The 57,406-nt window shown below is 66.6% G+C and carries 50 protein-coding genes and 1 pseudogene (1 of these 51 cut by a window edge); 27 read left to right on the top strand and 24 right to left on the bottom strand.

Annotation, left to right across the window (positions count from 1 at the left end; genetic code table 11):
- The 6 genes from ABY44_RS39910 to ABY44_RS39935 form a co-directional block, all read left to right on the top strand.
- The coding region (locus tag ABY44_RS39910; protein ID WP_431643638.1) for an NAD(P)/FAD-dependent oxidoreductase at window positions 1-503 on the top strand (503 nt) is incomplete at both ends.
- A 10-nt stretch (window positions 504-513) separates the two neighbouring features.
- Window positions 514-894, top strand: a 381-nt coding sequence (locus ABY44_RS39915) for a 4Fe-4S dicluster domain-containing protein (RefSeq protein WP_431643639.1), incomplete at its 5' end; no start/stop codon positions are given.
- Between the two features lie 48 nt (window positions 895-942).
- Window positions 943-2,136, top strand: coding sequence for a beta-ketothiolase BktB (gene bktB, locus ABY44_RS39920; protein WP_042973147.1), 1,194 nt, complete (start codon window positions 943-945; stop codon window positions 2,134-2,136).
- A gap of 38 nt (window positions 2,137-2,174) precedes the next feature.
- On the top strand, window positions 2,175-3,029 hold the full coding sequence (locus ABY44_RS39925; RefSeq protein WP_060174786.1) for a 3-hydroxybutyryl-CoA dehydrogenase: 855 nt from the start codon (window positions 2,175-2,177) through the stop codon (window positions 3,027-3,029).
- Window positions 3,030-3,600: 571 nt separating this feature from the next.
- The gene (locus ABY44_RS39930; RefSeq protein WP_063803102.1) at window positions 3,601-4,986 is read left to right on the top strand and encodes a hypothetical protein; all 1,386 of its coding nucleotides are present in this window, start codon (window positions 3,601-3,603) and stop codon (window positions 4,984-4,986) included.
- Window positions 4,987-5,156: 170 nt separating this feature from the next.
- Complete coding sequence (locus ABY44_RS39935) at window positions 5,157-7,892, top strand: tetratricopeptide repeat protein (protein ID WP_230948914.1); 2,736 nt, start codon at window positions 5,157-5,159, stop codon at window positions 7,890-7,892.
- A 178-nt stretch (window positions 7,893-8,070) separates the two neighbouring features.
- Here the strand turns inward: ABY44_RS39935 and ABY44_RS39940 are convergent, their stop codons facing one another.
- Entirely contained in the window at window positions 8,071-8,388 is a 318-nt protein-coding gene (locus tag ABY44_RS39940; protein ID WP_059697243.1) for a hypothetical protein, read from the bottom strand.
- A gap of 69 nt (window positions 8,389-8,457) precedes the next feature.
- Window positions 8,458-8,580, bottom strand: a complete 123-nt coding sequence (locus tag ABY44_RS39945; RefSeq protein WP_264162428.1) for a hypothetical protein — start codon at window positions 8,578-8,580, stop codon at window positions 8,458-8,460.
- A gap of 43 nt (window positions 8,581-8,623) precedes the next feature.
- Here ABY44_RS39945 and ABY44_RS39950 point away from each other — a divergent pair.
- Window positions 8,624-8,743, top strand: a pseudogene (locus tag ABY44_RS39950) (IS5/IS1182 family transposase); the annotation flags it as partial.
- 434 nt (window positions 8,744-9,177) lie between these two features.
- Here ABY44_RS39950 and ABY44_RS39955 read toward each other — a convergent pair.
- On the bottom strand, window positions 9,178-9,342 hold the full coding sequence (locus ABY44_RS39955) for a hypothetical protein (protein WP_155633638.1): 165 nt from the start codon (window positions 9,340-9,342) through the stop codon (window positions 9,178-9,180).
- Window positions 9,343-9,466: 124 nt separating this feature from the next.
- On the opposite strand from ABY44_RS39955, the gene ABY44_RS39960 reads away from it, so the two are divergent.
- From ABY44_RS39960 to ABY44_RS40005, 10 genes are all read left to right on the top strand, one after another.
- On the top strand, window positions 9,467-10,711 hold the full coding sequence (locus ABY44_RS39960; protein WP_217445054.1) for an acyl-CoA dehydrogenase family protein: 1,245 nt from the start codon (window positions 9,467-9,469) through the stop codon (window positions 10,709-10,711).
- Between the two features lie 57 nt (window positions 10,712-10,768).
- Window positions 10,769-11,254: a phenazine biosynthesis protein gene (locus tag ABY44_RS39965; RefSeq protein WP_059555908.1), complete on the top strand. Its 486-nt coding sequence runs from the start codon at window positions 10,769-10,771 to the stop codon at window positions 11,252-11,254.
- Between the two features lie 89 nt (window positions 11,255-11,343).
- On the top strand, window positions 11,344-11,901 hold the full coding sequence (locus ABY44_RS39970; protein ID WP_319000447.1) for an isochorismatase family protein: 558 nt from the start codon (window positions 11,344-11,346) through the stop codon (window positions 11,899-11,901).
- Entirely contained in the window at window positions 11,898-13,829 is a 1,932-nt protein-coding gene (locus ABY44_RS39975) for an anthranilate synthase family protein (RefSeq protein ID WP_059697240.1), read from the top strand. Before ABY44_RS39970 ends, ABY44_RS39975 begins: the two co-directional genes overlap by 4 nt.
- Before the next feature lie 44 nt (window positions 13,830-13,873).
- Window positions 13,874-15,082 carry a PhzF family phenazine biosynthesis protein gene (locus ABY44_RS39980; RefSeq protein ID WP_081066207.1) on the top strand — a complete coding sequence of 403 codons (1,209 nt, stop codon included), beginning with the start codon at window positions 13,874-13,876 and terminating at the stop codon, window positions 15,080-15,082.
- Window positions 15,048-15,758, top strand: coding sequence for a phenazine biosynthesis FMN-dependent oxidase PhzG (gene phzG, locus ABY44_RS39985; protein ID WP_226127189.1), 711 nt, complete (start codon window positions 15,048-15,050; stop codon window positions 15,756-15,758). Before ABY44_RS39980 ends, phzG begins: the two co-directional genes overlap by 35 nt.
- Window positions 15,759-15,784: 26 nt before the next feature.
- Window positions 15,785-16,624 carry a class I SAM-dependent methyltransferase gene (locus ABY44_RS39990; RefSeq protein WP_059697239.1) on the top strand — a complete coding sequence of 280 codons (840 nt, stop codon included), beginning with the start codon at window positions 15,785-15,787 and terminating at the stop codon, window positions 16,622-16,624.
- Entirely contained in the window at window positions 16,621-17,664 is a 1,044-nt protein-coding gene (locus ABY44_RS39995) for an MDR family NADP-dependent oxidoreductase (protein WP_059856077.1), read from the top strand. The genes ABY44_RS39990 and ABY44_RS39995 overlap by 4 nt, the downstream gene beginning before the upstream one ends.
- Before the next feature lie 108 nt (window positions 17,665-17,772).
- Window positions 17,773-19,155, top strand: a complete 1,383-nt coding sequence (locus ABY44_RS40000; RefSeq protein ID WP_226254748.1) for a class II 3-deoxy-7-phosphoheptulonate synthase — start codon at window positions 17,773-17,775, stop codon at window positions 19,153-19,155.
- Between the two features lie 171 nt (window positions 19,156-19,326).
- A complete protein-coding gene (locus ABY44_RS40005; RefSeq protein ID WP_059697252.1) occupies window positions 19,327-21,264 on the top strand; it encodes a collagenase in 1,938 nt (645 codons plus the stop codon).
- A 141-nt stretch (window positions 21,265-21,405) separates the two neighbouring features.
- Here the strand turns inward: ABY44_RS40005 and ABY44_RS40010 are convergent, their stop codons facing one another.
- The 8 genes from ABY44_RS40010 to ABY44_RS40045 all read right to left on the bottom strand — a co-directional run bounded on the left by ABY44_RS40010 (window position 21,406) and on the right by ABY44_RS40045 (window position 34,427).
- Window positions 21,406-23,538: a hypothetical protein gene (locus ABY44_RS40010; RefSeq protein ID WP_060174783.1), complete on the bottom strand. Its 2,133-nt coding sequence runs from the start codon at window positions 23,536-23,538 to the stop codon at window positions 21,406-21,408.
- An 11-nt stretch (window positions 23,539-23,549) separates the two neighbouring features.
- Complete coding sequence (locus ABY44_RS40015) at window positions 23,550-27,386, bottom strand: AMP-binding protein (RefSeq protein WP_060174782.1); 3,837 nt, start codon at window positions 27,384-27,386, stop codon at window positions 23,550-23,552.
- Window positions 27,387-27,475: 89 nt separating this feature from the next.
- A complete protein-coding gene (locus ABY44_RS40020) occupies window positions 27,476-28,372 on the bottom strand; it encodes an MBL fold metallo-hydrolase (protein ID WP_059524875.1) in 897 nt (298 codons plus the stop codon).
- A gap of 5 nt (window positions 28,373-28,377) precedes the next feature.
- Window positions 28,378-29,376: a ketoacyl-ACP synthase III gene (locus tag ABY44_RS40025; RefSeq protein ID WP_060174781.1), complete on the bottom strand. Its 999-nt coding sequence runs from the start codon at window positions 29,374-29,376 to the stop codon at window positions 28,378-28,380.
- Complete coding sequence (locus ABY44_RS40030; protein WP_175862430.1) at window positions 29,373-30,503, bottom strand: 3-oxoacyl-ACP synthase III family protein; 1,131 nt, start codon at window positions 30,501-30,503, stop codon at window positions 29,373-29,375. Before ABY44_RS40030 ends, ABY44_RS40025 begins: the two co-directional genes overlap by 4 nt.
- On the bottom strand, window positions 30,482-31,369 hold the full coding sequence (locus tag ABY44_RS40035; RefSeq protein WP_060174780.1) for a hypothetical protein: 888 nt from the start codon (window positions 31,367-31,369) through the stop codon (window positions 30,482-30,484). Before ABY44_RS40035 ends, ABY44_RS40030 begins: the two co-directional genes overlap by 22 nt.
- Complete coding sequence (locus ABY44_RS40040; protein WP_060174779.1) at window positions 31,366-33,027, bottom strand: AMP-binding protein; 1,662 nt, start codon at window positions 33,025-33,027, stop codon at window positions 31,366-31,368. The genes ABY44_RS40035 and ABY44_RS40040 overlap by 4 nt, the downstream gene beginning before the upstream one ends.
- Before the next feature lie 728 nt (window positions 33,028-33,755).
- Window positions 33,756-34,427: a TetR/AcrR family transcriptional regulator gene (locus tag ABY44_RS40045; protein ID WP_059697229.1), complete on the bottom strand. Its 672-nt coding sequence runs from the start codon at window positions 34,425-34,427 to the stop codon at window positions 33,756-33,758.
- Window positions 34,428-34,521: 94 nt separating this feature from the next.
- Here ABY44_RS40045 and ABY44_RS40050 point away from each other — a divergent pair, with 94 nt between their 5' ends.
- Entirely contained in the window at window positions 34,522-35,352 is an 831-nt protein-coding gene (locus tag ABY44_RS40050; protein ID WP_059697228.1) for an NmrA family transcriptional regulator, read from the top strand.
- The gene (locus ABY44_RS40055) at window positions 35,349-35,834 is read left to right on the top strand and encodes a DUF1772 domain-containing protein (protein WP_060174778.1); all 486 of its coding nucleotides are present in this window, start codon (window positions 35,349-35,351) and stop codon (window positions 35,832-35,834) included. Before ABY44_RS40050 ends, ABY44_RS40055 begins: the two co-directional genes overlap by 4 nt.
- 26 nt (window positions 35,835-35,860) lie before the next feature.
- Here the strand turns inward: ABY44_RS40055 and ABY44_RS40060 are convergent, their stop codons facing one another.
- Window positions 35,861-36,661, bottom strand: coding sequence for an AraC family transcriptional regulator (locus tag ABY44_RS40060; RefSeq protein ID WP_060174777.1), 801 nt, complete (start codon window positions 36,659-36,661; stop codon window positions 35,861-35,863).
- 90 nt (window positions 36,662-36,751) lie between these two features.
- Here ABY44_RS40060 and ABY44_RS40065 point away from each other — a divergent pair, with 90 nt between their 5' ends.
- Both ABY44_RS40065 and ABY44_RS40070 read left to right on the top strand, forming a co-directional pair.
- Window positions 36,752-37,660 (top strand): DMT family transporter, encoded by a 909-nt coding sequence (locus ABY44_RS40065; protein ID WP_027792389.1) that lies wholly within the window; start codon window positions 36,752-36,754, stop codon window positions 37,658-37,660.
- A gap of 26 nt (window positions 37,661-37,686) precedes the next feature.
- Entirely contained in the window at window positions 37,687-38,634 is a 948-nt protein-coding gene (locus ABY44_RS40070; protein WP_059697250.1) for an ATP-binding protein, read from the top strand.
- An 8-nt stretch (window positions 38,635-38,642) separates the two neighbouring features.
- Here the strand turns inward: ABY44_RS40070 and ABY44_RS40075 are convergent, their stop codons facing one another.
- The 4 genes from ABY44_RS40075 to deoC all read right to left on the bottom strand — a co-directional run bounded on the left by ABY44_RS40075 (window position 38,643) and on the right by deoC (window position 42,917).
- Entirely contained in the window at window positions 38,643-39,509 is an 867-nt protein-coding gene (locus ABY44_RS40075; RefSeq protein ID WP_060174776.1) for a DUF2071 domain-containing protein, read from the bottom strand.
- Between the two features lie 109 nt (window positions 39,510-39,618).
- The gene (locus ABY44_RS40080) at window positions 39,619-40,260 is read right to left on the bottom strand and encodes an ankyrin repeat domain-containing protein (protein ID WP_060174790.1); all 642 of its coding nucleotides are present in this window, start codon (window positions 40,258-40,260) and stop codon (window positions 39,619-39,621) included.
- Window positions 40,261-40,353: 93 nt separating this feature from the next.
- Window positions 40,354-41,856 (bottom strand): catalase, encoded by a 1,503-nt coding sequence (locus tag ABY44_RS40085; protein ID WP_172535144.1) that lies wholly within the window; start codon window positions 41,854-41,856, stop codon window positions 40,354-40,356.
- Window positions 41,857-42,236: 380 nt separating this feature from the next.
- On the bottom strand, window positions 42,237-42,917 hold the full coding sequence (gene deoC / locus ABY44_RS40090) for a deoxyribose-phosphate aldolase (RefSeq protein WP_060084143.1): 681 nt from the start codon (window positions 42,915-42,917) through the stop codon (window positions 42,237-42,239).
- Between the two features lie 146 nt (window positions 42,918-43,063).
- Between deoC and deoR the strand changes: the two genes are divergently transcribed.
- Entirely contained in the window at window positions 43,064-43,834 is a 771-nt protein-coding gene (deoR, locus tag ABY44_RS40095; protein WP_059697223.1) for a DNA-binding transcriptional repressor DeoR, read from the top strand.
- 34 nt (window positions 43,835-43,868) lie between these two features.
- Here the strand turns inward: deoR and ABY44_RS40100 are convergent, their stop codons facing one another.
- The 6 genes from ABY44_RS40100 to ABY44_RS40125 all read right to left on the bottom strand — a co-directional run bounded on the left by ABY44_RS40100 (window position 43,869) and on the right by ABY44_RS40125 (window position 50,308).
- Window positions 43,869-44,921 (bottom strand): aldose 1-epimerase family protein, encoded by a 1,053-nt coding sequence (locus tag ABY44_RS40100; protein WP_060174775.1) that lies wholly within the window; start codon window positions 44,919-44,921, stop codon window positions 43,869-43,871.
- Between the two features lie 2 nt (window positions 44,922-44,923).
- The gene (fucP, locus tag ABY44_RS40105) at window positions 44,924-46,297 is read right to left on the bottom strand and encodes an L-fucose:H+ symporter permease (protein ID WP_059862737.1); all 1,374 of its coding nucleotides are present in this window, start codon (window positions 46,295-46,297) and stop codon (window positions 44,924-44,926) included.
- A gap of 41 nt (window positions 46,298-46,338) precedes the next feature.
- Entirely contained in the window at window positions 46,339-47,265 is a 927-nt protein-coding gene (gene rbsK, locus ABY44_RS40110; RefSeq protein ID WP_060174774.1) for a ribokinase, read from the bottom strand.
- Between the two features lie 341 nt (window positions 47,266-47,606).
- The gene (locus ABY44_RS40115) at window positions 47,607-48,284 is read right to left on the bottom strand and encodes a hypothetical protein (protein ID WP_060174773.1); all 678 of its coding nucleotides are present in this window, start codon (window positions 48,282-48,284) and stop codon (window positions 47,607-47,609) included.
- A 253-nt stretch (window positions 48,285-48,537) separates the two neighbouring features.
- Window positions 48,538-49,395, bottom strand: a complete 858-nt coding sequence (locus tag ABY44_RS40120; RefSeq protein ID WP_060174772.1) for a PhzF family phenazine biosynthesis protein — start codon at window positions 49,393-49,395, stop codon at window positions 48,538-48,540.
- Between the two features lie 94 nt (window positions 49,396-49,489).
- A complete protein-coding gene (locus ABY44_RS40125) occupies window positions 49,490-50,308 on the bottom strand; it encodes a TrmB family transcriptional regulator (RefSeq protein WP_060174771.1) in 819 nt (272 codons plus the stop codon).
- Window positions 50,309-50,447: 139 nt separating this feature from the next.
- On the opposite strand from ABY44_RS40125, the gene ABY44_RS40130 reads away from it, so the two are divergent.
- From ABY44_RS40130 to ABY44_RS40145, 4 genes are all read left to right on the top strand, one after another.
- Complete coding sequence (locus tag ABY44_RS40130; protein WP_027792402.1) at window positions 50,448-50,813, top strand: RidA family protein; 366 nt, start codon at window positions 50,448-50,450, stop codon at window positions 50,811-50,813.
- Window positions 50,810-52,015, top strand: coding sequence for an MFS transporter (locus ABY44_RS40135; RefSeq protein WP_060174770.1), 1,206 nt, complete (start codon window positions 50,810-50,812; stop codon window positions 52,013-52,015). Before ABY44_RS40130 ends, ABY44_RS40135 begins: the two co-directional genes overlap by 4 nt.
- A 281-nt stretch (window positions 52,016-52,296) precedes the next feature.
- Entirely contained in the window at window positions 52,297-52,986 is a 690-nt protein-coding gene (locus ABY44_RS40140) for an NUDIX hydrolase (RefSeq protein ID WP_060174769.1), read from the top strand.
- A gap of 36 nt (window positions 52,987-53,022) precedes the next feature.
- Window positions 53,023-54,414: a DHA2 family efflux MFS transporter permease subunit gene (locus ABY44_RS40145; protein WP_060174768.1), complete on the top strand. Its 1,392-nt coding sequence runs from the start codon at window positions 53,023-53,025 to the stop codon at window positions 54,412-54,414.
- Window positions 54,415-54,460: 46 nt separating this feature from the next.
- Here ABY44_RS40145 and ABY44_RS40150 read toward each other — a convergent pair whose 3' ends face one another.
- The gene (locus ABY44_RS40150; protein ID WP_060174767.1) at window positions 54,461-55,432 is read right to left on the bottom strand and encodes an AraC family transcriptional regulator; all 972 of its coding nucleotides are present in this window, start codon (window positions 55,430-55,432) and stop codon (window positions 54,461-54,463) included.
- A gap of 94 nt (window positions 55,433-55,526) precedes the next feature.
- Between ABY44_RS40150 and ABY44_RS40155 the strand changes: the two genes are divergently transcribed.
- Window positions 55,527-56,357, top strand: coding sequence for an oxidoreductase (locus ABY44_RS40155; protein WP_060174766.1), 831 nt, complete (start codon window positions 55,527-55,529; stop codon window positions 56,355-56,357).
- 391 nt (window positions 56,358-56,748) lie between these two features.
- On the opposite strand, the gene ABY44_RS40160 is transcribed toward ABY44_RS40155, so the two are convergent.
- Window positions 56,749-57,406 carry the 3' portion of a glutathione S-transferase gene (locus ABY44_RS40160; protein ID WP_060174765.1) on the bottom strand. Its footprint extends 26 nt past the window's final position, so only the last 658 of its 684 coding nucleotides appear in the window; its start codon lies beyond the right edge, outside the window — the gene reads right to left on this strand; its stop codon occupies window positions 56,749-56,751.

A 57,406-nucleotide genomic window follows, 5' to 3' on the forward strand; every position in this document is an offset into this window, starting at 1 on the left:
CACATGGACAACAACCAGGTCGTGGTCGGCTTCGTGGTGGGCCTGGGCTACACGAACCCGTACCTGTCGCCGTTCGAGGAATTCCAGCGCTACAAGACGCACCCGTCGATCCGCGCGTTCCTGGAAGGCGGCAAGCGCGTGTCGTACGGCGCGCGCGCGATCACGGCGGGCGGGCTGCTGTCGCTGCCGAAGACGGTGTTCCCGGGCGGCGCGCTGATCGGCGACGACGCGGGCTTCCTGAACGCGTCGCGGATCAAGGGTAGCCACGCGGCGATCAAGACCGGCATGCTGGCCGCCGACGCCGCGTTCGACGCGGTGCAGGCGGGCCGCCAGTCGGACGAGCTCAACGCGTACCCGGATGCCTTCAAGCAATCGTGGCTGTACACGGAGCTGTACCGCGCGCGCAACTTCAAGCAGTGGATGGCCAAGGGCCTGTACCTCGGTACGCTGATGGTCGGGCTCGAGCAGAAGGTGATGGGCGGCAACGTGCCGTGGACGCTGCANCACAAGCANGCGGACCACGAGATGCTGAAGCCGGCGTCGCAGTGCGAGCCGATCGAGTACCCGAAGCCGGACGGCAAGCTGACGTTCGACCGGCTGTCGTCGGTGTTCATCTCGAACACGAACCACGAAGAGAACCAGCCGGCGCACCTGACCTTGAAGGATGCGAACGTGCCGGTGAACGTGAACCTGCGCACGTATGCAGGGCCGGAAGGGCGTTTCTGCCCGGCGGCGGTGTACGAGTTCGTAAAGAACGACGACGGCAGCGATCGCCTCGTGATCAACGCGCAGAACTGCGTGCACTGCAAGACCTGCGACATCAAGGACCCGACGCAGAACATCGTGTGGGTCACGCCGGAAGGCGGTGGCGGGCCGAATTACCCGAACATGTAACGCAACGTATCCCCGCGCCTGCGGGCGCGAACGAACCGGAGTGAGACGATGAGCAATGCAGCGAAAGAAGTCGTGGTGGTGAGCGGTGTCCGTACCGCGATCGGTGATTTCGGCGGCAGCCTGAAGGATTTCTCGCCGACCGACCTCGGGGCGAAAGTCGTGCGCGAAGTGCTGTCGCGCGCGAACGTGTCGGGCGATGCGGTCGGGCACGTCGTGTTCGGCCACGTCGTGAACACCGAACCGAGGGACATGTATATCGCGCGCGTCGCGGCGATCGACGGCGGCGTCGCGCAGCACACGCCCGCGCTGACCGTGAACCGCCTGTGCGGTTCGGGCCTGCAGGCGATCGTGTCGGCCGCGCAGACGATCATGCTCGGCGACGCCGATGTCGCGATCGGCGGCGGCTCGGAAAACATGAGCCGCGCGCCGTACACGGTGCCGGCCGCGCGTTTCGGCCAGCGCATGGGTGACGGCAAGCTCGTCGACATGATGCTCGGCGCACTGCACGACCCGTTCCAGACGATCCACATGGGCGTGACCGCCGAGAACGTCGCGGCGAAGTACGGCATCTCGCGCGACGCGCAGGACGCGCTGGCGCTCGAATCGCATCGTCGCGCGGCGCGCGCGATCGCGGAAGGGCGCTTCAAGGACCAGATCCTGCCGATCTCGATCCGCACGAAGAAGGGCGAGGTCGCGTTCGACACCGACGAGCACGTGCGTCACGACGCGAGCGCGGACGATTTCACGAAGCTGCGCCCGGTGTTCAAGAAGGAGGACGGCACGGTGACGGCCGGCAACGCATCGGGCATCAACGACGCGGCCGCGGCCGTGCTGATGATGAGCGCGGACGCCGCGCGCGCGCAGGGCGTGAAGCCGCTCGCCCGGCTCGTCGCGTACGCGCACGCGGGTGTCGATCCGGCATACATGGGCATCGGCCCCGTGCCGGCCACGCAGAAGGCGCTCGAACGCGCGGGCCTGAAGATCACCGATCTCGACGTGATCGAGGCGAACGAGGCGTTCGCCGCCCAGGCATGCGCGGTCACGCAGGAGCTCGGCCTCGATCCGGCGAAGGTCAACCCGAACGGGTCGGGCATCTCGCTCGGTCACCCGATCGGCGCGACTGGTGCGCTGATCACGGTCAAGGCGCTGTACGAACTGAAGCGCATCGGCGGGCGTTACGCGCTCGTGACGATGTGTATCGGCGGCGGCCAGGGGATTGCGGCGATCTTCGAGAACATCTGATAATCGACCGCTCAGCACCCGAACACACAGGAAATTTCATGGCCATCGAAATTGTCGGCGTCGTGGGCGCCGGAACCATGGGCAACGGCATTGCGCAGACCGCCGCCGTTGCGGGACTCAACGTCGTGATGATCGACGTCAGCGACGCCGCGCTCGAGAAGGGCGTCGCGACGCTGAAGGGCAGCCTCGAGCGGCTCGTGTCGAAGGGCAAGCTCGACGCAGCCGCACGCGATGCGGCGCTGGCGCGCATCACGACGTCGACCGACTACGCGCAGCTCGCGTCGGTCGATATCGTGATCGAAGCCGCGACCGAGAACGTCGAGCTGAAGGGCCGCATCCTGAAGCAGATCGAGGCCGTCGCACGGCCCGACGCGATCATCGCGACCAACACGTCGTCGATCTCGATCACCGCGCTCGCTGCGCCGCTCGCCGATCCGGCGCGCTTCGTCGGCATGCACTTCTTCAACCCGGTGCCGCTGATGCCGCTCGTCGAGATCATCCGCGGGCTGCAGACGAGCGAAGCGACCGCGTCGGCGGTGCGCGAGCTGACCGAGCGTTTCGACAAGTCGCCGATCGGCGTGCGTAACTCGCCGGGCTTCGTCGTGAACCGGATTCTCGTGCCGATGATCAACGAGGCGTTTTTCGTGCTGGCTGAAGGCATCGCGTCGGCCGAGGAGATCGACGCGGGGATGAAGCTCGGCGCGAACCACCCGATCGGGCCGCTCGCGCTGGCCGACCTCGTCGGCCTCGACGTGTGCCTCGCGGTGATGGACGTGTTCGTGAAGGACTTCGGCGATCCGAAGTATCGCGCGTGCCCGCTGCTGCGCGAGATGGTGACGGCCGGCCGGCTGGGGCGCAAGACGGGACGCGGCGTGTACGACTACAGCAAGTAAGCAGGGCACCGCGAAGTCTTCAGCACGGGTGGCGAGTCGTGCCGGATGGTGTAGTTCATCCGGTGCGGTTCGCCACCCGCGTTTTTCATTGGGGGCGGGCAGGAGAGGTGCGTTGCCTTCGAGACCGCTGCGTCAGCTTGAGCCTTGACAATTCTTGAGAATCACGCGGTTTCGTCTGTGCAACCATCATCCGTGCCTGTCGAACAGGCCCGCCATGTGCGGCATCGAGAAGCGGTGCGTTCGGCTGGGAACGCGCACAAGCGGGGATGAGCGTCGACCGTACTCCGTCGAAAGATAAAAGACAGCTGACGCGGCAACGTGAGCGCCGTCGAGCGTTTGCCTGGTTCTCCCCGAACATTCGCGCGGCAACCCCGACACGACAGCATCGCAACGGGACCGGATCCGCGGTGGTGCGTCGCCGAGCGCGCGCCATTGACAACGCGGTCGCAACACGCGAAGCTGCGCGCGACCGGCGCATCGGTACGGTCCCGGACGTTCGCGCGCTGGATTTCAGGCGAAAGTCCGGGGCGAAATCGCGCTCGGCCGATCAACGCAATCGAATGACGACAAGATGAAAATAAAAACAGGCCTTTTCGGGGTGTTGCTGTCCATCGCGACCGCAACGGCATATGGATTGGGCGTGCAGAGCGCGCCTGCGGAGCCGGCGGTTTCCACGCCAGCGGCGAATCCGGTCATTAACCTGACGCCCGCACAGATCAGTGAACGTGCGCGCGCATATATTGCGCAGATCGGGGTGGATCCAGACTCGGACAACGGGCAGATCCTGATCGCGTGGTTCACCCGAATCGTGCAGGAACCCGGTTATCTCGCGCGATTGACGACACTGCGCAGCAGCTCGCCCGGGTTGGTCGACACGATGCTGCCGCCGGCCGCGCGGCTGAAGGCCCTGCGGGTGACGGCGGATATGGCGCGCGGATCGCGGAACAACTGCGCGATGCCGGACATCGGCGGCAAGGATCTGGCGGCGCTGGCGAAGACGCTCCCGTCGAAGTCGCTCAAGGGTGTGCTGGAGATGATGGACATCCTGTTGAATCGCGATGGCACGGCGTCCGGGGATGAGCATTACACCGTGGCCGAGTTGCTCGACGTCGACGCACGCATGAATACGATCGAGCTGCCGGCGTCGCTTTCGAAGCCCGGCGCGTCGAAGTCCTGCGAGGCGATTGCGTTTGCCGTCGGTATGATCGACAAGCTTCCGGAGCCGGAACAGCAACGCATCACCTACGAACTCTTCAAGATGATTTCCGGCGGCAAGTCGGCGAGCGAGACCGTGCTGGCCGATCCGGACGCGTATCTGGACGAAGTGTTCGACGAGCGGCGCCTGCAGGAGGCGATTCGCAGCCAGTTGCCGCCGGACGGTAGCCGGCCGCTGCCGTATTCGCGCTTGATCGTGGACGGCGAATGGGTGAACAAGACGACGCCGAAGGCCGCAGGGCCGTATGTCGACACCTACGTCAATAGGCGCAATAACGGCGTGGTCGCTGAATTGATGACCACGCGCGATGGTTCCGGCGCGACTGACTGGTCCTACTTCGGGTTGACGTCGGGTATCGCGGAACTCATGGGCCAGAGCGTTCAAGGCCGTTTCGATGCACAGCGGCTCGGCATGCTGAAAGATGCGTCGGCAATCGCGGTGGCGAACGCGCCTTTGGCCGAGGGCAAACGCATCGAGTTCGCTCTGCCCCAACCGTCGAGCCGCGGCCAACTGACCCGGCGATGCGAGATCGGCAAGACCGAACCGGCGTCGACGATCTTCGGGACGTTGACCGGCAATGCCGTCAATCTCGACTGCAGCGAGGTACGCAAGGATGGGACGACGTCTCGGGTTCGTTCCGCATGGCTGGCCGACTACGGGATCGAATTGAGCAAGACGATCGATGACGAGGCCGGCAGAACCGACGTCATCATCAAGAACGTCACGATCGTGAAGCCATGAGGCCGGTGGGCAAACCTCGGCCGCGCGTTCCGGCGGTGCGGCGGTTCAACTGCGTCGGGCCCGCGCTGAAACGGTCGGTCGGAGCCGCAGGGCTGATGGCGGGGCTGACCATCGGGTTCGGCAGCGCCGCTGCGCCTCGGCCCGGGCCGTTGCCTGCCGCGATGCCGGCAATGCAACGCGCCGGGTCCGTTTCCGTCCACGACGACACGACGCCATGCGTAGTGACGCTGAACGCGGGGTTCGACAGCCTCCTGCTGAAGGACAAACCCGTGCAGATTCGCAGCCTTTGCCGGCAGGAAGCCGAGGCCGGCAACCTGACGGCCCGCGCGCTCTACGGACAGATGGTGCTGCATGGCTACGCGGCTCGACCGGACCTGAAACGCGGGATGACGATCCTCGAATCGGCGGCGAGCGACGGTTCGACGCCGGCCAGGCGCGCACTCGGCTACCTCTACTACGACGGTGTCGCGCTGCCGCGGAACTCTGCGGCGGCATACGCGTGGTTCGCGTCGGCGGCGCGCGACGGCGACGCGGCGTCGGCCAACCAGCTCGGCGGGATGCGCGCGGACGGCGACGGGCAACCGGCCGACAACGCTGCCGCCTACTGGTACTTCGTGAAGGCTGCCGAGGGCGGGTCGGCGGCGGGCGCGGCGAACGCGGGGAAATTCGCGCTGGCGGGGCGCGGGGTGGCGCGCGACCCGGTGGTCGCGGCGGCGTGGCTGTCGCGCGCCGCGGCGGGCGGCCAGGCGGACGGACAGTTCGTGCTCGGCCTGATGCTGGTCCGGGGCGACGGCGTGCCGCGCGATGTCGGCCAGGGAACGACGTGGCTGCGCGCGGCGGCGGACCAGAACCACACGGAAGCGCAGGCGGTGCTGGGCAACCTCTATCTCGCGGGCATCGGTGTGCCGCGCGACGCGCAGCGCGGCTTCAGCCTGATTTCGGCCGCGGCGCGCGCCGGCTCGATCTACGCGCAGCGCAGGCTCGGCGAGTTGTACGGAAGCGGGACGGGTGTGCCGCGCGACGACGCGAAGGCGCGCGACTGGTACCGCAAGGCGGCGCTCGCCGGCGATACACGGGCGCGTTACGCATTGGCGAACCTCTATCTGTTCGGCCGCGGTGGTCCGGTCGACCAAGAGGCCGCGTTGGGATGGATGCAGGGCGCGGCCGACGATGGGCTGGCTGTCGCCGAGAACGATCTCGGCGCAATGCTGCAGAACGGCCTGGGGACGCAGGCGGATCCCGTCGCCGCCAAACCGTGGTTCGAAAAAGCCGATGCGCAGGGCAATGGCGCCGCGGCGGCCAATCTCGCGCGTTACGCGGCACGCGGCGACGGTGAGCCGGTGGATATGCGCAAGGCCTTTCGGCTGGCCACGCGCGGCGCGGATCGCGGTGACGAAGCGGCCGCCCTGATGGCCGCCAACATGGCATGGCGTGGAGAAGGCACGAGCGTCGACCGGACGCAGGCGATGCAGTGGTTCCGGTTTGCCGCGGACCACGGCAACATCGAGGCGGCGCGGTGGGTCGGCCATCAGTACCTGACGGGTACAGCCGGCGTGCCGCGCGACGAGCAGACGGGATTGCGCTACCTGAAGCAGGCCGCCGACGCCGGCGATCCGGCTGCCGGCGTATCGGCCGGGTTCTACCTGAGCGAGCACCACACGTCGTTCGCGGGCAGGACGGGGCTTCAATGGCTGGAGGACCTCGCGAGCCGCAAGGTGCCCGCCGCGTATTCGGCGCTGGGCACGGTGTACTGGCGCGGGCAGTCGGGCGGTCCGCAGCCGGCGATCGCATTCGACTGGTTCTCGCGCGGGGCGAAGCTGGGCGACGCTGCATCGCAGGCGATGCTATGCGCGATGTATCTGGATGGAAATGGCACGCCGCGCCGTCCGGCCGAGGCCGCGCGCTGGTGCCATACGGCCGCCGGCAGCAATGTCGGCGCGATGCGCGTCCTTGCGTCGGCCGATAGCGGCCTCGTTGCCGCGGACGAGCGGGCGTACTGGCAATGGAAACTCGCGGATCGCGGCGAGCCGGCGTATCAGTCGTCACTCGGCGATGCGTACGATCTGGGCGACGGCGTCCCGGTGGATTTCGATGCGGCGACGTACTGGTTTCGCCGCGCGGCCGAGCAGGGGAACGTGTCGGCGCAAGGTTCGCTCGCGTGGCATCTGTCGACCGGGCTCGGCGGTCGCACCGACGACTACGAAGCGTTCGCATGGGCACTGCGTGCCGCGCCGACGAGCACCGACGCGAAGCGGATGGTGGGAATCGCCTATCTGCACGGTCGCGGCGTCGCGCGCGATCCGAAGGAAGCGTCCACGTGGCTCAACAGTGCGGCGTCTGCCGGATCGCAGTGGGCGGAAAGCGATCTTGCGCTGATGTACGAAACGGGCGACGGCGTGCCCCGGGACGAAACGGTCGCAATGGACTGGCATCGCCGCGCGGCGCGACGTGGCTCGGCGGTATCCGAGATCGCGCTTGCGCTGCGCAGCCTCGCGCCGGCAATGGACACGGACACGGACACGGGGCATTCGGCCGGCGAGCAGCGCTGGCTGGTGCCGGCCGATCCGGCTGCCACGCTATGGAGCGACTCGCCCGCCAGCGCGATCGCGGCTGCCAACCGCCAGTGGGACGGGCTGTCGAGCCTGAACGAGGCGTTGCGCGGGGATCCGTTCATGCAGTATGCGGTCGGCATGCGGTTCCTGACCGGCAACGGTCTGCCGAGAGACCGAGCCCTCGGCGCCGCGTGGATCGCGCGTTCGCGCGCGAGTTTCGATGCGGTGCCGGGTCTGGAGAGGTATGGCGCTGCTGCAGCGATCGTCGAGGCGCGAATCGCCAAGCGACTGGATGACGGGGAAAAACAGCGTGCCGCCGAGATTGCCGCGAATCTGATCTCGACGTTACCGTGAACAGGGCTGGCTACAGATGACCGGATGATGTGTCCCGGAGCATGGGGTGTTTTTTTCGAATGCAATATTCGCGTCCGTCATTCGCCGCGGATCAACCGCTATTGGTTGGTGCCCGCCGCCCATACCGCTACGCGCGGTTCGCAAACCACGAGTGATGCCGATCCGACGCGCGCGCCGATCAGGTCTGGATCGTGTTCATCACGTTGGCCGGCGTGACGAGATGGAACACCACCGTTTCGGGAATCGCGGTGGCGCCCGGATGTGTGCTCAGGGTGTTCGCCGTATCCCTCGCCTGCCGCGCGCCGATCGCCTTGCCGATCTTCACGATATCCCGGTAGTAGTCGAACACGGTGTCCCGCAGCTTCGGGGCGACGAAACCGTAGTTGTCCTGCAGGAAATAGATCGAGGGCTCCAGCATGCCGCGTCCCGTCACCGTTTCGGGATAGGGGCCCCGGCCGGTCACCGACGCGTTGATCTGCACGTCCATGAAGTTCATGGCGCCGAGGGGCGGCTAGGTGGCCGTTTGTGACGGCAGGCTGGCCGGCACGTCGGCCGGCGTCCATTGCTAGGACGGCTTGCCCGCCGGCAACGCGTACATCAGCGTCGATGCGTTGGGCACGAACGCTGCATGGTCGTACGCGCCGTCGTTGACCACCGTGTGCTGCACCGAGAACTGCCGGATGAACATGACGCCATCGGCCGGTGCCGAAGTCGGTCAGCTACAGCACGACGCGAAGCGCCTGACGGAATACGGTAGCGGGCTCGGCACATTTCGTCGTCTTCGCATTCGTTTTGAGCGTCGAGCCGACATTCACGAAGCGTTCGTCAAACCTGGTTGCGCGCTCGGCTGATGGATCAGATTCTGGCATGTCGATTGGATTTTTAAAATAATCTCCGAATATATTTCACTCGCAGTCTCATTCGGATTGACGGGTTATCCCCGTCAAATTTGACAGGTGATACTTGCTTGAATTTATCCTACGCTTAACCGTCATTTATGGGTGTGATAGAAATGCGCAACATAATGGGGTGGGATTTATATTCGTGAATTTAAATGGGGCGGGCAATCTTATGAAACCGGTTTATTCCGAACACCTGGCTCGATTTGCTGGATGTTGCTCGGCGCCCGCTAAATAGCACCGAGAGTCGGAAGTGCCGGCGAAGCTGAAAAGCTTGTGCGGCGTTCCGTTGCGTACAGAGGCCCCAAGAGGCCCCATCACTCAGGCTTTGAACTGGAATTCGACGAGGCAGCGTGGCTCGCGAAGGACTGACATTCCCGGTTGGTTTAAATAAAAACGTAATCATCATTTAATGACATTGAAATAAAAATGCCTTTTTTAGAGTGGCAAGGCAAAGCCGGGTGTGGATCTAATGGATGCTGTTGCCAGATATTTTCCTGATTCAGGGTGCGACCAATAAAGGTGATGGCTCTTTTTTGCTTCGATTTCATGGTTAATTGGTGGTTAAGTTTCTCGCAACCATTATTGTTTTGAATTTTTCAACAATAAAGATTGTAAGTTTATTCTGGAGACGCCGTGAGTACGATACAAACCTCGCAGTGCACGACTCGAGAAATGACAGATGAACGCACCTTGCAGGAAGGGAATTCGGCCGGACATGACGCCATTGCGCTCGATGAATCGGTGGTCGAGCACGAGCAATTGGTCGCGAAGGCGGCAGAAGTCGCCAGCGTGCTCGCGGAAGAATCGCGCGCTGCCGATACCGGGCGCCGCCTGACCGAGCGTGCCGTCGCCGCGCTGACCGAGGCGGGGCTGATGCGGCTCTTCACGCCGCGCCGGCTCGGCGGCTACGAAGCGGGTCCCGCCACGCTGTTCGACGTCTGCTACGAGCTGGGGCGCGGCTGCTGCTCGGCGTCGTGGGTCACGAGCGTGCTCAACATGGGCAACTACATGATCGCTCACTTCCCCGAGAGTACGCAGGACGACGTGTGGGGCGGCAACCGCGACACGCGCACCGCGCTCATCATTGCGCCTTCGCGCGCCCAGGTCGAACGCGTCGACGGCGGTGTCGTGGTGACGGGGGAGTGGGCTTACGCGTCGGGCAGCCTGCACGCCGAATGGATCGGCGCGCTGATCCCGAAAGGCGTCGATGCCGACGACGAGACGATCAACCTGGTCCTCATGCCGATGAGCGCGCTCGAAGTCCGCGACTCCTGGCATGTCACGGGCATGCGCGGCACCGGCAGCAACACGGTCGTCGCGAACCGGCTGTTCATTCCGCGCCATCGCGTGACGCCTTACGCGCCGATCGTGCAGGGTCGGTCGCGCCCGCCGTCGGAACGGCACCGTTTATATAGCGGCGCGTTCTCGGGTTTGCTGTCGATCGGTCTGCTCGGACCGCAACTCGGGGCGATCGTCACCGCGCTGGAACTCGTGCGCGATCAGGCCCACGAGCGCCGTGTCGCCTCGTCCACGTTCAAGAGCCAGGCTGTTTCGCCGGCGTTCCAGACCGATCTCGCCGAAGCTTCGATGATGATCGACGGCGCGCAACTGCACGCCCGCCGCATCGTCGAAACGGTCGAACACCACGCACTGGCCGGCGTCCTGCCCGACGAAGTGACGCGTTCGCGCTTCCGGATGGAATCGACGCGCGTCACGCGCCTGTGCCGCGAGGCCATCGATCGCCTCATGACGGCCTACGGCAGCGCCGCCTTCATGGAATCCAATCCGCTGCAGCTGATCTGGCGCGATCTGAACGTGGCGAGCCGCCACGCGGGCTTCGGGATGGGCATTCCGCAACTTGTCTACGGCCGCGCGCTCGTCGGCCTCGACCCGCGCGAAATCAGCTACCTCGTGTAATCCCACGCGGCCTCCCGGTTCCCGGCGGGGCGGCCCCCTTTGACTTCAGGAGCTTGCATGTCAGACGTCGAATCCCTCGAAAATCACGCGCACGTCGCGGCCCGGCAGCACAACCGGAAGATCGTGGAGCAGTACATGCACACACGTGGCGAAGCGCGGCTCAAGCGCCACCTGCTGTTCACGGAAGATGGCGTCGGCGGCCTGTGGACGACCGACAGCGGCCAGCCGATCGCGATTCGCGGCCGCGAGAAGCTCGGCGAGCACGCCGTGTGGTCGCTGCAATGCTTCCCCGACTGGGTCTGGACCGACATCCAGATCTTCGAGACGCAAGACCCGAACTGGTTCTGGGTCGAGTGCCGCGGCGAAGGCGCGATTATTTTCCCCGGCTACCCCCAAGGCTATTACCGCAATCACTTCCTTCACTCGTTCCGCTTCGAAAACGGACTGATCAAGGAGCAGCGCGAATTCATGAACCCTTGCGAGCAATTCCGTTCGCTGGGTATCGAGGTTCCCGAAGTGCGCCGGGATGGCCTGCCGAGCTAACGCATAATCAATGGAGGAGACGAATGGCTGGGATCCCGTCGATTCAACCGTACGCGCTGCCCGATTCGGGCAGCCTGCCCGAGAATGTCGTGTCATGGCGTGTCGACCCGTCGCGCGCGTTGCTGCTCATTCATGACATGCAGAACTATTTCCTTTCGCCGTTGCCGCCGACGCTGCGCGAGAGGTTGACGACCAATGTCGCGTCGCTGCGCAAACGGTGCAAGCAGGCCGGTATTCCCGTCGCGTACACGGCCCATCCCGGGCGCATGACCGAGAAGGAACGCGGTTTGCTGCGCGATTTTTGGGGGCCGGGCATGGAGACGACGCCGGCCGATCGGGACGTCACCGAGGCCGTCGGCCCGTCCCCGGACGACTGGATGCTGACGAAGTGGCGCTACAGCGCATTTTTTCGCACCGACCTGCGCGAGCGCATGCGGGAGAGCGGCCGCGATCAGCTGATGCTGTGCGGCGTCTACGCGCACATCGGCGTAATGATGTCGGCCGTCGATGCGTTCACGAACGACATTCAACCGTTCTTCGTCGCCGATGGCGTGGCGGATTTTTCCGAAGACCATCATCACCAGGCCCTGGAATACGTGGCCCAGCGTTGCGGCAAGGTGGTGAGTACCGAGGAGGCGCTGGCATGAACGCCGCTCCGAACCGCAACCTTTTCGAGCGCGTCCTCCACGGACAAGCGCCGTGCTTCGCGTTGATCGCGCGTTCGACGGGTAGCGCCGGGGAGCGCGCGACGATCGACGTCTTCGCCGGCGCGGTTTCCTATCCATCCTCCCTGGCCGAGCTTCCGTTGGCCGCGCCGACGGCGGCCGGTGCGGACCGTCAGGAGCTGCTTGTGCTCGTGCCGTACCGGCAGCTGCGCGAGCGCGGCTTCACGACTCACGACGACGGCGCTCCGCTCGTCGCCATCACCTGCGACGAGCACGAAACGGTGCCCGCGCAGCTTGCGCTCGCCGCCATTCCCGATGCCGATACCGCGCTCGGCGAGCGTCACTTCGATATCGACGACGAGGCCTACGCCGAGATCGTCGAGCGCGTCATCACCGACGAGATCGGCACCGGCGCGGGCTCGAACTTCGTCATCAAGCGCACGCTCGAGGGCGATCTCGACGACTATTCGCCGGCGAAGGCGCTGGCGGTCTTCAAGCGCCTGATGCGCCGGGAGGTCGGCGCGTACTGGATCTTCGTGATTCATACCGGGGAACGCACGTTCGTCGGCGCGACGCCGGAGCGCCACCTGACGCTGCATGAAGGCTGCGCGACGATGAACCCGATCAGCGGGACTTATCGATATCCGCAAAGCGGGCCGACGATCGACGGGATCAACGCTTTTCTCGGCGATCGTAAGGAATCCGACGAGCTGTACATGGTGCTCGACGAAGAGCTCAAGATGATGGCGCGCATCTGCCCGGTCGGCGGGCAGGTCACGGGGCCGCACTTGCGCGAGATGGCGCGGCTCGCCCACACCGAATATTTCATCGTCGGGCACACGGAGGCCGATGTCCGCGACTTGCTGCGCGAAACGATGTTTGCGCCGACGGTCACCGGCAGTCCGATCGAAAGCGCGACCCGCGTGATCGCGCGGCACGAGCGGGCCGGCCGCGGCTACTACAGCGGCATTGCAGCGCTGATCGGCCGCGATGCGCGCGGCGAGCGCACGCTCGACTCCGCCATCCTGATCCGCACCGCGGAGATCGATCGCGCCGGCCACGTTCGCATCGGCGTCGGCTCGACGCTCGTCCGGCATTCGGACGCGGTATCGGAAGTCATGGAGACGCATGCCAAGGTGGCCGCGCTGTCGAACGCATTCGATCCGCCGGAAGCCGGCCCGGCGCTCGGACAGCATCCATCGGTGCAGGCGGCGCTGCGCGAGCGCAACAAAGGCATCGCGGACTTCTGGTTTCGGCCATATGGCGAGCGACAAGGCGGGATGGCCGATGAGTTGGCTGAGTTGAGCGGTTGCCGCGCGCTCATCGTCGACGCCGAAGATCACTTCACGGCGATGATCGCCCAGCAATTGTCGTCGCTCGGCCTCGCCACCGAAGTGTGCGGCGTTCACGACGCGGTGGACCTTGCGCGTTACGACGTCGTCGTCATGGGGCCGGGCCCGGGAGACCCGAGCGACGCCGGCGATCCGCGCATCGCCCGCCTCTACACGTGGCTGCGACATCTCATCGACGAGGGCAAGCCGTTCATGGCCGTCTGCCTGAGCCATCAGATCCTGAACGCCATCCTCGGCATTCCGCTCGTGCGGTGCGAGGTACCCAATCAGGGCATCCAGGTCGAGATCGATCTGTTCGGCCAGCGTGAGCGCGTGGGCTTTTACAACACGTATGTCGCACGGACCGTCCGGGACGAAATGGAAATCGACGGCGTCGGCACGCTGGCCATCAGCCGCGATCCGCGCACGGGTGAAGTGCATGCCTTGCGCGGTCCGACGTTCAGCTCGATGCAATTCCACGCCGAATCGGTCTTGACCGTCGACGGGCCGCGCATTCTCGGCGAAGCCATCACACACGCGATACGTCGCGAAAAACGCCTGACATCGGTGACGGCCTGACGACTCTTCACGCTTTTTATCGAACCCTACAGGACACGCGTTTCATGATTGTCGACATCGTTTGGTGGAACCTCGACGGTTCCGAACAGAGTATCGAATCGCTGAAGGCGCGTGTGGACGACAGCACCCTCGCGCGCTGGTCGAACGTGCCGGGCTTGCGCGAGAAGCATTGGATCGCCGACGAAGACAGGAATCGTTGGGGCGCGATCATGCTCTGGGACGGCGAGCGTCCGCCCGCGCATCTACTGCCGCCGAACGATGCGCAGACGCTGATCGGCCTGCCGGTTGCCGAGCGGCTGCGCTTCTCGGTGGAGGCAAGCGCCGCGAGCGGCGAGATCGCGGCACGCATGCGCGCGCTCGAACCGGCAGCATCGCACGCGAATACACACGCGGCGGCGCCGATCCATGCGTCGCATCCCGTCGACTACATCGTCGTTGACGCCTTCACGCGCACGCCGCTCGAAGGCAACCCGGTTGCGGTCTTCCTGGTCGACGTTCCGCTGCCGGCGGAGCGCATGCAGCGGATCGCCCGCGAAATGAATCTGTCGGAAGTGGTGTTCGTGATGCCGTCGAAGCAGGGTGGCGACGTGCACGTGCGCATCTTTACGCCGGTCAACGAGCTGCCGTTCGCGGGCCATCCGCTGCTGGGCACGGCCGTGGCCCTCAGGCACGTCAAGGCGCAGGATCGCTTCGTGTTCGAGACGGGCATGGGGCTCGTGCCGTTCGATGTGCGATCCGATGCGCCCGGCGAGGCTTACGTCACCATGCAGCAGCCGATCCCGACGTGGACGCGCTTTGATCGAGCCGGGCGTCTGCTCGAAGCGCTCGGCGTCGAAGCGTCGGTGTTGCCCGTGGAGGCCTATCGAAACGGCCCGCGCCACGTGTTCGTCACGTTGCCCGACGCCTCGGCGCTTTCCGACGTGCATCCGGACCATCGCGCGTTGGCTGAATTCGAGGATATGTCGGCCATGTGCCTGGCCCCGGCGGGCGACCACTGGCGCTGCCGGATGTTCTCGCCGGCCTACGGCGTCGTGGAGGATGCGGCGACGGGCTCCGCCGCCGGCCCCATCGCCATTCACCTTGCCCGCCACGGACTGATTTCGTGGGGCGAGCCGCTGCATATTCTCCAAGGCGTCGAGATCAGGCGCCCCTCGCACATGCATGCGCGGGTGAACGGCTCGGAGCACGGCATCGAGGCGGTCGAGGTCAGCGGTCACGGTGTCGTCGTCGCGCGCGGCCGCCTGGGCGTCTAGTGTCGCCCCCGTCTTTTGCCATCAAGAAAACATAGCCATGAACACCAGTCGATTCGAAAGCCTCACGGGACGTGTCGATGTCCTGTTCCCCGAATATGACGACCCGCCGTCCGAGCCGATCACGCTGCTCAAGCGCTGGCTCGCGGCGGCCGATGCCGCGGGCGTCCGCGAGCCCAAGGCGCTCGCGCTCGCGACCGCCACGTCCGACGGACGCATGTCTTCGCGCATCATCGCGTTCTCCTCGATCGACGACCGCGGCGTGATTTTCTGCACGCATTCGACGAGCCGCAAAGGACGCGAACTCACGGAGACGGGCTGGGCCTCGGGCTTGCTGTATTGGCGCGAAACCGGGCAGCAGATCATGATTTCCGGCCAGGCGGTTCCGCTCGAGGAAAGCGAGAACGACAAGCTCTGGTTCGGACGCTCGGTGCCGATGCACGCGATGTCGAGCGCCTCGCACCAGAGCGACGAGCTCGTCGACCGCGAGGCGCTGCTCGCGCACGCCGCCGAGCTGCTCGCGCTCGGCGTCGCGTTGCCGCGGCCGCCGCGCTTCGTCGGTTACCGGCTCGAGCCTCACGAGATGGAATTCTGGGCCGCCAGCTCCGACCGGCTTCACCGGCGCCTCAGGTACGAACGCAATGGCGACGATTGGAAAACCATGCAACTCCAACCTTGATTCTCTTGCGGATAAGGAACCTGTCTGTGTCTACTTTCGATATTCCGGTTGGCGTCGGCCAAACCGCACTGTTCATTGCCTGGCAACGTCATGCCGAGAGCCTGCGCCCGGATGCCTTGTTTCACGATCCGTTCGCTGCAGCGCTGATCGAGCAACTGGCCGGCACGCCGACGCACGAGCACGTCAGCGAAGTCGCGCGGCGTGCGAACTTTCCGCAATATTTCGTCGTCCGCACGCGCTACTTCGACGATGCCATTCGCGCGAACCTGAGCCGCGGAATACAGCAGGTCGTCACGCTGGCCGCCGGCATGGACGGCCGCGTGGCGCGCCTGGCCTGTCCGTCCGGCACGCGCTGGTTCGAGCTCGATCTCGACGACATCATCACTTTCAAGCGCGAGCTCATGAAACAGGCCGGATTGCCGCTGCAGTGCGATTGGCGGCCTCTCGTCGCCGATCTGACCTCGGATTGGGCGAGCCCGTTGCGCGCGGCCGGCTTCGATCCCGCCAAGCCCACGATCTGGCTCATCGAAGGGCTGCTGATGTATCTGCGCGACACGGACTGCGATGCGCTGATCCGTCAGGTGGCCGACCTGTCGGCGCCGGGCAGCGCGCTCATGCTCGAGCATCTCGCCGCGCGCATGATGAGCGACGAGGGCAAGGAAGCCCGTGCGCGCGTCGAATCGCAGGGCGCTCGTTGGCTCTCGTCCCGCGACGATGTGCGCGACTGGCTCGGCCGATACGGCTGGACGGCGACCGTGCATGCCTCGGACGATCCGACAATAGCCTACGGCCGCAGCGTCGCGCGCATCCCGGCGGGCTGGTTCGCCTCATCGACGCGCACGGCGCCCGGCGGGAGCGGATCATGAATCCGTCGATTCCCATGCGGCGCGACGTGCGCTTGAAGGCGAAGCTCAAAGGCCTGCCGACACCGGACGATTTCGAAATCGTCACCGCCGCCGCGCCGGCGGCCGGCCCGGGCGACGTGCTGGTGCGCAATCGCTATTTCCTGGTCTCGGCTTCCTTGCGCGCGATGATCAGCGAAGGCGCGGAAGACGTGCCCGGTGTGCCGTTTCCGTGTTTGTCGGCGGGTGACGCGCTGATGGGCGAAGCGCTCGGCGAGGTGGTGAACGCGCCTGCCGGCAGCGGGTTGTCGTCCGGCGACATCGTCACGCACTTCCACGGGTGGCGAGACTATGCGGTGGTGCCCGCATGGGGCTGTCAGCGCGTCGGTGAGGCGCTGCCGGAGCCCGCCGGTTATCTCGGCTACCTGGGGCACGGCTGGACCGCCTACGCGGCGCTGACGCGCGGCGTGACGATCCGTCCGGGCGACACGGTGTTCGTCACGAGCGCGGCCGGCGCGATCGGCGCGATGGCCGGACAGATCGCGCGGCGGCTGGGAGCAGGGCGCGTGATCGGCAGCACGAGTTCGCGCGAAAAGGCACGACGCCTGGTTTCCGAGCTCGGGTATGACGCCGCCGTCATGCGTGGCGGCAGCACGCCGTTCGCGGAGCAGTTGCTCGAAGCGGCGCAGGGCGGCATCGACGTCCTGATCGATTCGGTCGGCGGCGAACAATTGCAGGCGGCCGTCACGGCCGCCCGCGAAGAGGCGCGCTTCCTGATCCTCGGCGCGCTGTCGGGCCAGCTTGCCGCGACGGGAACGGGGCGGACCGCGCCTGCCGAAATCGATACCGTTCAATTTCTCCTCAAGCGGATCACGATGCGGGGCTACAGCGCCGACGCCAATCCGGAGGCGAAGGGCGAATGGTTCGAGCGTTTCGCGCAGTGGCTGCGCGCCGGCGAGATCGTGTTCCCGCATACGGTGATCGACGGCCTCGATGACGCGCCGGGCGCGTTGTGCGATACGTCCAGCGGACGTTATCTGGGCACGGTGCTCGTCAAGCTGTAGCTGCACGGAGCGTGGGCGTCGCCTGCATGCCAGGCGACGACACCCGTTCGATCGGCAGCATTTCATTTTGGGAGTGGAACCGTGGAATGCAATCTCTCTTCGGCGCGTGTGGCCGAGAATTGGACGCCGGCTTCCTGGAAGACGAAGCCGGCGTTGCAACAGCCGGCTTATCGCGATGCGGCGGCGCTCGATCGCGCCTTGACACAGCTGCAGGCACTGCCGCCGCTCGTCGCCGCATGGGAAGTGCTGACGCTCAAACGCAAGCTCGCAGACGCCGCGGCGGGACGATGCTTCTTGCTGCAGGGCGGCGACTGCGCGGAAAGCTTCGCCGATTGCACGGCGCCGATCATCGCCAATCGGCTCAAGGTGCTGATGCAGATGAGCCTGGTGCTCGTGCATGGCTTGATGCTGCCGGTCGTTCGGGTCGGCCGCTTTGCCGGCCAGTACGCCAAGCCGCGCTCGGCGGATACCGAAACGCGTGACGGCGTGACGCTGCCTTGCTACCGCGGCGACATCGTCAACGGCAGCGCTTTTACGAAAGACGCGCGCGAGCCCGACCCGCAGCGCCTGCTCGAGGCGCATTCCAGATCGGCGCTGACGATGAATTTCGTGCGCGCGCTGAGCGATGCCGGTTTTGCCGATCTGCACCACCCCGAACATTGGGACCTGGCCTGGGCATCGCATTCGCCGCTTTACGGCGAGTATCGCAAGATGACGCACTCGATCGGCGAATCGCTGCGCTTCATGGAGGCGCTCGCGGGCGAGCCCTCCGGCAGCGATGCGAGAGTCGATTTCTACACGTCGCATGAGGTCCTGCTGCTGAACTACGAAGAGGCGATGGCGCGGCAAGTGCATCGGCATTGGGGCTGGTTCAACCTGTCGACGCATTTTCCGTGGATCGGCATGCGCACCGCGCAGCTGGACGGCGCGCATGTCGAATATTGCTCCGGTATCCGCAACCCGATCGGCCTGAAAATCGGGCCCGGGTTGAGTACCGACCAGTTGCTGCGCACGATCGACGCGCTGAACCCCGCGAACGAGGCCGGCCGCTTGACGCTCATCACGCGCATGGGCGCGGCGAAGATCGAAGCGGAGTTGCCGAAGCATCTGCGTGCCGTCAAGACCGAGGGCCGGCGTGTCTTGTGGTGCTGCGATCCGATGCACGGCAACGGTGAAACGACCCCGGGCGGCGTGAAGACACGGCGCTTCGAGAACATTCGCGCCGAGCTCGAGGCTGCCTTCGACATTCATGCCGCCTGCGGCACGCATCTGGGCGGCGTGCATCTGGAGCTGACCGGGGAAGACGTGACCGAATGCCTGGGCGGTGCACGCAACCTGACTGAGGCCGATCTGGCCCGCGCTTACAAGTCGACCGTCGATCCGAGGTTGAACTACGAGCAGTCGCTGGAGATCGCGATGCTGATCGTGCGCAAGTTGGGCACGACGCCGGTTGCCGAAATCGGCGCCGAGCGGCACGCGGCGTATGCGTAGCGGGGCGGTACTCGACAATTCGGTCGATTGAATTGTTTATGGAATCGATTTAAATCATCAAATAGTTAAGATAATTAATGGTGATATCTTTCATATCGATTAAATTGACGTTTCAATATGTAATGCTATATCTTGGTTGCCCAAAAACAACCGGCATAAAATAAAGTGACGATAAACGAAGTGCTTCAGAAAAACCGCCGCTGGCCGGCCGTCGTCGTGTGGTCGGTATTCGCCGGACTGGCCGGCGCCGCATCGGCCAGTACCGAGCCGGCGCAGCAGATGCAACCCAGGCAGGCGCGCATGCCTCGCGTGCCGCAGAATCTGCCCGTGTCGCCCGAGCAGGCGCAGTACAACCTGCCGCTCAGCGAGCAGGATCGCGCGGCGCTGACCAAACCGTCGCAGCTCAAGCAGCCGGCCACGCGCAGCAAGCGCAGCACGTCGGGCGCCGATTGCCATGACATGTCGGTGGTGACGCAGTATCGCGGCGCGGCACTCGCCGATTACATCGCGAATCTTCCCGATTACGAATGCCATTACGGCCTGTTCTCGGTCGATAAAGCGCAGGCCGCACAGATCTTCAATGCCGAAAACGTGCACGCTGTCGCGAGTCGTTTCGTGCAGGAAATCTATCAATACGACGCGAGCAATTTGATCCTGGTCAATTTGCTGATTTATCTGCGTTCCGCTTATTACCAATATGATGTATCGGGCATGGCGAACCCGATTCCGAATCTCGCGGTGTCGCTGCGCCCGTATATCAAGCAAAGCCTGGAGGGCGATGCGCTCTATCGCGACAATTCGCGTGCGCCGAGCACCGCGAACGAGCTGATGAAGCTCATCACGAACATGCGGGACGAAGCGTACTACCTGCCGACGCTGAAGAACCGCATCGCGTCGTACACCGTGAGCGCGGCGAGTCCGCAGGCGGCGGCGCCGCTGCTGCAACGCAGTGCGGCGGGCGGCTTCACCGGTTTGCTCACGGTGTTCTTCTACGCGCACCAGCGCAACGGCGCGCAGCCGATGCTCGACAGCGACGCGACGCTCCCGGAGACGCTCAACCGCTTCGTCACCGCGAACCGCGCGAGCCTGTCGAACACGAGCGCCGCCTATCAGTTGGCCGACGCGGCGCGCGAAACGTTTCGCTTCCTCCGCTATCCGGCGCAGAAGCCGCGCGTGAAGAAAATGATCCAGGACATGCTCGCGTCGACGAGCATGACGGGCACGGACAGCGATCTCTGGCTCGCGGCGGCGGAAGCGGTCGACTACGGTGATCCGGGCAACTGCGCGGACTACGGAACCTGCGACTACAAGAAGCGGCTGTCCGACACGGTGCTCCCGAATCGCTACGCCTGCAACACGGGCGTGCGCATTCTCGCGCAGGACATGACGATGCCGCAGCTGCAGTCGGTCTGCACGGCGGTCGCGCGGCAGGACGACTACTTCCACCGGATGATGAAGACCGGGCGCAAGCCGGTCGCGGGCGATCGCAACGACACGATCGAACTCGTCATTTTCGACGACTACGCGAACTATCGGAAATACGCGTCGGTGATCTACGGCATCAGCACCGACAACGGCGGCATGTATCTCGAGGGCGATCCGTCCGCGCCCGGCAACCAGGCGCGCTTCATCGCGCACGAGGCATCGTGGCTGCGTCCCGAGTTCAAGGTGTGGAACCTCGAGCACGAGTTCACGCACTATCTCGACGGCCGCTACGACATGGCGGGCGACTTCTCGGTGAGCACGGCGAAGCCGACCGTGTGGTGGATCGAAGGCGTTGCCGAGTATCTGTCGAGAAGGAACGACAACCAGGAGTCGATCGACGCGGTGCGCGCGGGCGCTTACCGGTTCTCGGACGTGCTCGGCACGCGTTACGCGTCGAGCGACTACGTCACGCGCGCGTACCGGTGGGGCTACATGGCGACGCGCTTCATGTTCGAGCGCCATCGCGCGGACGTCGACACGATCGTGTCGCGCTTCCGGGTGGGCGATTACGACGGCTACGCAAACCATGTCGCGTACATCGGCAATCGCTACGACACCGAGTTCGCCGACTGGGCACGCAACGCGACGACGGCGGGCGAGCCGCCGGTGCCGGCGAAGCGCTGACCGGCACGGGCCGGCGCCGCGTGAGCGGACGCCGGCCGGCGTGGCGCCCAACCCGCCAGGGCAGGGAGCAGGGAACAGGGAGCGGCCCTCGAGTGCAGGTTCGAGGGCCGCGGCGCGTCGGCATCACGCGCCGCCACCGCGCTAGCGATCCGTGCCGGTATCGGCAACGTAGTTCGCGATACTGAAGAACCGGTAGTCGCTCAGCAAATCGGGCGCCGGGAACCCCTCCGGATGAATCCGCCCGTAAATCGGGCTGTCGGGGCGCAGGCCGGCCAGGGTCAGCGCGAGCGTGAATTCGTTGAACGGCGCCATGAACTGGCGCGACACGAAATGCATGCCCCAGTTGAACACCGACGGAAGCTGCTCGGTGCGCAACCACGTGTCCGGGCCGCCCGGCGCCCGCGCGCACAGGTTCTCCGCCCACGGGCTATGTCCTTCCACGATGAGAAAGCCATGCTTCGCGTGGCGTTTCCAGCGGGTCAGGAAATCGATCAGATCCGCAGCCGCCACGTAACCGGGAACGAGCCCTTCCGCGTCGCTGTACGCGACCTTGAACGCGCGCTTGATCTGTTCGAGCCCGATCGGCAACGCTTCCTGATCCGATACCGTCAGGGCCCCCGCATAGTGCTGGTCGATCACCGCGCGCAGGCGTGCCCGATCGACGGTGCGGAGATGGCGCTCGAGGATCGCTTCGGCGGCATCCTTGCGCCGGATGCCCAGCCGACGGTTGTGGACCAGGAACATGAAGGTGTGCAGCAGGTCGCTCAGCCGCGCCGGGCGCACGCTGCCGTCCGGTTGCGTGACGGTCAGGCCGCTGTCGGCCACGGCTTCGTCGTAGCGGTCGGGCTGGGAGATGTCGGCGGCGATCACGCGTACCTGCACGCCGGGGATGTCCTTCAGCGCGGATAGCGTGGCGGCGGCGCGGCCGCGCGCGGATGCGTTGTAGTCGGCGCCGATCACGAGCAGCGGATAGTCGGCGAGGTGCCGGCCGCGCCGCGTCGACGTGATGACGTATTCCGCCAGGCGCTTCACCGCGCTGCCGTCGCCGCAGCCCATGTCGGCGATGCCGGCGGGCTGGCGATCCAGCGGCGTGTCGTCGAACAGCTCGCGCAGGATCTTCGTCGTGATTTCCTGCGACGCCGGCCCCGATCCGGCGCCGCTCGACGCATACACGTTCATCACGCGATCGATGTGGCCGTCGCTGTCGATATCGAGCGGATCGGGGTTGCCGAACAGGAGCTCGTCGAGCAGCGCATACGAACGCAGATACGACGCGGGCAGCCCCGCATAGGGCGCGGCGATCGGACGGTGAATCCGGCCCGACTCGGTGAGGCGCACCTTTCCCTGGTCGATTTCCACCATGCCGAACTTGCCCATCAGCGCCCATGCCGCGTCCAGGACGACAGGGTCCGCCTGTGTCCAGGCGCCCACCGCGACCCCGCCGGGCTGCTCGTCGAGCTTGCCGAGGATGCCGGGCGCCGATTGCACGTACTGGCCATCCGGCTGCCTGTCGAACACCGGCATGTCGAGCGCGACCCAGGTCGGGCCCAGCAGCAGGCCGTCCATCGCCGTGCGCAGCTGTCCGTTCACCTGGCGCTCCAGGTCGGTGGCCGGGGGCGCAAGCTCCGGCCAGCCCGCCACGCAGGCCCGCGCGAGCCGCGCATACAGCAGGCTGTCTTCGGCCGCCACGCGCGTTCGATGACACAGTGCGTGCAGATGCTGGAGCACCGACGTTGCATTCGCCAGTTGCTCGAACAGCGGCCGGGCGTGCTCGACGCACGCGACGACATATTCGCCGGCGGGAGTGAGCGCATATTCGGCGTCTTCGTCGCCGCGATCGAGGGTCAGCCAGCCGGCCAGGCTCAGCAGGTTGAAGGCGCCCCACAGAATCCCGAGGTTACGGGTCGGGTCGGGCTGGCGGGACGCCGCGAACGCGCGCATCGCGCGGGGCGCTCCGGCCCGCAGACCGTCGAACGCACCGGCAAACACCAGGCGTGCCAGCGTCGGCACCAGCACGATGCCGTTGGCCCAGTTGCAACTGCGCGTGTAGGCCATCACGCGTTGCGCGTCGTGCCGGCCGATGCGCAGCGTGGCCGCATGCGTGTGTTGTTCGAGCCTGACGGGCAGTTCCTCGTCGAGCACCTCGACGCCGATCGCGGCGCCGGCCGGCAGGCCGAGCAACGTGCGCGTTTCGTCGGGATAGGCGTCGAGATAGTGTTCGAGCTGCCGGGCCAGCGCGGTGGTGGAATCACCAAGGTCGAATCGGGCGTGCATGTTGGACGGTCTCACAGGATCGAAGGTTGGGCTGCAAAGGTTGAAGGAGCATCCGGATCGGCGTGCGCCACGACCGCCGCCGGCGCGGCGCCGCGAGTACGGGGCGCGAGATGAGCGGCCAGCGCGCGAATGGACGGGTAGTCCCAGACCGCGGACGGATCGACGCTCACGCTGAACGCCTCGCTGAATACGATCGTCATTTCGACGGCGAGGATCGAGTCGAAGCCGATCTCGGCGAACGTCGACTCGCGCGTCAATCGAAGCTTGCGGTGCTTGAGGCGCTCGCCCAGCCACGCGATGAGCCATTGTTCGACGGCATGAACCTGCTGGCGATCGAGCAGGCTCGCCGGCTCGCCCGCGATCGGGGCCGGTGCCGAACCGGCGTCTTCGTCGGCCGGCGTGTCGGGCGCGTCGGGGGTGTCGGGCATGCCGGTGGCCGGGTGCTCGCCGGGATTGGCGTCCAGCAACGGATCGACGAGCTGGCTTGCACCCGGGACCGTTTGCTCGATCGCGCCGATCTCGAGCCCGATCCGCGCGGCCCAGTCGTGCAATTGCGCCGACGTGGTCAGTGCGGATCGCAGGCCGACCTGCCGCTGTGCCGCCTCGATCGCGAGTTCGTACCGGCGCTGCGCCCAGCGCAGCGCGCCGTCACCGATGCGCTGCTGCGCAGCCCCGCGTTCGGTCACCGCGAGCAGCAATCCCCATTGCGCGACCGTGCCGAGCCAGTAATTGACCCAGACGGCGGCATGCGCGGCGCCGCCGAGTTTCGCCGCATTGGCGAGCCCGTCCTGCGACAGTTGGGCGCCAAGCTCGCGCAGCTCCGTGGCCAGCACGCCGGCGCCCAGTGCGCTTTCCAGATAGCGCGGAAGCTCGTCGCTTCCGTTCAGCAGACGGCTGCCGAGGTGAACCAGCAGCGTCTCGGTCGGCCCCTCGAAGATGCGGGTCAGGCGCGCGTCGCGGAAGATCTGCGGCGCGAAGTTGGTCTCGATGTAACCGCGGCCGCCCAGGAACTGCATCAGCTCGTCGGCGGATTGCGACAGCAGCTCGGAGCCGAGAATCTTCGCGATCAGCAGGCAGTCTTCAGGCAACGTGACGCCGAGGTCCAGCTCGGTGGCCAGGTGCTCGACCAGCGCGTCGAGCCCGTCGATGCGGTCGCGCAACTCGCCCAGGCGCAGGCGGCTCAGCGGATTGTCCAGCAGGAGCCCGGTGGCGACCTCGCGCCGCGCCCCGTAGCGATGCATCAGCTGCGCACAGCGCTTCATGCCGCCCACGCTGACGGCGGCGATGCCGAGGCGCGCAATGTTCATCGCGTGCTGCGCCACGGACATGCCCTGGCCGATGTCGCCGAGCCGGCATGCGTCGCTGATCCGCGCCCGATCCAGATGCAGCGAATTCTGGATCATGCCGCGCACGCCCATCGTCAGCTCTTCGGCGCCGATCCGCACGCCCGGCGTGCCGGGTCGCACCGCCAGGCCGACCATTCCCGTGCCGTCGGCCTGCTTCGCGAACACGTTGATGATCCCCGCCCACGCGGACGAGCCGCTCCAGCGCTTGGTGCCGGTGACCAGCCAGTCGCCGGACGCGGTGCGCTGCGCGCGGGAGGCGATCGCGCGGACATGCGAGCCCGCGGCCGGCTCCGTGATCGCGAATGCGGCGAGCATCCGGCCGCTCGCGAGGCTCGGCAGCAGTTCGTCGCGCAACGCGGGCTGCGCGTGCTGCATGATCGGCACGATGCCGAGCGTATTGTTCAGGGCGACGAAAAAAGCCAGCGTCGAATCGATCGCGGCCAGTTGCGCAAACACGCGCGCCATGTCGCGGTGGCCGAGCCCGAGCCCGCCATGCGAACGGTCGACCGGCATGCCGAGCAGGCCCCGGTTGCCGAAGTCGAGCACGATGTGCGGCGGAATGGTGCGTCGCTCGTCGATGGTGCGCGAATCGATCCGCGTGCGGGCGTAGTGCCTGAGCCAGTCGTTCAGTTCGTCCACGGTGGCGGCGTCGTCGCGCCCGCGATCGTTGGCCGTCGGCTTGTCGGCACCGGCGGCCGGGCGCGCGGGCTGCCCGCGATCGGGTGCCGGCGTCTGCGTGCCGGCGTCGACGTCCCACTGCGCGAGGATCGTCAGCGCGCCGTCGTGCAGCTGCGTGCGGCAGGTGCTGCGGCGCACCTTGCCGCTCGACGTCTTCGGCACGCTGCCGGGCGACACCAGCACGATCCTGCTCGGCCCGATGTCGAGGCGGTTCCAGATCGCCTGGCGAATCGCGTCGATGAAGCTGTCGAGATTGCCCTTGCGCTGCGTGCGCTCGACTTCGGCCACGACGATCAGGCGTTCCGCGTCGGCCTGGTCGTCCATGAAGGCCGCGCAGCCATTCGGCACCAGTTCCGGCACGCCGACGATCAGCGCGTACTCGATGTCTTCCGAGTAGTAGTTGCGGCCGGCGAGGATCACCATGTCCTTGAGCCGGCCGGTGACATACAGTTCGTCATCCAGAATGAAGCCGAGATCGCCGGTGCGCATGAATGCCTGGTCGCGGTCGCCGGCCAGCGTGTGCCGGAAGGTCGAATGCGTCTGCTCGTCCAGCCGCCAGTAGCCGGCGGCGACGCTCGGGCCGGCCACGCAGATTTCGCCGATGGTCCGGTCGTCGCACCGGGCGTTGGTCTCCAGGTCGCGCACGATCACCTGCTGTTCGCCGTCGGTGCGGCCCACGCCGACCAGAACCCGCTCGCCCGGGCGGTCCAGCGGTTGCGGCGACACGCCGAGGGTCTCGTTGCGCAACACCACCGATTGCCGCTGGAGCGCGGCCTGGTCGACGCACAGCGTGCGGACCGGGTGCCGTTCCGTGCGGCCGGCGACGTACAGCGTGCCCTCCGCGAGCCCGTAGCACGGCAGGAACCCGTCGGCGGTGAAGCCGGCTGCCGCGAAGCGCTGCGAGAAATCCGTCAGGGTGCTGGCGCGCACCGACTCGGCGCCGTTGTACGCGGCCCGCAGGCACGACAGGTCGAGCGTCGCCAGTTGTTCGTCGGAGATCCGTCGGCAGCACATCCGGTACGCGAAATCGGGCGCGCCCGTCAGGTCCGCGCGGTACTGGCTGATCGCGCGCAGCCACAGGTATGGATGCTGGATGAACCGTTCCGGGGCCATCAGCACGCTGCGGAAGCCGCCGTAGAGCGACGTCAGGATCACGCCGATCAGGCCCATGTCGTGATACGGCGGCAGCCAGCTGACGATCGTGCTCGACTCGTCATACGCAAGCCATTCGCGTATCAGCCCCAGGTTGTGGATCAGGTTCGCGTGACTCACCATCACGCCTTTCGGTGTGCCCGTCGTCCCCGACGTGTATTGCAGAAACGCGATGTGGGACGGCTGCACGCCGGCGGGCGAATCCACGGGAGCCAGCGCCTGCGCGCCGCCGACGTCGAGCAGCGTGCTGCCGGACGCGTCGGTATCGGCGAGCCAGGTCGAGCAACGCGCGTGGTCCTCGGCCGAGCAGAGGATCGTGTCGGCGCCCGCGTTTTCGACGATGCCGGCGATCCGCACCATATGCTGCCTGTTGCGTGGCGGGTAGGCCGGCACCGCGATCGCGCCCGCATACAGGCACCCCATGAAGGCGCCGACGTAATCGAGCCCCGGCCGGCACAGCAGCAGCACCCGGTCGCCGACGTCGACCGCGTTCTGCCGCAGCAGCGCGGCGACCCGGCGGGCGCGCACGTCGAGCTCGGAGAAGGTCATCGATTCGGCCCGTTCCTGCTCGGGCGGCCCGCTCAGGAACACGTAGGCGGTGTGGTCGCCGCGTGTGGCGGCGCGGTTCTGAAGCAATTCGCCAAGCGTAGTCGGCAAGGTCGCAGTGGTCATGATGTCGTCGGAAGAGGAATGAAAACAGCGAGCAGGGGCCCCGCACCGGCCGGCGCCCGTGCGTTGCCGCGGCGGACATCCGGATACGGCTATTCGGCGCGATGGAACAGGTCGATCATGTGCGTCATGCTTTTGAGATGCAGGAAACGCGGCACGACCTTTTCGCTTCTTGCCGCGTAACGGGCCGTCCACTGGTGGGCCAGTGCCTGCGTGGCGGCGGCGTTGCCGCGAACCGCGCGTGCGTCGGCCTCGCGTGCATCGAGGCACGCGCGCGCATGCCGTGCGGCCGACCGGGCGAGCTCGCCGGTGAGGATGCCGTGGTGCCCCAGGGCAAGCCGCGGTGCATGCAGCTGTTCGATGACGTCCAGCGAGTGCCGGTACGCAAACAGGTCCTGAAAGACCAGCGGCAGCCAGTGGGAGGCGTCCTGAAACTCGCCGAGCGCATCCGACACGAAACCGATGTCCAGCTGCGGGCAGTAGTAGCCGAACTGGCAGCGGCTGTGGCCCGGCAGCGCGATCGTGCGGATCTGCATCCCGTCGCCGATATCGAGCTGCGCGCCCGGATTGACCGGGTAGAACGGCAGGTCGGACAACTCGGTGAAATCGGCGCCGGCGGCGGGTTCCCACGACCGTGACGCGTGCTCGTCGAGCTGGCGGATGGTGCGGCACGCCGACGGGCTCTGGAACGCATCGAACGCGTCGGGCGAACCGGACACATGCAGCCACGGCATGCGCGACTTGAGCGTCATCAGCAGGCTGCAATGGTCATAGTGCGAGTGGGTGATCAGCCAGTAGCGCAAATGCCGGATGCCGCCGAAGTCCCGCAGCAGGTCGTGAAGCTGCTGCCATACGAGCGCCGTCATGCCGCTCAGGCCGCCCTCGATCAGCGTCGCGGCCTCGTCGTTGACGATCACGTACAGCGGCACGTCGGCGGTGCCGATCAGCGCCAGCCGCGGCTCGATCCACCCGGGGGATGCGTTCAGCATGTCGTTCAGCTCCGATAGAGCGCACAGGCCCATGTCGCGCCCGCGCCGTAGGTCACGAGGAGGTTGAGCTGGCCGGCCGGCATGCGGCCTTGCTCGCGGGCGAGGGAGAGCGCGACCGGAAACGCCGCGCTCGCCATGTTGCCCAGTTGATCGACGGAAATCATGCAGCGCTCGCGGGGCAGCCCGAGCCGCTCGATGACCGCGTCGAGGATGCGCAGGTTCGGCTGGTGCGGCACGACCAGGCCGATATCGCCGATCGTCAGCCGGTGCTTGTCGAGCATCTGCCGGCACGCGTCGACGATGCGGCGCGTCGCGTCTTCGAACATCGGCGCGCCTTTCATCCGGAAGTGGTGGCGGCCGGCCGCGATGTCGTCCGCGTCGATGAAGCGCGGGCGCCGCGCGCCGGGCGCCTCGGTGGCGAGCAGGTCGAACTGGGTGCCGTCGGCGCCGAGCGTCAGGTCGATCAGCCCGCGCGCCGGCTCGGCCGTCGCCTGCAGCAGCAGCGCGGCGGCGCCGTCGCTCAGCAGGATCGACAGGTTGCGCCCGGCGTTGCTCGTGTCGATGCGCCGCGACAGCGCCTCGGCGCAGACCAGCAGCACGTTGCGATACAGGCCGCTCGCGAGGAAGTGGCGCGCGATCTCGATCCCGTAGAGCCCGCCGCTGCATTGCGCGCGGATGTCGAAGCACGGCACCTCCCGCAAGCCGAGCCGGGGCTGGATGTAGCACGCCTGCGACGGATCGTGATGATCGGGCGACAGCGTGTTGACGATCAGCAGGTCGACGTCGTGCGCCGTGACGCCCGCGTCGGCCATGGCGCGTTCCGCGGCCGGGCAGGCGAGATCCGCCAGATGCTGATCGGGGGCGAGATAACGTCGCGCGACGACACCGGTGCGTTCGCGAATGAACGCGTCGCTGGTGTCGATCATGCCGGCGACTTCGTCGTTGCCGACGATCCGCTCGGGCAGCGCATGGCCGAACCCGGCGATGACGAGACGGGCGCTCATGCCTGACCCTCCTGTTCCGTCACGGCGGCGACCGTGCCGCCCGCATCGGACACGACGGTTTCGCCCCAGCGCCACAATTGCGCACCGAAGCCCCAGCCGGCGCCCGCGCCGGCAATCACGACCTTCGATCCCGGCCGGATCACGCCCTGCCGGATCGACTCGGCCAGCGCGAACGGCACGGCGGCCGACACGAGGCACGCGCAATCGGCCACGCGAATCACGTACTGATCGGACCTGAGCCCGAGCCGCTGCGCCCATGAGCGCACGAGCAGCGCGGACGGCTGGTGGAACACCATCGCATCGACGTCGGCGATGCCGGTGCCGCTCCGGTGCAGCAGGCGCTCGACGATGTCGGGAATGGCCACCGGCATGAAGCGCGAGATCGCCTCCTGCGCTTCGGGCTTGAGCGTGAAATACACGCCGAACGGGTTGTCGGCGCCGGTTTCCGCGTCGTCGTCGGCCGCGGCCTGCGCATTGCGCCACTGCATCGTCACGAGGTCGTAGCGGGTGGCGTCGCTGTGATATGCGGCATCCAGCCAGTCGGCGCCGTCGGGGTCGGCCGGCTCCGCGACGAGCACGGCCGCGGCCGCGCCGTCGCCGAAGTTCGTCGACGACTTGCTCGTGTAGTCGACCACCGCCGACATGCGCTCCGACGAGCACACCAGCGCCCGTTTCACGCGCCCCTGCTTGATGAGGTTGGCGGCGAGCTGCAGTTGCAGCACGAAGCTCGCGCATTCCATCTCGATATCGGCATCGAGCGCGCGCGTGGCGCCGAGCCGGTCGCGCAGCGCGCGCGAGAGCCGCGGCGCGAACCGGCGCCGGCCGTCGGCGAGCGACACGAACGGCGACGTCATGTTGAACAGCACCAGGTCGAGTTCGGCGGGCTCCACGCCGGCACGCGCGAGGGCATCGCGGGCCGTGCGCTCGGCCAGCGCCAGCTCGGATTCGCCGGCATCGGGGTCGATCATGTGGCGCGATTCAATGCCCCAGAATTGCCACCATTCCGCCGGAATGGGCTCGACGCCCGCAAAGACGGGATCGTCGTTGGGGACCTGGCGTGCCGGCAGGCGGCAGGCGAGACTTGCGATTCGGACGTTGTGCACCGTCAGACCTCCATCGTGCTGCAGGCGATGCGCGGCCGGAACGGATCCAGTGTCATGGCGATCACCGTCCGTTCATCGTCGCGCAACGAAATCGAATCTGCGACGCGCGACGCGAGCCACGCGGGCAGCTGGAACGGGTTCGGAATCTCCGCCGGACCGGTGACGACGTCGACGCGGAAAGCATCCCGCGCGCCGGTGGCGATCGACGGCCATCCGCCCAGCCACGATTCGCAGAACAGCGTGGCGGCACGCCGGTCGATGCGGCTTTGCGCCGCGTCGAGCATTGCGTTGACCGCGGCGCCCGCATTGGCCGGTTCGGCGTCGAACCGGCCGGTGGTGCGATCGAACCGGCTTTCGAAGCGGGCCAGCGACAGGCTGCCGTTCACGCGCCGGGGCGCAAGCGCGTCGAGCGTCGCGAACGGCGGGGAATCGAGATCCGCGTAGCGGCTCGCATAAGCGCGGTCATGGCCAGACGGCGTCAGCACGATCGCGCCCGCACCGTCGGCGAAGCCGCTCTCGGCCACCTGCTCGACGTCCGCGAGCGCTTCCGCGCGAACGACGAGCGCTCGCCGATAGCCGAGCTGCCGGCAATGGCTTTGCGCGAGATCGAGTGCGAGCGTCCAGTCCGCATCGAGCAGATCGAACACGGCCGCATGTCGCGCACGCAGGTCGCGCTGCACGGGGTGCGCCAGCCGCGGGCCCGCGATCGACGGGGCGTCCGCCATCCGGCTGGGGGAGATCGACAGGCTGACGATCAGATCCAGTTCCGACGGCAGGCAACCGGCTTGTTGCAGCGCCTGCCTGGCCGCCTTGATCGCGTAGTCGTTCGCGCAGGATTGCGCGGTGATCGCGGGGGCCGGAATGGCCGCCGCGGCGCCGAGAATTTTCATAGGATTTCTTCGCTTTGGACTGCTTGATTCAGGGAACGCGCCGCGCCATGACCCGCCTGCCGGAGCACGGCGCGCCGCAATTTGCCCGATTCGTTGCGCGGTAAACCGGCGTGATAGGCCACGCGATGCGGGCACTTGTATGGCGCAATCACGCTTTTCACGTGCTGCTGAAGCTGCGTCGTCAACGCATCCGAGCCGTCGACGCCCGGGCGCAGCACCACGTGCGCGCAGATGAGCGTGCCGCCCCGTTCGTCGACCTGCCCGACGACGCCGCATTCGGCGATATCCGGATGGCGCAGCAGCGCCTGCTCCACTTCGCCGGGCGACACCGTGTAGCCGGAGGTGATGATCATGTCGTCCGCGCGTGCCTGGTAGAACAGATAGCCGTCCTCGTCCAGGTAGGCGCTGTCGCCCGTCAGGTTCCAGCCGTGCTTGACGTAGTCGCGTTGCCGCGTGTCGTTCAGGTAGCGGCATCCGGTCGGCCCCTGCACGGCCAGGTAGCCGATCTCGTAGGGCGGCAGGCACTGGCCGTGCTCGTCCACGACGGCAACGCGGTAACCGGGCACCGCCTTGCCGATCGCACCGTCCTTCGTGCCGGTGTCGCCCGTCGACGCGAAGATGTGCAGCATCTCGGTCGACCCGATGCCGTCGATCAGGTGCAGGCCGGTGCGGATCTGCCACGCATCGCGTGTCCATGGCGGCAGCGCTTCGCCCGCCGACACGCATTTGCGCAGGGACGAGATGTCGCACGGGTCACGCTGGTCGAGATGATCGAGCATGGCCCGATAGGCCGCCGGCGCCGTAAACAGGATGCTGACCCGATGCCGCTCGACGGCGGCCAGCAGCTGTTCCGGGCCCGCTTTCGGCAACAGCACGACGCTCGCGCCGACGCTGACCGGAAACAGCAGCAGCGCGCCGAGGCCGAACGTGAACGCGAGCGGCGGCGATCCGCAGAAGACGTCGTCGGCCGTAGGCCGGAGCACGTGCTGCGGAAAGCAGTGGCAGGCCGCCATCACGTCGCGATGAAAATGGACGGTTGCCTTCGGTTCCCCGGTCGTTCCCGACGTGAACGCGATCAGGCAGGGATCGTCCGCGCGTGTTTCGGCGGCCGCGAATGCCGCCGAATGGCCGTCGAGCCAGCGCGCGTGCGGATGCGTGTCGTCCGTGTCGTAGCGTCGAACGTCGCCGCGCCACTGCAGGCTCGTCATCGCCGCGTCGAGTTCGGCGGACAGCCCGGCTTCGCAGATGACGTGCGTGACCCGGGCCCGCCCGATGATGGTCGACAGTTCTCCCGCGCGCAGCTTCGGCATCGTTGCGACGGCGACGCCGCCGGCCTTGACCACGCCGAACCACGCGGCGGCCAGCATCGGGTGATTCGCGCCGTGCAGCAGCACCCGATTGCCGGCCACGAGGCCCCCGTCATGGACGAGCAGGTTGGCGATCCGGTTGGCGGCATCGCGCAATTCGCGATACGACCACGTGATGCCCGACCCGGTCGTGATCGCCACGCGATCGCCCCAGCCGCGCTCGTCGACGGCGGTATCCAGCAGCGCGGCGGCGCAATTGAGAAACGGCGGAAACTGCAGCCCCGGCAATTCGAAGACGAACGTCGGCCAATCCTCGGCAGGGGGCAAATTCGCGCGGCAAAAGTCGTCCATCGTCAGCGCTCGCAAGAGTGTGAGTTCGAAGTTCGCGATAGCGGTGCGGTGCAGCGTGGGCCGTGCGCCATGACCGGACGCAGCCCGCGCAGCCTGAGTCGCGATGCCAAAGAGATGTGGTCGGGGCGGCAGGCATCTGCCGCCGAGCGACGCACGGCGTGCCCGGTCAACCGGATGAAGGCTGGCCGGTTTCGGTGGAGTGATATCGTCTCATTTGATTTTCAAAATAAACAATAATCGATCGGTTTAATTCAAATTCGCCTGAATCTGAAATTCGTCGATCAATCTGGTCGGCGTCAAAAAAATCCTGGCGCAAGCTTAGCGGAAGCAATATTGAAAAGTAAATGGAAGAATCGATGGATGATTGTGATTATTGATTGAAATCGATTCCATTGATCATCGTCATTTTTTAATTAATCTATTCCGGTAAATCATCTCGCGATTTATTGACTCCGGCGGAGTCTGGCTGCCGCAACGCTGAATAAAGCGTCGCGGAGTTCACCGGCGCGAAACGCGCGTCGCTTCATGAAGCGGATTGCTTTGCGCGAAAAAAACGGAAGCTCCGCGCTTTCGAGCGTAGCGGAGCTTTGAATCGGTTTGAACGGGGAATCAGGGATGCGGGCGCCGCGGTCTCGCGTTGCGCCCTTGGTTTTTTTGTAATTATATTGGCGAATATTCAATAATGAACGGGGAATGAGAATTTCCCGATTATGAAATTCGTGCGCGGCCTAGCTGTCAAGCACGGAAAGATTTTCCGGCAATGTTTGCTTGAACATCGCGAGAATCCTGCGCGCCGCCTTCGGCGGCAACTCGATCGCATGTCGCACCGCCGCGGCGATCAACACCATCGTCAATTCCGAGAACGCCGCCAACTGCGCGTCGGGCACCGCCGGTGCGAGATCCCGCAGTGCATCTGTCAACAGCCCCGCCAGAAACTCGCCGTCCGCCCGGTCGAGCGCCTGCAGTGCGCGGTCGGCCTGCGTGGCCCGCCAGATGTCGCGCATCAGCGGCTCGTCGACGAACATCCGGTAATAGCTGTCCGTGATGCGGGCGAGCGTGGCGTGCAGGTCGTCGAGCGACTTCATCGCGGCGAGATCGCGCCGCACGCAGTCGTGCCCGGCTTCGTTGTAGCGCTCCGCGAGCGTGCCGATCACGGCCGCCTTGTCCGGGAAGTACTGGTACAGCGAACCGAACGAGATGCCCGTGCGCTCGACGATGTCGCTCATCCGGAACGCGTCGCAGCCTTTCTCGATCATCACCTCCGACGCGCTCGCGAGAATGCGCTCGAACCGCTCGCGGCTGCGTTGCTGCGTCGGTACCAGCCGCGCGCGCGCCGGGGTATCCGATGCCGCTGCCGCCGCGTCGGGCTCGTCGTTTTGCCCCGATTTTTGTCGGCCCATGCCGCCTCCAGAAAAACTTGACGTTGCTAATGCGAGAGTCTATCGTGTTTTCGAAACGCGAGACATTCTCGCATTTTGGTCAAAGGAGACGGTCATGTCGGCACTTCCCACCCTCATCGTCGGCGGTTCGGGCAAGACGGGCGCCCGCGTCGATGCACGGCTGCGCGCGCGCGGCATCGCGACGCGGCCCGTGTCGCGCACGTCGGCCGTCCGCTTCGACTGGACGGCGCCCGAGACGTGGCCCGCCGCGCTCGCGGGCGTGTCGGCCGCGTACGTGACCTACCAGCCCGATCTGGCGGTCGTGGGCGCGGTGGAGGCGATCGCCGCGTTCGCGCGGCTGGCGCGGGAAAGCGGTGTCGAGCGCGTCGTGCTGCTGTCCGGGCGCGGCGAGCCGCGCGCGCAGGCCGCGGAGGCCGCGCTGCAGGCGTCGGGCGTGGGCTGGGGCGTGGTGCGCGCGAGCTGGTTCAACCAGAACTTCTCCGAGGGCTACCTGATCGACGGCGTGCTGGCGGGCGAAGTCGCGTTGCCGGCCGGCGCGGTGCGCGAGCCGTTCGTCGATGCGGACGACCTCGCGGACGTCGCGGTGGCCGCGCTCACCGATGCGCGCTTCGCGAACCGCGTGATCGAGGTCACGGGCCCGCGCGCGCTGACGTTCGCCGAAGCGGTCGGCGAAATCGCGCGGGCCGCCGGCCGGCCGGTCGTCTATCGCGAGATTCCGGCCGATGCGTTCGCGGCCGGATTGCGCGAGGCCGGCGTACCGGAGCCGGTCGTCGTGCTGCTCGACGATCTGTTCGGCGTGGTGCTCGACGGGCGCAACAGTGCGGTGACGCACGGCATCGAAGCGACGCTCGGGCGGCCGGCACGCGACTTCGCCGACTATGCGCGCGCGACGGCCGCGACCGGCGTGTGGAGTGCACGATCATGATCGCGTTCGTGACGCCCGTCTTGCTGTGGGGCTCGGCCATCGGCTGCGGGCTGATGGCCGGCGTGTACTTCGCGTTTTCGACGTTCGTGATGACGTCGCTCGGGCGGATCTCGCCGCATGCCGGCGTGGCTGCGATGAACGCGATCAACGTCGACATCGTGCGTTCGCCGTTCATGCCGCTGTTCCTCGTCACGACGCTGATGGCGCTGGCCCTGGTCGTGATCGCGCTGCTCGATCGCGGCCAGCCGGGGGCGATGGCGGCGCTCGCGGGCGGCGTGCTGTACGTGTTCGGCATGTTCGCGGTGACGATGGCCGTCAACGTGCCGCTCAACGATGCGCTCGCCGCGGCCGATCCGTCGACCGCGCACGGCGCCGCGCTGTGGACGCGTTACGTGCACGACTGGACGAGGTGGAATCACGTGCGCACGGTCGCGTCGGCCGCCGCATGCGTGTTCTTCATCGCGGGGATCGCGGCGCGGTAGCGTCCCCCGTCGCGCACGGCCACGCGCTACGCGTAAAACGCCGACGGCGACACGCCGAAATGCCGCTTGAACATCGCCGAGAACGCGCTCTGGCTGCTGTAGCCGTGATCCATCGCGACGGTCAGCACCTTCTCGCCGTGCGCGAGGCGCTTGAGCGCGAGCAGCAGCCGCGCCTGCTCCCGCCAGCGGCGGAAGCTGAGCCCCGTCTCGCGCCGGAACGCGCGATGCAGCGTACGGACCGACAGGCCGAGCCGGTCTGCCCATTCGGTGATCGTGCACGGATCGTCGGGCGCGGCGACGAGCGAGTCGCAGATCGTCCGCAGCCGTGCGTCGTGCGGCCACGGCAGGTACAGCGGCAGCAGCGGCGCGACCGTCACCTCGGCGAGCAGCAGGTGCATCAGGTGATCGTGGCGCGAGCCCGGCGCGTAGTCGAGCGGCACGTCGACCGCGGCGAGGATCAGCTCGCGCAGCAGCGGATGCACTTCCACCACGCAACTGCGCGCGGGCAGGTGCTCGACCGTGCCCGGTTCGACGAACACGGTGCGCATCTGCACGTCGCCGCTCATCTGCACCGTGTGGTCGAGGCCGGCTTCGAGCCACACGCCGCGCGTGGGCGGCACGACCCACGACGCGCCCTCGGACTGCACGTGCATCACGCCCTCGATCGCATAGAGCAGTTGCGCGCGGCGATGGCAGTGCGTCGGTATCGACGTGCCGTGCGGGTACGCCGCCGCCATCGCCGACACAGGCATCGGCGTCGATTCGTAGCGCAGGTGCGCAAGCGGCGGGGTGGGCTCGAGTGTCCGATTGGCGACAAGTCCTGACATTTTGGCGTGAGACAGGCAGTTGGGCGGGCGGGCACGATGGCGTTCCGATTCACGCTCGCACCCTGCCACGATATTAATCCGTCAAACGCGATGAACAAGCCTCCTTTTCTGTTTCCCTTCTGCGCGATCGCGCTGTGGGCCGGCAACGTGGTCGTGTCGAAGCTGTCGGCATCGACGATCGACCCGTCGGCGATCACGTTCTACCGGCTGCTGCTCGCCGTCGCGCTGATGAGCGTGTTCACGCTGCGCCCCGCATGGCGCAACCGCGCGGCGCTCGTCGCGCACCTGCCGAAGCTCGCGGTGCTCGGTTTTCTCGCGATGGCGCTGTTCCAGAGCCTGTCCTACGAGGCCGCGAAAACGACGAGCGCGACCAACATGGCGATCATCACGGCGCTCGTGCCGCTGATGACGATGGCGCTCAGCTCGCTGCTGCTCGGCGATCCGCCGGGGGCCGGCATGATCGGCGGCGGGGTGCTGTCGCTCGCGGGCGTCGTCTACCTGATCGCCGAGGGGCACCCGACGACGATCGCCGCGCGCGGCGTGCACGCGGGCGACCTGCTGATGCTGGCCGCGTCGGCCGCGTATGCGCTGTACGGCGTGCTGCTCAAGCGCTGGCGCATCGGCGCGCTGCCGGCGTGGCAGTCGACCTACGTGCAGGCGCTCGCCGCGCTCGTCTTCATGGTGCCGATGCTGCTGCGCCTGCCCGCGCAGGCGGCGTGGCCGACCCGCGCGAGCGTGCCGCTGATCCTGTATGCCGGCGTGCTGGCGTCGGTCGTGCTGCCGTACCTGTGGATGCAGGGCGTGCGGCTGCTCGGCCCGAGCCGCTGCGCGATGTTCATGAACCTGCTGCCGGTGATGACGGCCGGCGGCGCGATCGTGCTGCTCGGCGAATCGCTGCGGCTGTATCACCTGATCGGCGGCGGCGTGGCGCTCGTCGGCGTGGCGATCGCGCAGCGGTTCCCGTTCCACGCGAGTGCGTCGCAGGGAGTACGGCAATGAGCGGCGACCGCGACATGCAGAACCTGATGGCGGCGCTGCCGGACGCGCGCGCATCCGTCGACGGTCCGGCGCTCGCGCATCAGCTCGAACGGATCGCGACCGCGCTCGAGGCACTCGCGGGCACCGGCCGGCCGGCGGCCGTCGATTTCGACGCGGCCGTCGCGTTCCGCTGGCGCGGTTTCGACGGCGGGCCGCGCACGGCGCCGCTCGAACCGGTCGCGGCGCCTGCGCTGACAACGTTCGATGCGCTGCGCAACGTCGAGCGTCAGGTGGCGATCGTCGAACGGAACACGCGGCAGTTCGTGCGCGGGTTCGCGGCCAATCACGTGCTGTTGACCGGCGCGCGCGGCACCGGGAAGTCGTCGATCGTGAAAGCATGCCTGCACGCGTTCGCGCCGCACGGGCTGCGGCTGATCGAGGTCGGCAAGGAGCGGCTGAGCGATCTGCCGGCGATCGTCGAGCTGGTGCGTGCGCGGCCCGAGCGGTACATCGTGTTCTGCGACGACCTGTCGTTCGAGGCCGGCGAGACCGGTTACAAGGAGCTCAAGACAGTGCTCGACGGCTCCGTCGCGAGCGATCTGTCGAACGTGCTCGTGTACGCGACGTCGAATCGCCGCCATCTGATGCCCGAGCAGGCGAGCGACAACGCGAACGTGTCGCGCGCGGAGAACGGCGAGCTGCATCCGGGCGACGCGGTCGAGGAGCGGATTTCGTTGTCCGAGCGCTTCGGGATCTGGGTGACGTTCTACGGGTTCACGCAGGATGCGTACCTGGCCGTCGTCGAAAGCCGGCTCGGCGAAGCCGGGTTCGATGCGGAGCAGATCCGCGCGGCGCGCGAACCGGCGCTGCAGTGGGCGCTGGAACGCGGTGCGCGGTCGGGGCGGATTGCCGGGCAGTTCGTGCGGGATTACCTCGGGCGGCTGGCGGACGAACGCGACGCGGACGAACCCGCGCACGCGCGGCGCGCGGGTTGAGCGGGGCGTTACAGCACCCGCTCCGACAACACGCGGAACGCAACATCCGGCACGACGAAGCACAGCGGTTCGCCGGTCGTGCCGATCCGCGAGAGGAAGGCGCCGCCGCCGACCGGTTCGACCGGTTTCAGCGGCCGCACCGCATCGATGTCGATCGGCAGGTCGATCGAAGCATGGGCGAGGCCGTCGCAGTCCGCGACATGCGCGACGGCCGCGTGCTGCAGCGACAGGTAGGCGACGGCGTCGCGCCAGCTTCCGAAGAACGGCGCGAACGCGGCGGGTAGCGTGTCGTCGTTCGATACGGCCGCCGAGCAGTGGAAATCGGGCGCGCTTCCGGTTCCGCCTGACAGCAGTGTTCGATAACGTCCGTCCTGCACGGCATGGGTGAAACGCGCGGCGAGATGCGACGGCAGCGCGTCGCTGAAGAGCCGGCTGCCAAGCGCATAGAGCGGATGATCGAACACGTTCTTCACGAACAGCACCGTGCGATCGGCCGGCACGCCACCCGGCAGCGCATCGACGTAAAGCCGCCAGTTGCTTTGCAGCGGCGACGGGAACACGCGTCGCAGCGGGCCCGCGATACGCGGGCCGAAATGGCGGTGCGCATAGGTGAGGATCGTAAACGGCGTGCGGCCGTCGCGGCTCGCGAGCGTGACGCCGCGCGGCACCAGGTGCGCGACGGCGGCGACATCGACGAGCCAGGTGCAGTACACGACGTTCTCGACTTCGCTCGCGAGTTGCAGGAACGGCAGCTGCGACAGCAGCGCGCGGCGTGCGCGCAGCAGCGGGCGGCTCGCGACGAGCCGGTTGGCGAGGCGGCCGACGGGACCGGCGGACGGGTAAACGAAGGCGTTGTCTTGGCGCATGACCGGCATTGTGCCGATGTCGCGGAGCGGGCGGAAGAGGCGCCTTCGTCGAAACTGTCGGTGGCCGCCTTTGCCGATCGGAGATCATGCCCTCGAGGGCCGGTTCAAGGTCGAGCGGTCACGGCCTCGAGCGCAACGTCACATCGGCATTCGGTGTCGCGCCAACCTTTTCCAGTGCGGCAACCGCGGCGTCATTGCCTTGCAGGATCGCGTTCTGCAGTGCGGTGCGGCCGAGCGCATCGACGTGATCGGGGTTCGCACCGTGTGCGACGAGTACCGGCAGCATGTCGAGGCGGCCGAACAGCGCGGCGAACGACAGCGCCGTTTCGCCGGCGTGATTGGTCTGGTCGATCGGGCAGTGCGTGTCGGCCAGCCGCTTCGCGATCGCGGTCTCGCCCTTGAACAGCGCGCCCATCAGGGCCGTGTTGCCGTGACGATCGCCGAGGCACGGGTCCGCGCCGTTGCGCAGCAGATAGTCGAGCGTTGCGGGCTGGTCGCGATAGGCGGCCAGGATGACCGCCGTATAACCTTCGCGTGTCGTTGCGTCGATCGGATAGCGCGCGTCGACGAGTGCCTGCAGGATGTCGATGCGACCGAGGCGCGCGGCGGCAAACCATGCGTCGTCATAGCGGCGCAGGTCGGCGTGCGCATCGGGGTGCGGCACGGCCGCGGGCGGTGCGGTTTGTGCGCAGGCCGCGAGCACGACGGCTCCGGTGATTGCGAGCGCGCGGGAGAGGGCGGTTCGGAGTCGATTCTTCATCAGCAATGCGCGCCGCGCATGGCCGCGCGGCGCAATCGGATCGATGGGTCGGGACGCGAAGGCCGCACCGGCAGCCTTCGCGGGGTTGCCCGATCAGTTCTCGACGAGTTTGTCGGCGAGCGATTTCACGCGGGTCAGGTCGGCGTGCGTGGCACGCGCCAGGCGCGTCCCGTAGTCCGCATCGGCCTTGTAGAAGTACGACAGCATCGCGTACTTGTTCGCGTCGTTCGTCACGTGGTTCAGGTCACCCGACAACGCGGTCACCAGATCTTGCCGCTCCTGCGCGGGCAGCGTGCGGTAGTACTCGCCCGCCTGCCGGAAGTTCAGCGTCTTGCGGATCGCGACTTGTTGCGTCGTGCCGGCAAGCGGCGTCTGGACCGACTTGTAACGCGGATTCTGCGCGAGTTCGTTCAACGCCGACGGCTCGTAGTTCACTTCGCCCTTGCGGTCGCCGAAGTTCATCGCGCCGTCCTGGTTGTTGTTCGTGACGGGCACGCGCGGACGGTTGATCGGCAACTGGTTGAAGTTCGCGCCGAGGCGGTACATCTGCGTATCGGCGTACGAGAACATCCGGCCCTGCAGCATCCGGTCTTCCGACGGCTCGATGCCCGGCACCATCCGCGACGGGGCAAAGGCGGATTCCTCGGTCGACTCGAAGTAGTTGTCCGGCACGCGGTTCAGCGTCAGCGTGCCGATCTTGCGCTCCGGCACGCCGGTCCATACCTTGGTGTCGTCGAGCGGGTTGAAGTCGAACGCGTCGAGCTCGGACGGCTTCAGCACCTGGATGTAGAGATCCCACTTCGGTGCGTTGCCCGCCTTCAGTGCGCCATACAGATCGTTCGTCATCAGGTTCCAGTCGGCACCGATCGAACCGGGAATGTCCTTCGGGCGCAGCCCGTGCATCCCTTGCGCGCTTTTCCAGTGGAACTTCACGTACGTGTACTTGCCGTCGGCGTTGACGAACTTGAATGCGTGCACGCCGTAGCCGTCCATGTTCCGGTACGAATCGGGCATGCCCTCGATCGAGTACAGCCGGGTCAGCATGCTGGTTGCTTCGGGCGCGTGCGCGAAGAAATCGAACGCGAGGTTCGCATCCTGCACGCCGGTGACCGCGCTCGGCTTGTTCGCGTGGACGAAGTCAGGGAACTTGATCGCGTCGCGGATGAAGAAGATCGGCAGGTTGATCCCGACCAGATCCCAGTTGCCCTGTTCCGTATAGAACTTCACGGCGAAACCGCGCGGATCGCGCGCCTGCTCGGGCGAGCCGCGATAACCCATCACGGTCGAGAAGCGGACGAACACGGGCGTCTTCGTGCCGGGCGTGAAGACCTTGGCCGTCGTCAGGTCGCTGATGTCGGCGCTCGGCACGAATTCACCGAATGCACCGGTGCCGCGGGCATGCACGACACGCTCGGGGATGCGTTCGCGATCGAAGCGCTGGAGTTTTTCGATGAGATGCGAGTCTTGCAGGAGCACCGGCCCGTTCGGCCCGGCTGTCTGCGAATTCTGGTTGTCGCCGACGGGCGAGCCGTTGTCGCGCGTCAGTTCGGCTGCATGTGAGGAAGAGGCCAATGCAACGCAGGCCGCGGCAATCATGCTCTGCAAGAAGCGATTCGCGGTGTTTGACATATCGATGAGGTTCCTTGGATGAAATTCGGGGGAAGACCCCGCCGAACTGTAGTCTCGTCGACATGCGCGATGCCAATTGAATCTCTCTAATTGAGTGATAGGTGATCGTTGTTTATCGCAGATGATTCGGCTAACTAAGTTATTTCATGGCAGGCCGCCGGGCAGCAGGACAACGCGATACGGGCCACGGATGCTCTATCGATCTAAAGCCGTTCGGTACATGCATGGAACCGGATCGACGACGCGACGACCATGCCGACTGCAAAGCCGCTGAAGAGGCTCGACAACGCGCGCGATAGCAGCGGCGGCGCGAGGTGCACCACCGCAGCCGTCGGTGGCCCGCGTCGTCAATACGCCGATTCGGCGCCGCCCTGGTCGGTGACGATCGCCACCCCCGAGCTCGTACCGAGCCGCGTCGCGCCGGCTTCGATCATCGCCAGCGCGGCCGCGCGGTCGCGCACGCCGCCCGATGCCTTCACGCCGAGGACGGGGCCGACCGTGCGGCGCATCAGCGCGACATCCGCGAGCGTCGCGCCGCCGTGGCCGAACCCGGTCGACGTCTTCACGAACGCGACGCCGAGATCGCGGCACATCTCGCACACGCGCACCTTCTCGTCGTCGGTCAGCAGCCCCGTTTCGAGGATCACCTTGAGCGGCACCGCACCGCAGGCACGGTGCACGGCTTCGATGTCGGCCTTCACGTCGTCGGCGCGGCCGCTCTTCAGCGCACCGATGTTGATCACCATGTCGATCTCGCCGGCGCCCGCCGCGATCGCGGCGGTGGCTTCGAATGCCTTGGCGGCCGACAGCCCCGCGCCGAGCGGAAAACCCACCACGGCGCAGACGAGCACGCCGGTATCGGCCAGCTCGCGCGCGGCGAGCGGCACGTTCGCCGAATTCACGCAGACCGAGTAAAAGCGATGCTCGGCCGCCTGGCGGCAGAGGTCGCGGATCTGCGCGTCGCTCGCGTCGGGCGCGAGCAGCGTGTGATCGATGGTTTGAGCGAGTTGGGCGTTGGAAAGCGGCATGTTTCAGGACTCCACGGATCGTGTGCCGGAAGGGCACACGGAAAGTTGATGTTTTCACATCGGTTTGTTACAAATACGACATTCCGGCCGGGCCCGCGCGCCCGGCACGACAAGCGACGGACGCGGCGCGCACGCAGGATACTGGCATGGAAACGAAGAAGGGCGAACGAATCAAGACGCTGATGAACGTGCTGCAAGGGCAGAACGCGATTCATCTGAAGGAAGTCGCCGAGCTGTTCGGCGTATCGGAAATGACGATCCGCCGCGATCTCGCGGACAACCCGCACGGCCTCAGCCTGATCGGCGGCTACGTGACCCGCCACTTCGCAGCGCAGCGCAGCGACATCGGCGAGTACGTGGTCAGCGCCGAGAACGACCGGCAGACCGAGGAGAAGCGCCGCATCGGCAAGCTGGCCGCGCAGTTCGTGACGACCGGCGACACGATCTTCGTCGACTGCGGCTCGACCACGCCGTTCGTCGTCGACTTCATTCCGGACGACCTCGAATTCACCGCCGTCTGCAATTCGCTGAACGTGTTCGCGAAGCTGCAGCAGAAGCCGCATTGCAGCGTGATCCTGTGCGGCGGTGCGTACCATCGCAAGAACATGGTGTTCGAGTCGGTGGCCGAGACGGGCATCCTCGATACGGTGCGCGTGTCGAAGGCGTTCATCTCGGCGGCCGGCGTGAGCGACCGCTGCGGCGTGACCTGCTTCAACTTCCACGAAGTCGACGCGAAGAAGAAGGTGATGGAACGCGCGCAGAACCGCTTCCTGCTCGTCGACCATACGAAGTTCGACGAAGTGCGCGCGGCCTATTTCGCCGAGCTGACCGACTTCAACTACGTGATCTCGGACGGGCAACTGAGCAGCCGCTACGAAACGACGATCCGCGAACACGGGATCGCGCTCGTGACCTGACGCCGCGCGCGCGGGCATCGCGCTTTGCATCGCATCAGGCATGGCGGGCTTCCGCCGCGCTCAGGTAGCCGGTGACGACCTCGAAGCGGCGCGTCGCGCCCGGCGCGAGGGTCGCGACATGGCCCTTGCGGCGCTCGGCCTGATAACCCTCCGGCTCGCAGGTCGACGGCAGCGCGAATGCGGCGACCTGCTGGTCCGCGTTGTGCAGGATCCAGCGCGTCGCATGCGGGAATTGCTCGGGGCGGTACGCAGTGTGGAATGCGCCGCCGTCCGGATGCGCGAGCCGGAAATGCGCGACGCCGCCGGCATCCGTTTCCGCCTCGTTCATGAAGAACACGATCTCCGGGTCGTACAGCGCGGGCGCATCGAGCGTGTGAAGCCGTTGCGGTTCGCGCGCGAGCGTGGCCGTGTAGTCGCGCCATGCGGCGGTCGGCTTCACGTGCGCGGGCACGCTGTCGCGCAGCCGCAGCCCGTTGTGCGGCAGCGACTGCACGAAACGGCCGCCGGGCACGTACGCGTAGTTCAGGTGCGCCATGTACATCAGGTCCATCGGCGCGCCGCCGAGATTCGTCACGTCCATCGAGATCGTCATCTGTGCGTCGTGCTCCGTGAGCCGCACCGACGGACGCGCCATGTAGTGGCTGCCGAAACCCTGCACGTATTCGTACTCGCCGGTCACTTCGACGAACGTACCGCGCGCATCCGCGCCGATGACCAGGCTCGCGCGGTCCATCGGCGCGCACGGCATCTCGCCGTGCAGCGCATGCGTGTCGTCCGGCCCCGGGCAGCCGTTGCGCAGCAGCCCGCTGTGGAACATGAAGCAGCCGTAGGTATCGATGATCGAAGCCGCGCGTTTCGGTTGCCGGAACATGTGCTTCATCGTCAGGTCGCGGCCGTCGAACGCGGCGGCCCAGATCATCTGGCCGAGATACGGCAGCACGACGAGATGGCCGCGCCGGTTCTCGAGCTTCAGCGCCTCGACGCCGGACGGATACGCGAACGCGGTGACGGTCAGGCCGTCGGTGCGGTACAGCGTGCGCGGCGTGTCGCGGAAGTCGTCGCGCCGCAGTTCGATTTCGCCTCGCATGCTCATGCTCCCGACGTGTTGCGCGTGGCGGCGTAGCGCGCGGATGCGTGGCCGTCGGCGGTTGCGTCGGGCGTTGCGGCCGGCAGGTGGCGCAGGCAGTAGAAGCCGTAGTAGACGATCACGACGAAGCAGGCGAGCGGCACGACGAACGCGAGCTGCATGTTGCCGCCCGTGTGGTCGGAGATCAGCCCCTGGATCAGCGGCACGACCGCGCCGCCGACGATGCTCATCACGAGGATCGAGCCGCCGTATTCGGTGTCCTTGCCGAGCCCGTCGATCGTGAGGCCGTAGATGGTCGGCCAGCACGGGCCGAGGAACACGCTCACGCCCACGGCCGCATAGACGGCCGTGATGTTGTGCACGCTGATCGTATACGCGAGCAGCGCGATGCACAGGATGCCGTAGACGATCAGCACCTTGGCCGGGCCGACGCGCTTCATCACGAGCGTGGCGACCAGCTTGCCGACGAAGAACGCGAAGAACGTCGCGAGCAGGTAGTGCGACGCTCCGCGCTCGGTGAGGCCGCCGATCTGCATCGCGAGCCGGATCGTGAAGCTCCACACGCCCACCTGCGCGCCGACGTACAGGAACTGCGCGACGACGCCCGCGACGAAGCGCCGGTTGCCGAACAGGCGCGCGAGCGTGCCGCGCGCGTCGATCCGGTGCGTGGCCGCGCCGGGGCCGTTGCCCTTGCAGGCCGGGTAAGGCGTGAGCGCGAACACGATGAACACGGCGACGAGCACGACGATCAGCCACTTGTACGGCTCGAGCGTGGCCTGGATCATCGCGAGCTGGTGCACGTGGGCGTCGGCCGCCGACATCGCGGCAAGCTGCGCGTGCGACGCATCGCCTTCCTTGAAGATCAGGAAGCTGCCCATGTAGACGCCGGCCATCGCGCCGAACGGATAGAACGTCTGAGAGATGTTCAGCCGCCGCGTGCTGGTTTCGCGCGGGCCCATCAGCGTCGAATACGAGTTCGACGCGGTTTCGAGGAACGACAGGCCCGCCGCGATCACGAACAGCGCGACGAGGAACATCCCGTACTTCGCCATCGACGCGGCCGGGAAGAACAGCAGGCAGCCGGTCGTGTAGAGCAGCAGGCCGACCAGGATCGTCGTCTTGTAGCTGAACTTCTTCACGACGGTCGCGGCCGGAATCGCGAGGAAGAAGTAGCCGAGATAAAACGCGGACTGCACGAACGCGGATTCGAAATCGGACAGGAAGAACGACTTCTTGAACTGCGCGATCAGCACGTCGTTCAGGTTCGCGGCGGTGCCCCACAGCGCGAACAGGCAGCACAGCAGCGTGAAGGCGAAGAGCGGCGTGCGGTTCAGGTAATAGCCGTCGGGTGTGTGTTCGATTCTGGCTCGGCCCATGGGTGTCTCCTTCCTGGTTGTCTCGTCGATGAAGGCGCCGTTCAGATGCCGGCGTCGCGGAGGAAGCGTTCGAACGTCGCGGTGTCGGCGTACGACTTCTGCGTGCCGAGGCCCGTGACCGAATGCGCGGCGTACGCGGACGCGTAACGCATCGCGTCGAGCGCGTTGCGCGATGCGGCGTAGCAGCGCGCGAAGCAGCCGATGTATGCGTCGCCGGCGCCTGTCGTGTCACGCGCGTCGACCGGCACGCCGGGCACGTGCCGCACGCCGTCGCGCGAGACCAGCAGCGAACCGTCGCTGCCGAGCGTGACGAGCACGTGCTTCAGCCCGCGCGCGACCAGCGCTTCGGCGGCGCGTGCCGCGGTGTCGCGCGAATCGACCGGCATGCCCGACACGATCGCGAGCTCGGTTTCGTTCGGCACGAAGAATTCGACGGTGCGGATCCGCTCGAAATCGAGATCGGCGACCGCGGGCGCGGGGTTCAGCAGCACCGGAATGCCGTGGCGTGCGCCGAATTCGATCGCGTGATAAACGGTGTCGAGCTCGATCTCGAGCTGCAGCACCATCAGTGCGCATTCGGCGAGCTGCGGCGCGGCCGCGTCGATGTCGGCCGGCGTCAGGTGGCGGTTGGCGCCCTTGACGATCAGGATGCTGTTGCTCGAATCGGGTTCGACGAAGATCGGCGCGACGCCGCTCGGCACGCCGGCGACCTTGCGCACGTGCGTGGTATCGATGCCTTCGCGCTCGAAGTTGCGGATCGTGTTGTCGGCGAACACGTCGTCGCCGACCTTCGTGACCATCACGACGCGCGCGCCGAGGCGGGCGGCCGCGACCGCCTGGTTCGCGCCCTTGCCGCCGCAGCCCAGTTCGAAATTCGGCGCCTCGAGCGTTTCGCCCCGGGCGGGCATGCGTGCGACGTAGGTCACGAGGTCGACCATGTTGCTGCCGATAACGGCGATTGTCTCCATCTGCGTCTCTTCCTTGGTATGGGGTGCGCCGCGCGGGTGGTGGGCGGCGGCATGCACGATGTGATAATAAAATCACATTGATTGTGAAAATGCAATCACATGATGTTTGAAGGGTTACACCCGACGCGCGATGTGGATGGGGTGGCTTCCCGGAGGAAATCGACGTGTTGGCCGGTTTTGCCGTCGGATGTCGGATGAATTCGACGCGGCAGGGCCCCGCGCCGCGGAGCACCGCAGCAGGAATGCCGTTCGAGTGTGGGGAGGGTCGCCAGGCGTGACGGGCCGGCTCGACCGATCCGGCGGCGGCGATGCGGGCGCTTTCGCGTGTTCTTGCCCGGCGCTTACGCGTACTCGGCGATCAGCGTATCGAGATTGCGCTGCGCGAGCGGTGTGAGCGGCGCGAACTCCGCCGATTGAAACAGCGGGGCCTGCGCGCGCAGATGTTCGAGCGCCTGCTTGCGGCCCTCGCGGAATGCAGCTGATGGCGCATCGGGATCCTGCGCCCACTCGCATGCGATTGCGCGATCGTATTCGCGCAGTCGATCGGGCGCGGCCGCGAGGATCGCGAGATCCGCGTCGAGAAAAATCCGCCCGGCGCGCTGGAGGTCGGGGGCGGACGCGAACGCATCGGGCAGCCGGTGCGACTTCGTCGCGAGTACGAGGTCGTGCGCAACGGACACGTACGATGCGTGCGCACGCAACCAGGATGCGCTGCAGTGTGCGTTCGTGACCTGCACAACCCATTGCGCGCTGCGTGCTTCGTTGTCCGCATGATCCGGCAGGGTCGTCGCGTACACGAAGTCGTGCGCCCATACCGCAAGCTCGATCACCGGCCACAGCGGTTCCGCGCGATACGGCGCGAGGTGCGCGAACAGCTCGGCCAGGTGCGCGAGCGTGTGGTAGTGGCGTTGCGGCTCGCCATACGCGTGCTCGACGAGCGGCCAGACGGCGGTCGTGCCGAAGCAGGCATCGCAGGAGGCGTGCAGCGTGCGGACGAGGTCGGGGGCGAGGGCGTTCATGAGCGGCGATCGGCTCGGGCTGGCGATGCGCGCAGCATAACAAACGCGGCGGCGTGTGCCGTGCTTGCTGCGTATTGATCCGGCGATAGCCGCGGATCTTGTCGCCGGCATATTGCGGCGTGGCGGGCGGGGCGGCCGTACCGCATTTCCGATCCGGCGGTGGCCGGACGGTGGCGGCCGGTTCGTCATCGCAACGGGTTGCCCGCGCGCAGCGCGATGCTGACGATCGCGACGATATTTCCGCCCGGCGCGTCTACACGTTGACGACGCCGCGCCCGAGTTCGACCACGCGCCCGCCGACACCGATCTTGCCGTTTGCACTGACCGACAATCGCAGCAGGCAAGGCCGACCGACGGCTTCGCCTTGCTCGACCTGAAACACGGCGGGCAGGTCGCGGTTCATCGCAAGCAGCCACCCGCCCAGGTTCGCGCAGGCCGATCCCGTCCCCGGGTCTTCCGACACGCTGCCTTGTTTCACGAAGAAGTAACGCGACACCACCGTGCCCGGACGCTCGGCATCGAACGCGAATACATACGCGGTCTTGCGGCCGAGGCTGCTGGTCGGCCAGATGCCGATGCCCGCGCTGTCGGGCTGCGCACGGCGCACGGCGGCGGGGTCTTTCAGCGCGACGAGCAACTGGTCGGCGCCGGTATCGACCCAGATCGGCGGGGCGAGCAGGTCGTCTTCCGTCAGCCCCAGCAGGGCCGCCGTCCGGGCATCGGACAACTCGCAAGCCGCCGTCTTCGGCATGCCGGCATGCGGCGCGGTAAACGTCCACACATCGTCGTGCGCGCCGACGTCGACCACGCCGGCCTTGAACTCGAGCGCGAGTGCGTTGCCCGCGCCCAGAAGGTCGCGCACGACATGCGCGGTGCCGAGCGTCGGATGGCCGGCAAAGGCCATCTCGTAGCCCGGCGTGAAGATGCGAACCCGCGCATGCGCGCGCTCCGACGGCAGCACGAAGGTCGTTTCGGACAGGTTGAACTGCACGGCGAGCGCCTGCATGGTCGCGTCGTCCATGCCGCGCGCATCCTCGAATACGCAAAGCGGGTTGCCGCCGAACGTCGATTCGGCGAATACGTTCAGCAGGCGGAAGGCATAGGCGGTCATTGGACGCTCGCGTCAGTGTGGTGATTCACGTACCTGGGTGGAGTGCGCGCGGCGCGATGCGCTTCGCGCGGGCAGCCGTGCAGGGTCGCCTGGGTCAGCTCGCCTTGTCGAGCGGTGCAAGCATCGCCTGCATGTCGGGATGCTTCAGGACTTTCCGGTACTCCGCCGGGCTCATTGCGTCGATCAACACGCGCCCGCTCACATCCGCCTTGATGTACTCGACCGCGAGCAGCGCAATGACCGGGTTGGTCGTCAAGGTGGCGTGATCGGGCGAATGATCGCCGAATTCCGCCACCACGGCCTCGGTGTTGTCCGCCACGGCGACGGCGAGCCGGCGGCCGGACAGCCTGAGCCGCGCGCTGGCGCCGCATTTGGCCATGTCGTAGTGGCGCGGCCCGTTGAGCGTGCGATTGCCGTAAATCGCCGCGTGCGTGTCGACGCCGCGTGCCGCGGCGGCCTCGAGCAGCGGCCCGAGGGCGTCGATCTCTTCGTCCCAGACGCCCGCGAAGATCTGCGTTTTTGCGTTGACGATGACGCGCGCGAAGGCGCTGGCGATCGCTTCCCGCCCGCTCAGCGACCAGACGAGCCCCGGCTCCTGTTGAACCGGCAGCCGGTCGAGCGCGCCCGCGGCCGTTTCGAGATCCGCATTGAAGCGCTTGCGCAAATCCTCGAGCAACGACCGGTGGGGCACGGCCGCATAGCGGACGGGCTCGGAACGGTTGACGAGCACCGCACCGCGCGCCTCCAGACGCCCCAGCGTTTCATAGATCTTCGAAGGCGGCATGCCGGCGCGCCGGCCGACTTCCGCCCCCGTCAGCGCGGCCTGCCCGACGAGGGCCGCGTAGGCCTGCGCTTCGTACTGGGTGAATCCAAGCCGGATCAACGACGTGATCAGCTCCGTGTTTTCGCTCATGTGTATCGGCTCCGGCTCTTGCGCCCACGGTGACTTGCATGGGTCTGCTTGATTAACTACTGGAGTAGTATACAATCGCTCTAACTTACTACCCAAGTAGTAGGCGATGCTTCTCAACCTGACTGGAGAGATCTTCAACATGCGAAAACGGATCAGCACCGGCTCCCCGTGGGAGCCCAAGGTCGGCTACTCGCGCGCGGTGGTCGTCGACAACACCATCTACATTTCGGGGACCGCCGGCAAAGGCGCGGACGTGTATGCGCAGACACGCGATGCGCTGGCGACGATCGACCGGGTGCTGGCGGACAGCGGGTTCTCGTTGTCCGACGTCGTCCAGAGCCGCCTGGTGGTCGCGGACTTCGACAACTGGGAAGCCGCCGCACGCGCGCACGGGGAGATCTACGGCGATATCCGGCCGGCGTTTTCGCTGGTGCATGCGCTTCCGTTCGTCGATCCGGAGATCCTGGTCGAAGTCGAGGCGATCGCGGTCAGGCCCGCGGCATGACCGTCGCCGGCAACCGCGGCCCGCTGTCCCGTACCGCGACGGCGGCGCTTGCGCTGGCGGCCGGCGTGGCGATCGCCAACGGCTATGCGTTGCAGCCGTCGCTGTCGGCGATCGCGAGCGACTTCGGGGTGGCGGCGTCGCGCATGGCGGCGCTCGCCTCCGTGACGATGCTCGGTTATCTGGTCGGCCTCGCCGTGCTGGTGCCGCTGGTCGACCGCTTCAGCCCGCGCGTGCTCGTCTCGATGCAGATGGGCGCGCTCGCGCTGTTGCTCGCGTGCGCGTCGTTGTCGCCCGGGCCGCTCGTGCTCGATGCCGCGTTTTTTCTGGTGGGCGCGGCAACCACGGTCGCGGCGCAATGCAGCGCCGTCGCCGGAAAACATGCGGATCCGCAACGGCGTGGTGTGGCGATGGGAGCCGTGTCGGCGGGCATTTCCGCCGGGATCCTGCTGAGCCGTTTCGCGGGCGGCGTGTTGTCGCAATGGTGCGGATGGCGCGGCGCGTTGCTCGTGCTGGCCGGATGCGTCGCGCTGGCCGCCGTCGGCGGTGCGGTGCTGTTGCCGGGCGGCCGGCCGGAAGGGCTGCCCGGCCGTGCGAATGCGATCGGTGCGATTCCGCGGTTGCTGCGCGACAGTGCGCCGTTGAGGCGTCGTACCTGCGCCGGCATGCTCTGGTTCTTCGCGTTCAACCTGGTCTGGGTGGGGCTCGCGCTTCGTCTGGCCGGGCCGCCGTATAAACTGGGTGCCGCCGCGATCGGTGCATACAGTCTCGCGGGCGTGCTGGGCCTCGGCGTGACGCGCGTTGCCGGAAAACTCGCCGATCGATTCGGCGATCGCGCGGTCATCCGGGGCGGCCTTGTCGTGGCGGCCGTGTCGACCTTGCTCCTTGCCGTTGCGCTCGGTCGACCCGGATGGCTGGCTGTCGGGCTGGCGTTGTTCGATGCCGGTTGCTTTGCCGCGCAGGTCGCGAACCAGACGCGCGTCGTCGCGATTCAGCCGGCCCGCGCCGGGGTCTTGAGCGCAGCGTACCTGACGCTGTACTACGCGGCCGGTGCCGGCGGTGCCGTCGCGGCCGGGCTGCTCAACGCGCGGGTCGGGTGGGGCGCGATGATGATCGTGACGGCAGCGGCCATCGCGGCGGCCGGGTGGATCGGTACCGCATCGGCGCGCGTCGATGCGCGGAGCGAGCCGACATCCGTCGCTTGAGCGAGGACGCGACGTGCGCGCGCGGTCGAACGGAGTCTCGCTTTTTCGTGCATGATCGGTTTCTCCGTTGATCGACGGCGATCGGGTTTCGGCATTCAATCATCCGCAACGCTGGCGGATATTTTTACGCCGGAGCAGACAGTCGCGCACCCGCGCGTGTCATTTGCGATCGCATGCGAACACCGGTTCATCGGATTGACCACAACGACGCCGCGCCCATGCAACACGTGTCGGGTTCAGTGTCGTGCAGCGTGTGCAGGTGCCGCACGCAGGAGGCAGACATGGAACCAGACAGAGGCGTCTTGAACATCGGAGCCGGGTTGGCAGGCGCGCACGCGGAAGCCGGCTCGCCGCAGGCCGCGCTGGAAGCGATCGTCCGTGGCGTCGAAGGTCACGGCATTCCTGCCGGCACCGACTGGCCGACGGCGAAGCAATTCCTCGCGGACAACGACGGACAGTGGAAATTCTCGGCGGTGCTGGTCGCGATCGTCGCGCGGCGCGAGCCGACGATCCTGTTGACCCGGCGCGCGTCGAATCTCAGCGAATACTCGTCGCATGTGAGCTTTCCGGGCGGACGCCCGGCGGAGGCCGACCGCGATATCGGCGCGACCGCGTTGCGCGAGGCGCTCGAGGAAATTCGCCTCGCGCCCGGCGCGGTCCGCGTGGTCGGCAGCTTGCCGATCCATAAAACCAGAAAGCGTCATCACGCGATCTTTCCCGTGATCGGCATCGTGCCGGAAACGGCGACATGGGAGGCGGCGCCCGCGGAAGTCGCGGAAATCTTCGAGTTTCCGTTCGCCGCGCTGCTGAATCCGGATCTGCCGCGTCAGTACACGGACGGCGAACGCATGGGCGCGTGGTATTGGGCGGAGCAGACCCAGGACATCTGGGGCGTGACGGCCTTCATCCTGAATTCGCTCGCGGGCCTGGCACACGATGCCGCGCACGGCGCGCCGGCGCGTCGCGACTAGTTCATGCACCGGGCCTGCGTCCGGCAAGGGTGATTCATGGAGATCGCGGAAACGTTCGGCGACGAAGGATTCGACATTCCTCGCCGCTATTTTGCGGCCATCGCGATTCTGGTCGGCGTATTCATGTCCGCGCTCGACAGCGCGATCGTCAATATCGCGCTGCCGACGATCTCGACCGACCTGCGCGTGAGCGCAGCGTCGGTCATCTGGGTCGCGAACGGGTATCAGGTGGCGAGTGCGGCGACGATGCTGACGTGCGCGTCGCTCGGCTCGAGAATCGGCGAGCGACGCTTTTACACGATCGGGCTGGTGTTGTTTACGATCGCGTCGCTCGGCTGCGGGCTGGCGTCCACCTTCGGCGCGCTGGTGGCGATGCGGGTCCTGCAGGGCATCAGCTACGCGATCCTGATCAGCGTCGGCTACGGTCTCTACCGGGTGATTTTCCCGCCCGCCTCGCTCGGGACGATCTTCGGTGTCAATGCGCTGGTATTTGCGGTGGGGACCGCCGTCGGCCCTGCATTGGGCGGCCTGATCGTCTCGTGGGCATCGTGGCCCTGGCTGTTTTTCATCAACCTCCCGTTCGGGATCGCCGCGATCGCGTTCTCGTTCGTCGCGCTGGGAAAAGACACGCATCGGGAGCGCGGCTTCGACGTGCCGGGCGCGGTGACTTCCGCCGCGGCATTCGGCCTCCTTGCGCTCGCCGTCGACCAGATCGGGCGGTGGAGCAACCGTACCGTGCTCGTGCTTGCCGGCGCTGCGGCCGTGCTGATGCTGGCATTCTGCGTCGGGCAGGCCAGGGCGCGGCATCCGCTGTTGCCGCTGGACATTTTCCGGTCGCGCCGATACACGTTTGCGGTGCTGACGTCCGTGACGATGTTCGTGTCGCAGGGCATGGCGCTGGTCGCGTTGCCGTTCGTGCTGCAGCACACGTATGCGTACAGCGTGCTGAAATCGGCGCTGGTCTTTACGCCCTGGCCGATCGCGGTCGCGCTGTGCGCGCCGTTTGCCGGGCGACTGGCGAATCGTTTCAATGCGACGCAGCTGTCGAGTGTCGGCGTGCTGATGTTTTGTCTCGGGATCGGTTCGCTGATCCTGTTGCCCGCGCAACCATCCGTCGTGGATTTCCTGTGGCGCGTCGCACTGTGCGGCGTGGGGTACGGCTTCTTCCTGCCGCCGAACAACAAGGAGATGTTCGCCAACGCGGCGAAGAACCGCACGGCCACCGCTTCCGGCGTGCTGTCGACCGCGAGAACGACAGGTCAGTCCATCGGCGCCGCGCTGGTTGCCGTGGTGATCGCGCTCGTCAGCGGCGCGGGCGGAGGCGAGGGCGAGCGGCCATTTCCCGTCTACGTGTTCGCATTGGCCTGCGCGATCGCCGCGCTGTCGTTCTTCGCGAGCGTCGCGCGCATCTATCGGCAGCGGGGCTAGACGCGGTCGACGAAAATTGGCGCGTGGGCCTGGCGCGGTACCCGATTCAATGCGACGACACGAACACCGCATCGTCGAATGCCGCCGGAATGGCGAAGCTCTCGCGCATGCGCTGCGTTTCCTTCGCCGGCGTCAGGCCGAACAGGCGTTTGAATTCGCGGCTGAACTGCGACGGACTCGTGTAACCGACCGCGTAGCCGGCCGCCTCCGCCGTCAGGTCCTCGCGCACCATCAGCAACCGCGCCTGATGCAGGCGTGTCGACTTCAGGTACTGCATCGGCGACACCTGCGTGATTGCCTTGAAGTGGCTGTGAAAGCTCGGCACGCTCATGCCGGCTGCGTCGGCCAGTTGCGGCACGTCGAGCGGTTGCGCGTAATCGGCGTGAATCACGCGCAGCGACCGGCCGATCCGGCCGAACTGCCCGCGCATCGCCAGCGCGCTGCGCATCGCGCTGCCCTGCGCACCGGTGAGCACACGGAAATACAACTCGCGCAGCAGCGCCGGGCCCAGCACCGCGGCATCGAGCGGCCGGCCCATCGCCTCGACGAAACGCAGCACCGACGTGTGCATCGTTGCATCCATCGGCGTCGACATCATGCTCCTGGGCGCCTGCACGGGCTCCGCGATGCCTTCGCGGTCGATCTGTGCCGCGAGTTCGGCGGCCATCGTGAAATCGAGGTGCAGATACAGCGCGAGCAGCGGACGCTCGGGCGTGGCGTCGGTTTCCATGCTGAACGGCACGGGCACGGACACCGCCAGGTAGTGATGCTCGTCGTACAGATAGCGCTCGCCGCCGAAGTAGCCGCGCTTGCAGCCCTGGCACACGATCACGATGCCCGGGTCGTACAGCACCGGCGTGCGCGACAGCGCGCGGTTCGACCGCAGGATGCGCACGCTCGGCAAGGCCGTCAGGTTGTAGCCTTCGTCGGGCGCCAGCGCGTGCAGCAGCGTCACCAGACGCTTCCGGTCGCGCGGCGGCAGCGATGGGGATTGGGCGGAGGCGGGCTCGAGGCTCATAGTTTTGTGCAAGAAAATCAGCGGAATCGGGCTTATTCGACGGGGTTCGTCAGACTAGTATGCACGCTCCAATCGACATACGGGAGAAGCTCACATGGCATCCGCAAACCTCATGCTCATTACCGGCGTCAGCAGCGGCTTCGGCCGCGCGCTCGCGCAGGAGGCGCTCGCGGCGGGTCACACGGTGGTCGGCACCGTGAGAAGCGCGCAGGCGGCGCAGGCTTTCGAAGCGCTGTCCGCGCGGGCATTCGCGCGCGTGCTCGACGTGACCGACTTCGATCGCATCGACGGTGTCGTTGCCGAAATCGAGGCGAACGTCGGGCCCGTCGACGTGCTGGTGAACAACGCCGGCTACGGGCACGAAGGGATCATGGAAGAAGCGCCGCTCGCGGAGATGCGCCGGCAGTTCGACGTGAACGTATTCGGCGCGGTGGCGATGATGAAGGCGGTCGTCCCGTTCATGCGCGAACGGCGGCGCGGGCGCATCCTCAACATCACGTCGATGGGCGGCCACATCACGATGCCGGGCATCGCTTACTACTGCGGCAGCAAGTTCGCGCTGGAAGGGATTTCCGAATCGGTCGGCAAGGAACTCGAGCCGTTCGGCATCGCGGTGACGGCCGTGGCGCCGGGTTCGTTCCGCACCGACTGGGCCGGCCGGTCGATGATGCGCACGCCGCGCTCGATCGCCGATTACGACGCGATCTTCGACCCGATTCGCCAGGCGCGCGAGGAGAAGAGCGGCAAGCAACCGGGTGATCCGGTGAAAGCGGCGCGGGCGATACTCGCCGTCGTTGCGGCACAACATCCGCCGGCCCATCTGCTGCTCGGCAGCGATGCGCTGCGGCTCGTGCGCGGTAAACTCGCGGCGCTGGACGAGGAAATCCGGGCGTGGGAGGCGGTGACGGTATCGACGGATGGTTGAAGGGCGTAAGTCGAGATGTGAGCTGTCAGGCAGTCAGCGTCAGGTCGGGTCTGGGATTGCTTCGCTGTTGCTTCGTCAGGGCCGTGATCGCCACCGAGCTGCCATTCGACTCGGTGGGTCCTCAGCGGCCGCTGTCCAACTGGAACGGCCACCGTGGCGGTCGTACGCGAAGCCGTGTGCCACGACCGCGTCCTTCCACTCCGCATTGCTACGTGAGCACCGCGCGCAGTACGCCTCTACGATTGACCGATCTGCTGCGCAACGTTTGGCGTCGTGCGGCCATCCGGTATCGATCGAGTAGCCGAGTCGTCGAAGTTGCGCAGGCAGGTCGTTCCCGATTTGCAACCAAGGATTGGTCGACCGTCGATGACGGTCGGGCACGACTGCTGTTTCAGGCGAATGCCGGCTGGTTCTTGACGCTGGGACGTTCCCGCATTCTCGTGTACCAATCCAGCAGCGCCTCGCACTCCGCAGGCACGGTTAACTTCACGATTGACGCAAAGACGAGACCGCCGATGACGGTGATGTCGGCCATAGAGAAGGCATCCCCAGCGACAAACGGCTGCTTTTTCAGGACGTCATTGAAGTAGTGCATGCCCCTCAGGGCTTTATCGCGCTGACGAAGCCCCCATTCGGCGTTCTGATAGAGCTCGACGTTGGGTCCCAACCCTGGCGTGGCATGGTGGAAATAGACACTGATTGCGTCGAGCAACTCCAGCTCGGCGCGCTTGCTCATCATGTGGATCACGCCTTTTTCGAGTGGTGTCCTGCCGGTCAGCGTGGGTGCGCCATCGAGCGTATCGAGGTATTCGGTAATGGCTGTGCATTCGGCGATGCACGTTCCGTCGTTTAGTTCGAGGACCGGCAGCGTTCCCGAGTAGTTTTTCTCGGAGATGAACTCGGGCCTTTTGTGCTCCCCCTTGTAAAGGTCGACCATCACGAACTCGACGCGCGATCGCAGACCTTTCTCGGCCAGGGCGATACGGACGCGCGTCGGATAGGGGCCTTTGGGGAAATCGTAAATCGTCATGATCGGGAGTTGGGTTACG

The organism is Burkholderia sp. ZZQ-2, assembly GCF_050768715.1.
In the GTDB taxonomy this organism is placed as follows: domain Bacteria; phylum Pseudomonadota; class Gammaproteobacteria; order Burkholderiales; family Burkholderiaceae; genus Burkholderia; species Burkholderia cepacia.

What these genes read in the sequence shown, in the direction of transcription:
- ABY44_RS40125 (WP_060174771.1), bottom strand. Translation starts at nt 50,308, where the DNA reads ATGAGCGAAAACACGGAGCTGATCACGTCGTTGATCCGGCTTGGATTC.
- ABY44_RS39965 (WP_059555908.1), top strand. Translation starts at nt 10,769, where the DNA reads ATGTCAGACGTCGAATCCCTCGAAAATCACGCGCACGTCGCGGCCCGG.
- ABY44_RS40130 (WP_027792402.1), top strand. Translation starts at nt 50,448, where the DNA reads ATGCGAAAACGGATCAGCACCGGCTCCCCGTGGGAGCCCAAGGTCGGC.
- deoR (WP_059697223.1), top strand. Translation starts at nt 43,064, where the DNA reads ATGGAAACGAAGAAGGGCGAACGAATCAAGACGCTGATGAACGTGCTG.
- deoC (WP_060084143.1), bottom strand. Translation starts at nt 42,917, where the DNA reads ATGCCGCTTTCCAACGCCCAACTCGCTCAAACCATCGATCACACGCTG.
- ABY44_RS40040 (WP_060174779.1), bottom strand. Translation starts at nt 33,027, where the DNA reads ATGGACGACTTTTGCCGCGCGAATTTGCCCCCTGCCGAGGATTGGCCG.
- ABY44_RS40060 (WP_060174777.1), bottom strand. Translation starts at nt 36,661, where the DNA reads ATGTCAGGACTTGTCGCCAATCGGACACTCGAGCCCACCCCGCCGCTT.
- ABY44_RS40115 (WP_060174773.1), bottom strand. Translation starts at nt 48,284, where the DNA reads ATGAACGCCCTCGCCCCCGACCTCGTCCGCACGCTGCACGCCTCCTGC.
- ABY44_RS40010 (WP_060174783.1), bottom strand. Translation starts at nt 23,538, where the DNA reads ATGCACGCCCGATTCGACCTTGGTGATTCCACCACCGCGCTGGCCCGG.
- ABY44_RS40025 (WP_060174781.1), bottom strand. Translation starts at nt 29,376, where the DNA reads ATGAGCGCCCGTCTCGTCATCGCCGGGTTCGGCCATGCGCTGCCCGAG.
- ABY44_RS40035 (WP_060174780.1), bottom strand. Translation starts at nt 31,369, where the DNA reads ATGAAAATTCTCGGCGCCGCGGCGGCCATTCCGGCCCCCGCGATCACC.
- ABY44_RS40150 (WP_060174767.1), bottom strand. Translation starts at nt 55,432, where the DNA reads ATGAGCCTCGAGCCCGCCTCCGCCCAATCCCCATCGCTGCCGCCGCGC.
- ABY44_RS40085 (WP_172535144.1), bottom strand. Translation starts at nt 41,856, where the DNA reads ATGATTGCCGCGGCCTGCGTTGCATTGGCCTCTTCCTCACATGCAGCC.
- ABY44_RS40015 (WP_060174782.1), bottom strand. Translation starts at nt 27,386, where the DNA reads ATGACCACTGCGACCTTGCCGACTACGCTTGGCGAATTGCTTCAGAAC.
- ABY44_RS39945 (WP_264162428.1), bottom strand. Translation starts at nt 8,580, where the DNA reads ATGTTCATCCGGCAGTTCTCGGTGCAGCACACGGTGGTCAACGACGGC.
- ABY44_RS39935 (WP_230948914.1), top strand. Translation starts at nt 5,157, where the DNA reads ATGCAACGCGCCGGGTCCGTTTCCGTCCACGACGACACGACGCCATGC.
- ABY44_RS40140 (WP_060174769.1), top strand. Translation starts at nt 52,297, where the DNA reads ATGGAACCAGACAGAGGCGTCTTGAACATCGGAGCCGGGTTGGCAGGC.
- ABY44_RS40055 (WP_060174778.1), top strand. Translation starts at nt 35,349, where the DNA reads ATGATCGCGTTCGTGACGCCCGTCTTGCTGTGGGGCTCGGCCATCGGC.
- ABY44_RS40120 (WP_060174772.1), bottom strand. Translation starts at nt 49,395, where the DNA reads ATGACCGCCTATGCCTTCCGCCTGCTGAACGTATTCGCCGAATCGACG.
- ABY44_RS39930 (WP_063803102.1), top strand. Translation starts at nt 3,601, where the DNA reads ATGAAAATAAAAACAGGCCTTTTCGGGGTGTTGCTGTCCATCGCGACC.
- ABY44_RS39995 (WP_059856077.1), top strand. Translation starts at nt 16,621, where the DNA reads ATGAATCCGTCGATTCCCATGCGGCGCGACGTGCGCTTGAAGGCGAAG.
- ABY44_RS40145 (WP_060174768.1), top strand. Translation starts at nt 53,023, where the DNA reads ATGGAGATCGCGGAAACGTTCGGCGACGAAGGATTCGACATTCCTCGC.
- ABY44_RS39980 (WP_081066207.1), top strand. Translation starts at nt 13,874, where the DNA reads ATGATTGTCGACATCGTTTGGTGGAACCTCGACGGTTCCGAACAGAGT.
- ABY44_RS40020 (WP_059524875.1), bottom strand. Translation starts at nt 28,372, where the DNA reads ATGCTGAACGCATCCCCCGGGTGGATCGAGCCGCGGCTGGCGCTGATC.
- ABY44_RS39955 (WP_155633638.1), bottom strand. Translation starts at nt 9,342, where the DNA reads ATGAAATCGAAGCAAAAAAGAGCCATCACCTTTATTGGTCGCACCCTG.
- ABY44_RS40070 (WP_059697250.1), top strand. Translation starts at nt 37,687, where the DNA reads ATGGCGGCGCTGCCGGACGCGCGCGCATCCGTCGACGGTCCGGCGCTC.
- ABY44_RS40155 (WP_060174766.1), top strand. Translation starts at nt 55,527, where the DNA reads ATGGCATCCGCAAACCTCATGCTCATTACCGGCGTCAGCAGCGGCTTC.
- bktB (WP_042973147.1), top strand. Translation starts at nt 943, where the DNA reads ATGAGCAATGCAGCGAAAGAAGTCGTGGTGGTGAGCGGTGTCCGTACC.
- ABY44_RS39975 (WP_059697240.1), top strand. Translation starts at nt 11,898, where the DNA reads ATGAACGCCGCTCCGAACCGCAACCTTTTCGAGCGCGTCCTCCACGGA.
- fucP (WP_059862737.1), bottom strand. Translation starts at nt 46,297, where the DNA reads ATGGGCCGAGCCAGAATCGAACACACACCCGACGGCTATTACCTGAAC.
- ABY44_RS40080 (WP_060174790.1), bottom strand. Translation starts at nt 40,260, where the DNA reads ATGAAGAATCGACTCCGAACCGCCCTCTCCCGCGCGCTCGCAATCACC.
- rbsK (WP_060174774.1), bottom strand. Translation starts at nt 47,265, where the DNA reads ATGGAGACAATCGCCGTTATCGGCAGCAACATGGTCGACCTCGTGACC.
- ABY44_RS39925 (WP_060174786.1), top strand. Translation starts at nt 2,175, where the DNA reads ATGGCCATCGAAATTGTCGGCGTCGTGGGCGCCGGAACCATGGGCAAC.
- ABY44_RS40065 (WP_027792389.1), top strand. Translation starts at nt 36,752, where the DNA reads ATGAACAAGCCTCCTTTTCTGTTTCCCTTCTGCGCGATCGCGCTGTGG.
- ABY44_RS40135 (WP_060174770.1), top strand. Translation starts at nt 50,810, where the DNA reads ATGACCGTCGCCGGCAACCGCGGCCCGCTGTCCCGTACCGCGACGGCG.
- ABY44_RS40050 (WP_059697228.1), top strand. Translation starts at nt 34,522, where the DNA reads ATGTCGGCACTTCCCACCCTCATCGTCGGCGGTTCGGGCAAGACGGGC.
- ABY44_RS40100 (WP_060174775.1), bottom strand. Translation starts at nt 44,921, where the DNA reads ATGCGAGGCGAAATCGAACTGCGGCGCGACGACTTCCGCGACACGCCG.
- ABY44_RS40075 (WP_060174776.1), bottom strand. Translation starts at nt 39,509, where the DNA reads ATGCCGGTCATGCGCCAAGACAACGCCTTCGTTTACCCGTCCGCCGGT.
- ABY44_RS39960 (WP_217445054.1), top strand. Translation starts at nt 9,467, where the DNA reads ATGACAGATGAACGCACCTTGCAGGAAGGGAATTCGGCCGGACATGAC.
- ABY44_RS40045 (WP_059697229.1), bottom strand. Translation starts at nt 34,427, where the DNA reads ATGGGCCGACAAAAATCGGGGCAAAACGACGAGCCCGACGCGGCGGCA.
- ABY44_RS39940 (WP_059697243.1), bottom strand. Translation starts at nt 8,388, where the DNA reads ATGAACTTCATGGACGTGCAGATCAACGCGTCGGTGACCGGCCGGGGC.